Raw genomic sequence first — 55,606 nt, 5'->3', positions numbered from 1 at the left:
TGGCTGGCACTGGCCCCGGTGTTTGCCGTGTTCGTGGTGGTGATGGTGGTACGCCGGGCCGGGGAATACGCGCTGGTGCGGCCGGGGCGGGAGATGCTGTTCACCGTGCTGCCAGCCGAGGACAAGTACAAAGCCAAGAACTTCATCGACACCGTGGTCTATCGGGGCGCAGATGCCCTCAGCGGCTGGGTCAAGCGTGCCCTGGACGTGCTGGGCGATCACCCCCAGTTGGCAATGTTCATCGGTGCGTTTCTGGCCCTGGGCTGGGCCGCTACCGGCGGCTGGCTTGGCCGCCGTCAGGCGCGCCTTGACAGCCAGTCGCGCGACTGAACAGCGCACCAAATATGGCGTGGCCGCTTATTTAATGCCACCGGTCCGAACCCTTCGCAATAAAACGAATCCCGCCATATGTGCGAACTCCGAACAAGTGTACGGCAGTCAAGCCGTGCACTCCGAAGTCATATGAGGTTTGCGACCATGGCCAACAAAGAGAACAGCCGTACCGGCAATCAACAAGGCAGCCAGGGCGGTACCAAAAACCCAGGCAACTTTGCCAATGACCGCGAAAAAGCCTCCGAGGCAGGCCGTAAAGGCGGCCAGCACTCCGGTGGCAGCCAGAGCAGTGAATCAAGCCGCAAAGGCGGCCGCTCGTAAGTGAGGCCATGCAGTGCCGGGGAACCGGCACTGCAATTTTCCGCGCTGGAGGACAGTATGCGATTGACACCCCTGCTAGCCCTGATGGGCGCCCTTACCTTGCTAGGCGGCTGTTTTGACCGCGATAACGACCACCCGGCCAAGGATGCCGACCCCAGCAAGCCGTCCCTGCAGATGCAGCAACCCGACGACAAGCCCGCCCCTCAACCCGCACCCGATCCTGAACCGATGCCAGGGCAGAAACCCAGCCAGTAAACGTGCATGAGGAACTCGGCATGACGGTCATGACCCGCAAGACTGCTGCGATGGTATCGGCCACGCCAAACGGGCCAAGCCTGCAGCAGCGCTATGACGCTTTGCTTGAAGGCAGTGACAGGGGCAGCGTCGAGTGGTTGAACGCACAGCTGGAGCAGGCCAGGCACCTGCCGGATGACCTGCCTGCCAACCCAGCGCATCTTGAAGGCTGGAGCGCCTGTCATGCCGCAGACGTAGCGCAAGCTTATGCTGCCTACCTCGAGCAACGCCACCAAGGCGAGCCACGCCGGTATTTTGCAACGCGCGCCCAGGCGTTGTGGTTTTTGCAGCAAGTAGCGCCGACCAAGGCAGTGGATGGTGCATGGCTACATAGTGCACTGCGCCATTGGCATGACCCACGCTACCACGGCCTGATTCGCACTTATCTCGAAGAACTTGGCAGTGGCGACCCACGCTGCAACCATGTGCTGATCTACCAACGCCTGATGAGCCGGCTGGGCTGCCTGGAGCAGTTGCAGCTCGAAGACGACCGCTATCTACAAGGTTCGGTACAACTTGCACTTGGGCTCTACGGTGACCAGTTCCTGCCAGAGGTGATCGGCTACAACCTCGGCTACGAGCAGCCGCCACTGCATTTACTGATTACTACCTACGAGCTCGCCGAACTGGGTATCGATGGCCAGTATTTTCAATTGCACGCCACCATCGACAACGCCGCCAGCGGCCACGCCTACCTCTCGATCCAGGCCCTGCGCCAGCTCTGCCCGGCCGACGACCCTCGCGGCTTTTATCAGCGCGTGCGGCTGGGGTATCGCTTGAATGATCTGGGCATCGACACACCGCACCTGATCAGCCGCTTCGATCTTGAGGCGGCGTTGATCCAGGCCTTGGAGAACAAGCGCCCATTTGGCCAGTTCATGCACTCTGACCGCTGCCGGCTGCAGGGGCGCACGATCAACCAGTGGTTGGCCGAACCTGGCGCCATGCCACGGTTTCTGCAAGCATTGCAGGCACAAGGCTGGATTCGCCGCGGTGAAGACCCGGCCCAGAGCCGTTGGTGGAAGCTTGTGGAAGGCCCCACCGCACCCATGTACGGGGTGTTTACCCCCTATGAAAAACAGCTGTGGCACGACTGGATTGCGGCAGGCTGGCAGTCGCGCATCAGGCGCGTACCGCCCGGCAGCTGGGAAGTCGCGCTAACGCCTGGCGAGCTGTCTGACGAAAACGCCGAGCCTGATATCGATAACCTGATCGAGAGGATGTCCGGTAATCGGCACGCGGCGCCTGAAGGTCTGCGTGCTACCCGCGCCTATCTGCGTGCCACAGGTATGATTCAGGAGGGCGCTCGCTGATGATGCTTGACCCGCAGCAACTCGCGACCGACCAGGCACTACTGCAACTGGGCAAGCGGCTGCGCGCCGATGGTTATCGGTTTACCTGTGTGACACCTGCCACCCATGCCCGCGTCATTGCCCGCCATGCAGGCCAGCATGCGCATACGCTGCGCGATGTATTCGGCTGGAGCCGACCGTTCGCTCCCGGGCTTGTCTCCAGCGATGAACTGGGCCAGTTACAGCGTGCCGGGGTGCTTGCCGCGCAGGGCGAACTGTTGCGAAGCACAGTGCGCTGGTCCACGCTGGATGATTTGTTGCTCGTGCATTCAGCCTATCCGACTGACGCCACAGACGCGGTGTTTTTTGGCCCGGACAGCTACCGCTTTGCCCAAGTCATTCACGCGCATATGCAAACCAGCCCCAGGCGCGTGGAGCATGCGGTCGATATTGGCTGTGGTACGGGTATCGGCGCCTTGCTGATTGCCCGGGCCGCGCAACATGCCCAAGTCAGTGCCGCGGACATCAACCCGTTGGCGCTGCGCTATACCGCCATAAACGCAGCATTAGCGGGCGTGAGCAATGTGTCCGTGGAGCCCAGTAACTTGCTCGACGGCGTTACTGGCACGTTCGACCTGATCGTCGCCAACCCACCCTACATGCTCGATGCTGGCGAGCGGACCTACCGGCATGGTGGGGGCCCCCTGGGGGCCGACCTGTCCCTGCGTATCGTCGAACAAGCACGTGAACGGCTCAGCCCAGGCGGGTCGTTGCTGTTGTATACCGGCGTGGCGGTGGTCGATGGGCGTGACGCCTTGCTTGAAGCCATCCGCCTGCGCCTGGCCGGGCCTGATTGGTCGTGGGTGTATCGCGAAGTCGACCCGGACGTGTTCGGCGAGCAACTGGCCGAGCGCGGCTATGAGCAGGTCGAACGCATCGCTGCCGTTGCGCTCACCGTTACCCGTATCGGCTGAGCACCATGGTTGAGCGCTGTACGTTCGGTATCGAGGAAGAATACCTGCTCGTCAGCTTGGCCTCCGGACGCGTAAAGGCCGCGCCCTCGCCAACGCTGATCGGCCGCTGTCGCGAAGTGATGGGGCAGTATTTTGCCCAGGAAATGTTCCGTAGCCAGATCGAGGTTGCATCCCCAGTGTTCGCCAACCTGCACGAGGCGCGCGAATTTTTCCAGCACGGCCGCTGCGCGCTGCGCTCGGCATTGGCCGAGGAGGGTTTGGGGTTGTACGCCGCAGCCAGCCACCCCAATGCCGACTGGCTAAGACAGCTACCTGCGGCATCGGCCCACTACCAGCAGTTGTTCGATGACTACGGCCACGTGGCGCGGCGTAGCTTGCTCAATGGCCTGCATGTGCACGTGGGCGTAGGGCCCGGCTGCGACCGCATGCAGCTGATCAACCGCTTGCTGGGCTGGCTCCCGCTGTTGCTGGTGCTGAGTACTTCATCACCTTTATGGCAGGGTCGGAGCACCGGCTATATGAGCTATCGCCGGGTAATTTGCGGGGAGTGGCCGCACATGGGCTTGCCCGAAGCGCTGCCGGACTGGGGCGCATACCAACGTTACCGCGCACTGCTGCAACGCACAGGTTCGATGGCAGAGAAGGGCGATTTCTGGTGGGCGATTCGCCCCTCGCGACGCTACCCGACGGTTGAATTGCGCATTTGCGATGGCTGCCCTCACCTGGAAGATGCCTTATGCATCGCCGCACTTTTCCGCCACCTGGTGGAGCACAGCATCAACCACCGTCATCAACCGGCCGACTGCAACCGCGAGTTGCGTTGGGTTGCCCAAGAAAATTATTGGCGCGCAATGCGTCATGGGCGCCATGGGCAGTTCATTGGCACGCACGAGCAGCAGCCGGTCACAGCCGAGGGCTGGCTGGCCCAGTTGCAGGAGCAGGTTCCCATCGATAGCGCCGACGCCGAGCGCGCCTGCCAGCATGCCCGTGAACTGCTGCGCAATGGCACTCATGCCGACCTGCAGTTGCAGTGCCTGGCACAGGCCGGCGCTGACGGGCTGGGCAAGGCGCAGGCACTGCACGCCGTGGTGGCCGTCGGGGCTTGCAATTAGGCGGCGTTGGCCGACAATGACCGCGCCCATTGCAGCCATTCGGAAACACCTGCTCCATGATGCTGATCAAGCAATTCCCCGACATTTCCCTGGATGACACGTTGTTCGTCTTCGCCCTCGAAGCCGAAGCAGGCGATGTTTTCCAGGCACTCAACACCGTGTTCACCGGTATCGGCAAGGTCAATGCTGCCATCGCCCTGACCAAGGCCATCGCGGTCCACAAGCCCAGGCTGATCGTCAATTTGGGGTCTGCTGGCAGCCAGCGCCACGGTAAGGGTTCGGTGGTGTGCTGCAACCGTTTCGTGCAGCGCGACATGGATGTGACGCCTTTGGGCTTTGCCCGTTACGAGACGCCGCTGTCGGACATTCCGGTGGTGCTGGAACACGGCGCGGCCATTCCTGGCCTGGCCTTGGAGACCTGCGGCAGCGGCGACAGCTTCGAGGTCAACCATGGCGACGCCCCTTATGACGTGGTGGACATGGAAGCCTATGTGCTGGCGTTGATCGCACGCGGTGAAGGCATTCCGTTCGTGTGCCTGAAATACATTTCCGACGATGCCGGCAGCGAGGCGGCAGGGGACTGGGCGGTGCAGGTGCATCTGGCGGCCGAAGCGTTCAGGCGGGTGCTGTTCAGCCAGGTTTGATCACTGGCGGCGTTGCCGTAGGGCAGGGCAGCTAAACCTTCGTGGCTTGCCGCAGTCACTTCTGGTATCGGCAGGCAACCCTGGAGCAGCGTCATGGCTCGTGCAATCTGGAAAGGCGCCATCAGCTTTGGCCTCGTGCATATCCCCGTAGCCCTCAATACCGCCGTACGCAGCGAGCGTGTGGATTTCGACTGGCTCGACAAGCGCAGCATGGAGCCAGTGGGCTACAAACGGATCAACAAGGTGAGCGGCAAGGACATCGACAAGGACAACATCGTCAAAGGCGTGGAGTTCGAGAAAGGCCGCTATGTGGTGATCAGCGAGGAAGAAATCCGCAAGGCCCGGCCCGAAGCGACGCAAACGATCGATATCTTTTCCTTCGTCGACGCCAGCGAGATCCCGTTGCAGCATTTCGATACGCCGTATTACCTGACGCCCGACCGGCGTGGCGGCAAGGTGTATGCCTTGCTCCGCGAAACATTGGAAAAGACCGGCAAGGTGGCGCTGGCCACCGTGGTGCTGCACACCCGCCAGCACCTGGCGCTGCTGCGGCCGCTGGAGGATGCGCTGGTGATGATTACCTTGCGCTGGCCCGACGAAGTGCGCGGGCTGGAGTCGTTGGAACTGGACAGTAGCGTGACCGACACCAAGGTGGAGAAGCGCGAGCTGGACATGGCCAAGCGACTGGTGGAGGACATGAGCGGGTCATGGCAGCCTGAGAACTACCATGACGCTTTCCGCCAGACCATCATGGATCTGGTGGAAGAGAAGGCCAGCAAGGGCAAGATCGAGACCGTAGAGAAAGGCGAAGCGGGTGGCTCGGACAAAGGTGCGGATATTCTCGACCTCACCGAACTGCTCAAGCGCAGCCTCGGTGGCAAGAAACCGGCGAAGAAAGCCCGCAAGGCCTCCTAGTCCCTGGGCGATTGACGGGGCGCCTTGCGCCCCGGCTGACCTGTGGGCATCACTGGAGGTGCGCCTGTAATCCCTCGAGATAATCGCCGAAACCCTCCCGGGCACGGCTGTCTCGCCGGCTACTGGTCACCACGCTGTGCCTGGCGGTCCAGACGATCTGCGCGCCACTGGCCTGCAAGTCGCTGACCAGCTGCACATCTTCGTGCGCCGCCAAGGGCTGAAAACCGCCCACGCGCTGGTAGGCGTCCGCGCAGATGCCCAGGTTGGCCCCGTGCACATGCCGGTGGCCTTCGCAGGCCGCGTAGCGGCTTTGGTACAACTTGCGCAACGCCGCGGTCTGCCACGGCTGCCAATATTCCACATGCACCGTGCCACAGACTACCTCGGCGCTACAGCCCAGCTGCGACACCAACCAGTGCGCCGGCACACGGCTGTCGGCATCGGTGCACGCCAACCACTGCGCGCCGCGCGCGACCATGTGCGCGGCACCCACCCGTCGGGCCATGCCCACATTTCCGGCATCCACGGCCAGCACCTGCACGCCGAAGCGCCGCGCCACGGCCGCACTGCCATCGCTGCAGCGATCCAGCACCACCAGCACTTCCACCCGATGCCCCGCCTGCTGCGCCTGCGAGGCGGCAATCAGCACCGCCCGCAAACACCGGCCCAAGCGGCGCGCCTCGTTGTGCGCCGGAATGACGACGGCAATCATGGGCATGTCTCGTCGAGGTCGACCACGCTGGGCTGGCACGACCAGTACTCCAGCACGAAGTCCGCCTCCTCGTGCTTCAACTGCTGATACAACGGCAGGTGCCGGGCGAGCATGCGGTGCACTTCGCGACCGTCCTGCGGGCAACCGGCAATGGGGTGCTTCCAGTGGCAGACCAGCAGCGCGCCATCGTAGGTCAGGCTCGCCACTGATTGTTCGATCACCTGCAGCCAGTCGGTGGGGTCCAGGTAGTAGCCTACTTCGCTGAGCACGATCAGGTCGAAGCGCCCGCCCGGCCAGTCAGCCGGTAGCCGGGCCAGTTCCACCGAAGCATTGCGCACCTCTGCCAGGCGCTCGCGGGCCAGGCGCGCGGCGGTGGGGTCGAGGTCCTGGCACAGCAGTTCTGCGCAGCGCTCGGCCAGCAACGCACTGAGCTCGCCATTGGCGCAGGCTGGCTCGAACACGCGCTGGTAGCACTGGCGCGGCAAGCAGGCCATGACCAGTTCGCGCTTGCGCTTCTCGTACCAGCGGGTGCGGAAGGCCCAAGGGTCCTCGCTGGTGGCGTAAAGGTCGGCAAAATATTGTGGGCTGAGGCTCATGACAACTCCATTCACAGGAACACCAGTTCGAAAGGTTGTAACAGGCAATCCAGCAGGTGCGGCGGGAGCACGGGCGGCTGGTCACCGTCTGCCTCCAGTTGGCTGGTATGCGCATTCAGTGCCTTGCGCTTGTCCGCCACCCGGGTTTCATCCAGTTGCAGGCGGTGCGCGCGGGGCCAGGGCAGGCGAGGGTCGTCGGGTTGTGCCCAGTGCCAGGCCCATACCGGCACTTCGGCCAGTTGCACCTGGCGGGCCTGCGCTGCGTGCGCGGCAGCTCGGCCTACGGCCTCGTGATCGCAATGGCCATCGCCTCGCCAGGTGGCCATCAACAGGTCCCCGGGGCGTAGCAGCTGGGTGAGATGGCTGACCAGAAAGGCTTCTTCACGCGGCAACTGGCCGTCCTTCAGATGCAGCCGCCGCCAGTCCAGACGGTTGGGGTCCAGGCCCAGCTGTTTAAGGGCCTGTCGGCTCTCCAGGGGGCGCTGGCGGCGCAAGCGGTGCTCGGTCCAGTGGCTGGAGCCAGGGTGGCTACCTTCACCGTCCGTCGCGGAGATCAGCATCAGGTCTTGCTCGCGTCCCTTGAAACCCGCCAACAACCCACCCGCCATGAGAATTTCGTCATCCGGATGCGGCGCGATCATTACCAGCCGGCGCCCCGGCGGACAGAGTTGACGCGGATCTAACCAGGTGGCGCGCGCCAGATGCGCGGCCTGCTGCCAGGCTGCCCAGGGTGTGCCGCTGGTTGACTGGATCAGGTTCGCACTCATAGCTGCCAGGCTCCTGCAGGCACTTGGGCCAGCTGTTGGCCCAATACTGCCAGGTCGCGCTCGGCATGGCTCTGACGCAGGAATACCGGCAGGTCGGCGCTCAGCCGGGCAAAATGGCTGCTGCGGCAGAAAGGGGTGGCGCCCAAGGCACGGCCAACATGGCTGATGACTTGCTCAACAGCCTGCTCGACCTGAGCGCGGGTACGGCGTACCTCGAAACTGGCATCCACGCCGGGCTGCCGGTCGATCCAGGCGGCGCATTCGCGCAGTGCCGCCCGGGCGCCGTACAAGGCAGCATCCACCGCGCCCAGGTGCGCATCGGCATGCGGGTCGGGGCGCGGCTTGCGGCAGTGCTCACGTAAGTAATCCGCCAGCGCCTCGGCCGCACCGTACCAGCAGGCGGCGATGCCGGCACCACCTTGCCAAAAGCCGGGTCGTGCGAGGTATTGCCCGGGCTTGCCGACAAGCGTGCCAGGCGTATCGTTGAACGCCACTTCGACGCTGGCGGTGGTAGCCATGCCAACGGCCTGCCAATGTTCGATGTTCAACCCTTGACTGGGTTGCGACAATTCAATGGCCACCAGTTGCGGTCGCTCAGCCTCATCCCATGCCGTGATCAGCGCGCGGTCGATCTGCAAGGCACCTGAACACCAGGCTTTTCGGCCACCCAAGCGGACCTGGTCGCCGTCCCGCGCCGTGATGTAGGCCCGCGCATCGGGTGGCTCGGCGGCCCATACCCCCCAGATGCCGTCTTCAGCCTGGTGGGCCGCGCCACATTCAGCAAGAATCGCCAAGGCATCGGTGTGGCCCTCGTAGAGCTTGGCCAGTGCCAGGTCGCAGCCGGCCACCCGCGCCAAAGTCTGCCAGCGGCGCAAGGTGTTGCCTTGCCCTGGCAAGGGCAGCAGATCGAGGTGATCCGCCTGCAGCGCCTGGATCAGTTGCGGTAGCTGGGTGTCGAGGTTGAGCGGTTGCAGGCGTTCGCTGAAGGTACGTAGCAAGCGGTCAAGGGTGGTCAGGTTGAAGTCCTGGACGATGCTCATGGGCGTATCTCCCGGGTCATGGCCATCATTCGAGCCCCAGTTGCCTGCGCATGCGGGCGGTAATGGACTGGCGCACCTTGCTCATGTCCGCCCAGGGGTCTTCGACCTCTGCCAGGCGCTCGTGCAGGTTGGCGATGTTCCACTGGTTGGCCGCCTTGATCTGGGGCAGTTCCTCGCGCCAGATCGGCACCGACACCGGCAAGCCGTCTCGGGCCCGCAAGGAATAAGCGCATGCCGTGGTTGCGCCCTTGCCGTTGCGCAGGTAGTCGATGAAAATCCGCCCGACCCGGTTCTTTGGCCCCGACACCGCACTCAGGCGCTCTGGGAACAGCCCGGCCAGGTGTTTGACGATGGCGTGGCTGAAATCCTTGACCTCGTCCCAGCCCGCCCGCCGGGTCAACGGCACGACTACATGCATGCCTTTGCCGCCGCTGGTTTTCAGAAACACCCGCAAACCCAGTTCATCGAGCAGGGTGAGCGTGAGCTGGGTCGCCTCCAGCATGGCCTTCCACGGCAGTGCGGGGTCAGGGTCCAGGTCGAGCACAAAGCGGTCGGGCTTGTCGAAATCCTTGTCTGTAGCGTTCCAGGTGTGCAGTTCGAGCATGTTCATCTGCACCGCGCCAAGCAGCGTGTCGGCTCGATTGATGACCATCGCTGCCTGGCCGGCCTCGGCCTTCTCGTAGTTGAGCACGTGGGGTATGTGCAGCTGCTCCGCGTTTTTCTGAAAGAACAGCTCGCCGGCCAAGCCGTCTGGGGCACGCACCAGCGCTACCGGCCGATGCTTGAGCTGGGGCATGAGGTACGGGCTGACGGCGGCGTAGTATTCGGCCACCTCGCGCTTGGTTACCCCGGTAGTGGCGTCGATCACCCGGTCGGGGTGGGTCAGGCGCAGTTCGCCCAACGTATCAGGCGCCTTGGCCTGCTTGCGTTTGGCTAAGGTCTTGGCGGGCATGGCGCGCTCCAGGTCAATGGCAGTTGGCGGCTTGTCATCACGCAGGCCGTGGAACACCGCATGGCGCACGATGCCGTCCCGGGTCATCTGGGCATAGGCCACTTCGGCCAGCAGTTGCGGCTGCAGCCAATGCACGCCACGGGCTTCGGCACCGGTGGGTGGCCTGGACAGGGCTGGCCCGGTGGTTTCCAGAGGTGTGAGCCGGGCATGGATGGTGGCCAGGGTGGTGGCACTGAAGCCGGTGCCGACCTTGCCGGCATAACGCAGCTCGCCAGTGTCTTTGTCGTGCAAGGCCAGCAACAGGGCACCGAAGCCACTGCGGCTGCCTTTCGGGTCGGTGTAGCCGACGATCACGAACTCCTGGCGCTGCTTGCACTTGAGCTTGACCCAATCGGAGCTGCGGCGACCGCTGTAGGGGCTGTCGGCACGCTTGCCGATCAGGCCTTCAAGCGCCAGGCGGCAAGCGCTGTCGAGCAACGACTCGACGGGCTGGTCGAAGTCATCGGAGTACTTGAGAAGCTCCGATTCGTTGTGTTCCAGCAAACGCCGAAGGGCTTCACGGCGGTCCTGCAACGGCCGTTGGCGCAGGTCCTGGCCGCCGAGGAAGGGCAGGTCGAACAGGTAATAGGTCATGTTCTCGTCATGCTGGGTGTCAAAGGCGTTCTGCAACGCCTGGAAGTCTGCGGCGCCATGCTCGTCAGCCACGACCATTTCACCGTCGAGCCAGGCCGAATCGATGCCAAGCGCGCGCAGGGCAGCGACCTGGCCGGGCATCTTGCTGCTCCAGTCATGGCCGTTGCGGGTGAACAAGCGGATGTCTTCGCCGTCTATGCGGGCGAGGATGCGGTAGCCGTCGAACTTGACCTCATAGCGCCAGTCGCCACTGGGGGGCGAATCCACCAGGGTGGCCAGTTGTGGCTGCAGCTGTGCCGGTAGTACCGCCTTGCGGGCATTGCCTGCGCGTTTACGGCTGGCCCGCGGTGTGGCTGCTGCCGTGTTGGCAGTTTTGCGTGGGACCAGCGTGCGGTCGCTGAGTACGCTGTCGGGCTGGGCCTCGACAATACTGTAATCGGCTTCGCTACGGGCCTGGCTATCGTGCGATTTCACCAGCATCCATTGCTCTTTCTTGCCGGCCAGGTGTGTGCGAAACAGGTTCCACACGCCACTGAGCTTTTCGCCTTGCAGGCGAAAGCGCAGCTTGCCCTTGGCATAGGCCTCCCGCGCATCGCCTTCCGGTTCCCAGATACCACGATCCCAGACGATGACATCCCCGGCGCCATAATGGCCTTCGGGTATATGGCCCTCGAAGTCGGCGTAGTCCAGTGGGTGGTCCTCGACGTGTACGGCCAGGCGGCGGACCTTGGGATCCAGTGAAGGGCCCTTGGGGATCGCCCAGCTTTTAAGCGTGCCGTCGAGCTCCAGGCGGAAGTCGTAGTGCAGGTGACTGGCGTCGTGTTTCTGAATGCAGAATTGCAGCGCGTGAGCCCGCTTGCCCCGACCGCGCTTGCCGCTGGGCTCGGGCGTTGCGTTGAAGTCGCGCTTGCGCGCGTATTCCTGCAGGGGCTTGGCCATGGCGGGCTCCGGGCGAATCACAGTCTGTAGAAATGGGAGGCAATGGCCAGGTGGGTAGTTCAAAAAACTCTGAATCTTCTGCAGTGCGACGCAGTCGACCACATGAAGCCACCTGAAGGAGAACGCACATGGCCAGAGCAGATGAACCGAAGCCCTACACCCCCAGTGAAATCGACGACACTGAAGACCGCATGGGCAGCGTCCATGAGCTGGACTTCGACGAGCGCCTGGACGAGCGCGAAGGGCGCGTGGGTGACCTTCGCCCCGCCGACGAGGTCGCCCGCGAATTCCCGCCACGGCGCGTGGCTGAAAGTGGCATGACCGGCGGCGAGGCGTTGAGCGACAGCCTGCATGAGGACAACGTCACCTATGACGATCTGAGCCCGGACACCCTGCTGGACGAAACCGGCGCCCGCGACCCGCACGAACCGGGTGGCAGCGGCGGCCCGGCAGACCAAGTGCTGCGGCGGGTGGATGCCGACGAGATTGGTGGCGGGATCGGCCTGGACGAGGCCGAGCTGGCACGGTCTGCACCGCTGGATGGCGAACCGTGGACCGATGACGTGATCGATGAAGAGGAGGGCAAGCCATGAACGAGCAGCGTTGCGCGTGTGCGCACTGTTCCTGCAGCGTGGATGCCAACGCCTTGCAGCGCGATGGCAAGGCCTACTGCTGCGAAGCCTGCGCAAGCGGGCATCGCCACGGTGAAGCGTGCCGGATGGGCGACTGCCATTGCGGTGAAAAGCCGGGGGAGAGTGCCGTGGACAATGCGCTGGATGAGACGTTTCCGGCGAGCGATCCGATTTCGCCCTGAGGCTTCCTGGTGCTCAGGGCAAACGAGTGCTCTGTAGCACGCGGCCTTGCGCTGCGATGACGCCATTATTGCCAGGGAAGGCCGTTGGCTTGGCCGGCCTCTTCGCAGCACACGGCGCCTTTCAGCGATTGGCATGCCAGATCAATGGGTTTGCCAGATGCCGTTGTTGCGCTCGCAATCGGTGCGGGCCTGGCCGAGGCTAGGGGTGTCGTAATAGTAGGTGATCACCCGGGCATCCTTGGGCATCGCGGGTTGCTCACCGCCGGTAGCCTTGGGGTTGGCCAGCGCTTCCTGGGTCAGTGGCGCAATACAGCTGCCGACACTGCCATCGGCACATCGCGCAACCTTGTGCTTCTCGCTGTTGAGCATGTCTTTGCTCTCGTTGCTGCACGACCAGTTGATCGCTTCGGCGGGCAGGTTGCTGTAGCTGTAGCAGGTGTGCCGCTCAACTGGCGTTACCGCGTCGCTGGAGGAGCGGGTCAGTACGTTGCAGGCTTCGGCCAAGGCCTGGCCGCTGGCCAGGCTGGCAACAATCAACAGCATCACTCGAATACGCACTTGCCACCTCCCGGGCCAATGGCCCTTGTCAGGTCTCGGCGGGCTTGTCGCGCCGGCGCATGGCCTTGGCGCGCTTTTCCAGGATCAGGTAGGTAACCACCGCCAGCAGCAGCGGCAGCAGGTAGTACAGCGTGCGGTAGCCCAACAGCGCAGCCACCAGGGTGCCTTGGGCCATTTGCCCGTGCAGCAGGGCAAGGAAGACCGCTTCAAGCACACCCAGCCCCGCCGGGATGTGGGCGACCACGCCTGCCACACAGCTGATCAGCAAAATGCCCAGAATCGAGGGGTAGAACGCGTCTCCCGGCAGTAGCCAGAAGATCAGCAACGCCATCAGGGCCCAGTTGCTGGCACCCAGTGCCACTTGGCACAGCGCCAGTCGCAACGAGGGCAGCGTCACTTCATGGTCACGCCAGCGCCAGGTCCGTTTTTTGGCCAGGCCACAGGCTAGCAGGTAGCCCGTGGCAACAGCCAGCAACAGCAGGCCGATCAGGCGCAGACCGGTGGCGCCCACCGCCCAGCTGCTGGGCAGCTCGACCAAACCCAAGGCAAACACAGTACCGGCCAGCAGCATGTAGCCCATCCAGTTGGTCAGCAGGCCCAAGGTAAGGATGCGGGTAATGGTCGGGGTATCCAGGCCCAGGCGGCTGTATAGCCGGTAGCGCAAGGCAACACCGCCTACCCAGGTGGTGAAGTTGAGGTTGAAGGCATAGCAGACAAAAGCAATGGGCAATACTTGCCTTGCCGGCAGGTGGTGCCCGGTATACGCCCGCGCCAGCAGGTCGTAGCTGGCGAAGGTCAGGTAGCTGCACAGGGCGATTGCAAGGCCTATGGCCAGCGTACCGGGCTTGTACGCCAGCAAGGACTGACGTACCTCATTCCAGTCCAGGTTACGCGCCAACAGGTATAACAGCACCGGGATCAAGACCAGGAAGGCCACAGTGAGCAGGCGTTTGCCCCAGGTTTGCCAAGCTTTGCGCGCCATCAGGTGTTGCCCTCATGCAAATCGCCCTGGGAGGACGCCTCTGGTTGCGCCGAGCGCAAACGCTGGCGATGCGCCGGGAACCACCCGGCAATGCGCGGGAAGTGGCGGATTACATGGAAGCACACGAAGATCAGCGGTGCCCGCCACCAGTAGCCGCGGATCATGCGTTCCAGTGTGACCGGCTTGCACTGCTTGCTTGCCAGGGCTTGCAGATGCTCGTGCAGTTGCTGGTTGAACGCGGGGTCGCGGATGAACAGGTTGGCCTCCAGGTTGAACGACAAGCTCAGCGGGTCCAGGTTGCTGGAGCCGACGGTGGCCCACTGGTCGTCCACCAGGGCAACCTTGCCGTGCAAGGGCCGCTCGCAGTACTCGTGAATGGCCACACCGTCGCGCAACAGGTAGTTGTACAACAGCCGGGACAGCGCTCGGACCCAGCGCATGTCTGGCTGGCCTTGCAGGATCAGCCGCACCTCCACGCCACGCCGGGCCGCGTTGCGCAGTTCCCGCATCAGGCGATAACCCGGAAAGAAATAGGCATTGGCTACCACGATGCGCTGCTTGGCGGCGCGAAATGCCTGCAGGTAATGAGCCTCGATATCGGTACTGCGTACCCCGTTGTCGCGCTCGACCAGTACAGCGCTGCTAGCGCCAGCCGGCTCAGTGACCGGCCTTACGGCGCTGGGCGGCTGCAGGACCGGCGACATGAGGCGCTTGCTGGCGGCGTGCACCTGCGCCACCACCGGGCCTGTGACTTCCACGGCGTAGTCCTGCTTGGCCATGGCGCCAAAGTCACCCAGATGGTCGGCGCTGTAGTTGATACCACCGATGAATGCCCGCTCACCGTCAACCACCACGATTTTGCGGTGCAGGCGACGAAACAGGTTGGTACGCATGCCCACCAGCCGCGGTTGCGGATCGAAGGCATGGAAGCTGACGCCGGCATCGGTCATCGCCGCAATGAATGCTTCGGGCAAGTCAGCGGTGCCGTAGCCGTCCACGGCCACCTCGACCCGCACGCCTCGGCGCGCCGCGTCTATCAACACCTGCTGTAGCTGCCGGCCGACCTTGTCATCGAAGATGATGAACGTTTCCAGCAGAATCTCTTCCCGTGCCTGGGCCATGGCCTCGAACACCCGGGGGTAATATTGTTCGCCGTTGATCAACAGCTCCACGCGGTTGCCATCTACCCAAGGTCGGTTCACAGGTTTATCTCCGCGGCCAATGGGACGTGGTCGGAAAGGTGCGACCACGGATACTTGGACAACACCTTGGCATTGTCGGGTACGGCGTTGCGCAGGTAGATGCGGTCCAGGCGCAACAGCGGCAAGCGCGCCGGAAAACTCCGCGCGGGGGTGCCGGAACATGCGCCGAACGCTTCGACCAGGTGCTGGCTGAGCAGCGCGTCCGCCTTCAGCCGCCAGTCATTGAAATCCCCGGCAATGATGACGGGGGCTTCGGGCGGCAAGCTGGCCAGCAGATCGAGCAGCAGCTTCACCTGGCTTTGCCGGTGGGCCTCGCGCAGGCCCAGGTGCACGCACACTGCATGCACCTGATCATGCCCGGGTACGTCCAGCCGGCAATGCAGCAAGCCGCGCTGCTCGTTACCCTGTACCGAAACATCAAGGTTGTTGAAATGGGTAATTGGAAACTTCGACAGCAGCGCGTTGCCGTGGTCACCGTGTGGGTACACTGCATTACGCCCATAGGCGAACTGCGGCCACATGCTGTCGGCGAGGAACTCGTATTGCGGCGTTTCCGGCCAGGCTGGGTGCCGCAGGGCGTGTTGCTGGTGACTGCCGTGCACTTCTTGCAAGAACACCAAATCAGCGCCGGTGGCGCGCACAGCCTCGCGCAGTTCAGGCAGGATGAAGCGCCGGTTGAAGAAGGTGAAGCCCTTGTGCACGTTCAGGGTCAACACGTTGAGCCGGCGTACGGCGGTTAGCTTGTCGATGGTGCGGCGCGGGGCGGGGAGGGTCTGGTTCACAGGGCCACCTCCGGCACCACGCCAGGCTCAGTCATCAGGTCATGGTCAAGCGACAGCTTCTGCAGCAGCCGCCGGGCGTCGTAGGGCGCATGCACTTTCTGGTCATTGTCGAAATAGCAGTAAACATCACGCGCGGCGCGCCTAGGTGGCGGCCCGGGCACGATCAAGCGGGCATCTTCCACTTGGCTACCCCGGCTCCAGTGCTGGATGCGCTCCTTCCAGCGCCGCAACGCACGAGCGGTATAGCCGCTGCTGTACAGCTCCACATCCCCATGCAGGCGCATGTAGACGAAGTCGGCGGTCACATCCTCGACATAGGGCCACTTGCCAGCGCTGTCGGCCACCACCAATGCCACCTGATGCTTGCGCAGCAACTTGACAAAGGCCTCGCAGACGAAGCTTTCGTGGCGGACCTCCACGGCGTGGCGCAAGCGCGCGTTGCCTTCGATCGCCAAGCCGCCATTGCCCTTCAGGCGCTCGGCGCAGCCTTGGGCACACTCGCGGGCGGCCTGGCGATTACGCGGCAACAACGCCAGGAACCGGGCAAAGCGCGCCTCATCGAACTTCATGTTCGGCGGAAACTGCCACAGGAACGGGCCGAGCTTGTCGCCCAGCAACAGCGGCCCCGAGGCAAAGAAATTGGCGACGGGCTCCTCGATGTCCTTCAATCGCCGCACATGGGTAATGTAGCGCGGCCCTTTCACTGCAAACACGAAACCCTCTGGTGTTTCGTCACGCCAGCCCAGATAGCGCTCGGGGGTTTGCAGGCTATAGAACGAGCCATTTATCTCGATGCTGTTCACCGCCCGCGAAGCGAACGCCAGTTCGTCATCCTGGTGCAGGCCCTTGGGGTAGAAATCCTTGCGCCAGGGGCCATAACGCCACCCGGAGATACCGATGCGGATATCACTCACGCTGCCGCCCTCATTGCCGGTTCCTTGTTCGGTCGCTCTGAAGGTGCGACTCACAAAGGGCGGCGCGGGTTCAGCAGGATTGACCAACGGAAAACACCTACGGCAGGTTGAACTTTGCGGCGCCTGACGTTTCCACCGCATACGCGCGTCATGGAAGGGTACCAGGATGAAATTCGACCGTTTCGCCCACTGGCTTTCAAACTGGGCCGGCCGCCCGCTCAGCTTCGGCATCGCCTGCCTGCTGATCCTGACCTGGGCGGTTACCGGGCCGTTGTTCGGTTTCAACGATACCTGGCAGTTGGTGATCAACACCTCAACTACCATCATCACCTTCCTGATGGTGTTCCTGATCCAGAATACCCAGAACCGCGATAACGACGAACTGCACATCAAGATCGACGAGCTACTGCGCACCACGCGCCGGGCGCACAAGGCCCTGCTGGACCTCGAAGACATGGACCCGGCCGAGCTGCACGCCCTGCGCAAACACTACCAGCAGATGGCGGGGCAGGGTGACGATGGACAGAACGCCAAGGAATGACCTGCCAACCGTGGAGGCAAGCATGGCCAGACATATCATTCACTTCACCGGGCCGATCAACTCATCGACGTGTGGCAACCTGATCAACACCTGTTCCCGGGTATTGCAGCAAGGGCCCGAGGTGCTGCAATTGAACATCGCTACGATGGGCGGCGAATGCAGTTACGGCTTTACCCTGTACAACTTCCTGCGGTCCTTGCCGGTACCGGTGCATACCCACAACCTTGGCACGGTCGAGTCAATGGGCAATATCCTGTTCCTGGCCGGGGAACGGCGCACGGCGTGCAGCCACAGCAAGTTCCTGTTCCATCCGTTTCACTGGACCTTGCATGGTTCGGTCGACCATGCGCGCATGGCCGAGTATGCGATGAGCCTGGATTACGACTTGCAGCTGTATGCACAGATCGTCGCCGAGCGGACCCAAGGCGCGACCGAGGTACTGGATGTGCCGCGGTACCTGATGGCCTACCCACGGATACTGGGGCCTGCGGAGGCACTGGAGAACGGCATGATCCATGCCATTGACGAGATGCCGATCGAGTTGGAGGCGTGTCAGTGGAGCGTGCACGCCTAGTGCTTGCCTGTGCCGGCCCTCGCGCGGATGAACCGCCGTGAAGGGCCGGGACAGGCAACCCACCCGCCCTCAGTACGGTACCGTACCGCTCAACGCCTCGATGGCCTCGACCAGCTCGTCATAGCCGACCGGTTTGTTCAAGTGGCGATCGAACCCTGACTGCCGCGACTTGTGCTGGTCAGCGCTGGCGCCGTAGCCGGTAAGCGCAATGGCCGGTGTGTGGCGCAGGTGCACATGGCCGCGCAAGGCCTTGATCAAGGCATGTCCGTCCATCACCGGCATGCCGATGTCGGAGATGATGATGTCGAACTCTTCGCCCGCAGCCGCAGCAAGCGCCTCGAGCGGCTGACTGAAAGCGTTGACGCTGGCGCTCTCCATCTCCAGCAACTCCTGCATCACCTCGAGCACCGCCACGGAGTCATCCACCAACAGCACGCGGATACCGTTCAAACGGCCTTCACTCTGCACTTCCACACCTGGCACCGCCTGCGGCCCCTGTACATCGCACAACGGCAGGCAGACGGTGAACGTGCAGCCCAGGCCCAAACCAGGCGAACTGGCCTGAACGCTACCGCCCTGTGCTTCGGCCAGTTGCCGCACCAACGACAGGCCGATACCCAGGCCTTCACGGTTGTGGCTGGCCAGTTGCGGTGCAGCTTGGCTGAACAGGTCGAAGATATGGTCCAGGCTGTCGTGGCTCAAGCCCACGCCATGGTCGATCACCTGCAAGCATGCCTGATGGTCGTCGTGGCTGAGCACCAGGCGTATCTCGCCGCCGGCCGGGCTGAACTTGATCGCGTTGTTCAGCAGGTTCCAGATGATCTGCTCCAGCCGCGTGACATCGCCTTCGATCATCACCGGTAGCCCGTCAGCGGGCATTTCCAGGCGCACCGGGCAGGCGTGCTGCTCGTTCAACACCACGCCATGGATGCCTTGCAGGATGGCGCCGAGGTCTACCGGTTCGGTCTTGAGCTTGAGCTTGCCGGTGCGAATACGGGCCACATCCAGCAGGTCGTCGATGATCCGCGCCTGGCTCGAGACCGCCTCGCAGATGGTGGCGACAGCCTTGCTGGCTGCCCCGATGTTCTTGATCGATGGCAGGCGACGCAGAATTTCGGCATTGAGCTGGATCAGGTTCAGCGGGTGCTTGAGCTCATGCGACATGACGGCGAAAAACTCATCTTTCATGTGGCTGGAGCTCTGCGACTCTGCCAGTTGCCTGCTCAGCTTTTCTTCACCCTGGCGCACCCGTTCTTCGGCAGCATGGCTGCTGCTGATGTCGATGAACGTCAGCACCGTGCCATCGATTTTTTGTTCGCTGGACCGATACGGCAGCAGGCGCGCCAGGTACCAGTGGTCGTTCTGGCCGCCGATTTCTCGTTCAATGATGGCAGCACCCTGGGCCACGGCGCGGGCATCGTCGGCCAGCGCGGGGTAATCCAGGCGGTGGGTGATGTCGAGCAGCGAACGGCCGGTGTCGACGGCCAGGATATTGAACAGGTCGGTGGCGCGTGGGGTGAACCAGCGGATATGCAGGTTGCGGTCGACGAACACCGTGGCGATTTCGGTGCAGGCAATCAGGTTGCTGAGGTAGTCGTTGACCTTGTCGGTTTCCTCGACCTTGTTCTTCAGCTCGTAGTTGACCGTCAACAACTCCTCGTTGATCGACTGCAGCTCTTCCTTGCTGGTTTCCAGCTCTTCGCTGGCCGAACGCAGTTCTTCGTTGATCGCCTGCATTTCTTCGTTGGAGGCGGTCAGCTCTTCGCTGGAAACTTCCGACTGCTCGATGGTTTCCTGCAGTTGCAAGCGGGTGCGCTGCAGTTCGCGCTCGAGGTTGTGCAAGACCATGCTGTCGGTCTGGCGAATGACCCCGGGCAGCGGTAAGGACGGGTCCGGCGCGCGCTGTTCAAACACTACCAGCAGGCAATCGCTGCCATGGAGGTCGTCCCTGTAGGGCTGAACGGTGATCTCTACCTGTAACCTGTGCTCGCTGTCGACCAGGTCGACCGGGCGGGAAGTCACTGCCTCGGTACCTTGGCGAGCCTGGAACAGCGTGCTGCGCAGGGCCAGCCGCAAGCTGGGCAGTACCAGGCTGAGCAGGTTGCGGCTGGGCTCGCCACCGGCCAGCTGCAGGAAGCGACCGACGCCATCGCTCATGTGCAGGATATGGCCTTCGGTATCGACGATCAGGCTGGGCGGCATGCGCTGCGCCAGTGCCCGGTGGTGCAGTTCGGCATACGACGATTTGCGCCCGGGCTTGACCTTGGCCACGGTGTCCAGGTTGGTACTGCTGACGGACTTGCCCGGTAGCTGGCGTTCAGCGCGGCGCCCGGCATTGCTGACATCGCGGGCACGGAAGATGCGGTTGCGCTTGTCGACGGGGGCGAACAGTTCGCCGGCCACATCGGCCGACTCGGAGGAGCCAAGGAACAGGTAACCCCCTGGGCGCAAGGCAAAGTGGAACATCTGCAGGATGTCGCGCTGCACCTCACGGTCCAGGTAAATCAGAAGGTTGCGACAAACAATCAGGTCGATCTGCGAAAACGGTGGGTCTGATAGCAGGTTATGGCGGGCGAACAACACCTTCTCGCGCACCTCCTTGCGAACCCGGTAATGCTGGTCTTCCTTGACGAAGAACGGGCGCAGGCGACTCGGCGGCACGTCGGTGACGATCGCCTCAGGGTATGAGCCAATGCGGGCGATGCCGATGGCACGCTCATCAAGGTCGGTGGCGAACACCTGTACCTTGCGTGCGCGCTGCTCCAGCGCCAGCTGTTCGCACACCAGCATGGCCACGCTGTACGCTTCTTCACCGGTGGAGCAACCGGCTGACCAGATGCGGATCTCGTCATTGCCGTCGGCGGGGTCACGCTCGCAGGCCAGTTGCGGCAACACATGCCGCTCCAGTGACTCGAAGGCTTCGCGGTCGCGGAAGAAATTGGTCACGCCGATCAGCATGTCGGCGAGCAATGCAGTGGATTCGGCCGGGTGCTGCTCCAGATAACGCAGGTAGCCGGCCAGGTTGCTCTGCCCGGTCACATGCAAGCGTCGCTCGATGCGCCTTAGCACGGTGGCGCGCTTGTAGTGCTGAAAATCATGGCCGGTGTTGCTGCGCAACTGCAGAAGGATCTCTTCGAGCAGTGGTTCGCTTGCCTGGGCGTCACCCGCGCGGGTGCCCAGGGCGGGTGGCAGGGTGTCGTCTTCGATTTCGGGCAGCTTTACCTGGCGTGCATTGCGCCACAGTTCAAGCAGCTTTTGCGGCATTTCCGCCGCAGGCAGCACCAGGTCGACCATGCCGGTTTCGATGGCTGCACGGGGCATGCTGTCGTACTGGGCGTCATCCGGGGTCTGCACCAGGGTCACGCCGCCCTGTTCCTTGATCCGCGACAGGCCCACCGCACCGTCGGCGCCCGTGCCGGACAACACCACACAAAAGGCGTGGTCCTTGTGCACGTCGGCCAGGTCGCGGAAGAACAGGTCGATGGCGACGTGGTCGCCACGCCGGCGGTTGGCCGGGGCCACGCGCAGGTAACCGTCGTTGGTGGACAGGCGATTGGCGGGTGAGATCACGTAGACGTGGTTGCGTTCGATCGGCACCGGCTCGGTTACCTGGCGCACCGGCATCTTCGTGGTGCCCTGGATGATGCGGTCGGCCACGCTCTGGTGGTCGGGCGAAAGGTGCAGGACCACGACAAACGCCATGCCGCAATCGCTGGGCATTTGCCGGAACAGCGTACAGATGGCTTCCAGTCCACCTGCCGAGGCACCGATGCCCACCACCGGAAAATCCAGGTGGCTTGGGCTGAGCGCCGGGTTGTGCGGTGAGGCGGGTTGCTTGGGGGACGTCATCGGCGGAGCCTTGTGCAAGAGCCTTTGGTACGGCCCGTGACAGCAGCGCCGGGCATGTGGTGTGGCGGGATTATAGGCCGTCACCCGGCAATTGTGACCGCGGCCCGCGGGCCAAAGTGCAATCCGCTTGCAGCCAACACGCAAACATTTTGCCTGCGTGAGTTTCGTGCCACTGGTCAGGTACTGGCAAAACCATTGAGCAGAGCCGGTGATCGGCGGTTCGGAAATAATGCATGGCACAGATCCATGCCACACGCGACCAGCCAAACCATCGCAAGGAGAAACGACATGGCGCAGGACCAAGAGCGTACCCGCCAGCGTGGCGGCACCAAGGAAACCAACCCAGGCAACTTCGCCAATGACCGGGAACGCGCCTCGCGCGCTGGCCACAAGGGTGGCCAGGCGTCGGGTGGGAATTTTGCCAACGACCGCCAACGGGCATCGGAAGCCGGCCGCAAGGGTGGGCAGAACAGCCACGGCGGGGGCCGCAGCCAGTGAAGGGCCCACTCGTTTGACGTTGGGTACCCGATAGGTGCCGGGCCGCGATTCCGGGTGTGTCGACCCGGAATCGCGCCAGGACTTGCCAGGGAGATACAAGCATGCGCGCACTGACCTACCACGGCGCGGGCGATGTCCGCGTCGATACCGTTGCAGATCCCGACCTGCAGGACGACGACGACATCCTGCTTCGGGTTACCGCTACTGCCATCTGCGGGTCCGATTTGCATCTTTACCGCGGCAAGATCCCGATGGTCGAGCAAGGAGACATTCTTGGCCATGAATTCATGGGCATCGTCGAAGAGGTTGGCAGTGCGGTCACTGCCGTGCGCCCGGGTGACCGGGTAGTGATCCCGTTCGTGATCGCCTGCGGGGATTGCTTCTTCTGCCAGCACGCACTCTTTGCGGCCTGCGAAACCACTAACACCGGGCGTGGCGCGTTGCTCAATAAAAAAGCGATCGCGCCGGGCGCTGCACTTTTCGGCTACAGCCACCTGTATGGCGGCATACCCGGTGGGCAGGCCGACTATGTGCGGGTACCGAAGGGCAACGTGGGGCCATTCAAAGTGCCGGGGCACCTGGCCGACGACCAAGTGTTGTTCCTCTCGGACATTCTGCCCACAGCCTGGCAGGCAGTGCTCAATGCCGAGGTCGGCCAGGGCTCGTCACTGGCGATCTACGGTGCCGGTCCGGTCGGGCTGCTGTCGGCGGCCTGCGCGCGCATGCTGGGCGTGGAACAGATCTTCATGGTCGATGAATGCGGCTACCGGCTGGACTATGCCCATCAGGCCTACGGTGTGATTCCAATCGACTTCGCCCATGACGATGACCCGGCCGATACCATCGTGCGCCAGACTGCCGGTATGCGCGGGGTGGACGCCGTGATTGATGCCGTGGGGTTCGAGGCCAAGGGCAGCACCGCCGAGGCCGTGTTGACCGCGCTCAAGCTCGAAGGCAGCAGCGGCAAGGCGCTGCGCCAGAGCATCGCGGCCGTGCGCAGGGGCGGGGTGGTCAGCGTGCCGGGGGTGTATGCCGGCTTCATTCACGGCTTCCTGTTTGGTGACGCCTTCGACAAGGGCCTGACGTTCCGCATGGGGCAAACTCACGTACAGCGGTACCTGCCGGAATTGCTGGCACACATCGAGGCGGGCAGGCTCGACCCGCAAGCAATCGTTACTCACCGCATGGCCTTGGAAGACGCCGTGCGCGCCTATGAACTGTTCGACGAGCAGCAGGAGCGTTGCCGCAAGGTCATTCTGGTGCCTGGCGCGGCTGCGGACCCGCTGTATTAGCCCTGAATGGCCATTGGTACACATTGTTCGACAAAATTTTGAATCTTCTGGCCATGGCCCGATCAATGAGGTGTCATCCATGGAGAAGAGGAGGCCCCTGCGATGCCTAGCCCACAGCTGTACATCATCGATTACCAACTGCATGGCCAGCCGCGCAGTTTCATCATTCGTCTTGAGCGCCTGGACAATGCCGAGGCCTGGCATTGGGCAAGTTGCGATGCGGGCATCGGCATCATCCCGAAGTTCGGACGCGAAAAAATCAGGAAGGTCAGCCGGCCAATGGCCGAGCGCTACGGGATCACCGCCGTGAGCTGGCGAATTTCCGGGAGCAAGCCGAATCAGTCGGTGGGCGACCCAGCGGCGATGGTGTAATAACGCACCACGAACATTGCCCAACCCCCTGCTTCGTGGGTCAGCCCTGGCCTGCAGGGGGCGTGCCGGCCTGTCGGGTTGGCATCAATTGCCGGTGTACTTCACCGCCGCTGCCGTCCGCGAACTTACCCCCAGCGCCTTGAGCAACGACGATACATGTATGCGCACGGTAAACGGCGAGATATCCAGTGCCTTGGCGATCTCCTTGTTGGTCTTGCCCAGGGCAATCAGCCGCAAAACGTCCTGCTGACGCTGAGTAAGCTGCTCCGCTGCGTATTGGCCGCCGAGGTTGGGCAGCAGCCCTGAGGGGGCGTACCTGACCAACACCTCGCCATCACGGATGGCAAGTATCGTTGCGCCGAGCTCGTCGGCGTCGATGCTTTTGCCGATAAACCCGTCCACGCCTGTCGCCATGACCTGTTCGACAACACCGGGGTCATCGACCATCGACACGATGATCAGCGTGGTGCGCGACAGCTGGCGGCGCAAACGCGCCAGGCACTGGACATCGGACAGCCCCGGAAACCGCAGGTCGAGAATCAGGGTATCGGGCGCCTCACCGGCATCGGCCAGCGCCAGCACTTGCGCCAGGCTACCGGCTTCCTCCACGCGGGCATCCGGCAGCACGCGCTGTACGGTACGCGCCAGGGCCTCCCTGAATAGCGGATGGTCATCTGCGACAATGATCCGGCAGGTCACGCCTGGCTACTCCCTGTGGCCGCGGGTGGTATGGAGCATGTTAATTTAGCAGCCACGGACAAAGGGTGCTGCCTACGGATGGCGGTAATGCGACCCCGTGCACAAGGGAACCGGCCATGGAACTGGACAACAACAACGAGCTCGATCAAGCCAACCTGCGCGTTATCGTCGCCTGCTGTGCCATGGTCTACATCACCGTGCTGGGCTTTCTGCCAGGCAGCACGCATGGGCCTTACCTGCCCGTCATCTACTACATCAGCGGTTTCGTGCTGGTGTCCATCGCTTTTCGCCAGGCCATCGCCCACTGGCCTGGTCATTACCCTTGGCGCCGGGTGCTGGGCATGGTGCATGATTACACCGGCACCTGTTTCGGCCTGGTAGTTGGTGGCGAGGCAGCGCTGCCCATCTATGCGGTCATGGTGTGGGTGAACCTGGGCAATGGCATGCGCTTTGGCTCGCGTTACCTGGTGATTGCCACAGTGCTGGCGCTGGCGGCCTTGCTGGTGGTCTACCAGATTACCCCTTACTGGCAGGCCAACCCATTCATGGTGCTGATGCTGCTCACCACCAGCACGGTCATCCCGATTTATGCGCATCTGTTGCTGGAGCGCACGCGCAAGGCTTCTGAGCAGGCTGCGGCAGCCAACCGCGAAAAGTCCCGCTTCCTGGCCCAGGCCAGCCACGACCTGCGCCAACCGATCCATTCCATCGGGCTGTTCACCGCCTGCCTGCGCGAATCCCGGCTGGGCCATGAAGAACGGCGGCTGGTGGACAGCATCGACCGCTCGCTGCTCAATGTATCGCAGCTGTTTCGCTCCATTCTCGACCTGTACACCCTGGACAACGGGCGCGTGCAACCGCGCAGTGAAACCTTCGCCTTGGCTGGGTTCCTGGCTGAACTGGTTCGCCAGAACGCCGAGGCGGCCCGCTGGGCCGGGGTGGAGATACGTTTGCGGCCCTGTGCGTACTGGACGTGTGCCGACCGCGGCATGCTGGCGACCATGGTGCAGAACGTATTGTCCAACAGTTTCAAGTATGCGGCCCATCGGCCACTGCTGCTGGGGGTACGGCGTCGGGGCCACGGCCTCGCGATCGTGGTCTATGACCAAGGGCGCGGCATAGATGAAACCCATCAGCGGCTGGTGTTCGAAGAGTTCTACCGGGTACGTCAGGTGCGGGACAAGGATGTCGAGGGTGTGGGCCTGGGGCTGTCGATCGTACGCCGGCTGGGCCACCTGATGGGGCTGGAGGTTCAGTTGCGCTCGCGACCCGGCCATGGCACGGCGGTGAGCCTGCAAGGGCTGCCACGGCTTGCGGCGCAACCGGCCCAGGCCACGGGTGAGCACTCGCCGGCAGCAGCGGGCTTGCTGGGTGGGGTGCGGGTGTGCCTGGTGGAAGACGACCGCAACGTGCTGCGGGCGACGTCGGCGTTGCTGCAGCGCTGGGGTTGCGAGGTGCAAGCCCACAGCTCGCCGGTTGGCCTGAGCAGCGATTGTGAGGTGATCGTCGCCGATTACGACCTTGGACAGGAGGAAACCGGGGTCGACTGCATCGACCGACTGCGGGCTCAGCGCGGTTGGGCTGTGCCGGCGTTGATCATGACCGGGCATGATCCGGAGAAAATTCAGGCAGTGGTGCATGGACGCAATATCACGGTGCTTTCCAAACCGGTGCGCCCCGCCGAACTGCGGGCTGCCCTGCGCGCCTTGCGCGAGGAGCCTGCGGCGCCGGTCGGGTAGACCGGCAGGGCGCAAGGGTTGTGCGGGGGGTTATTGCAGGATGATGGCCTGGCCTTCTTTCATGCAGGAAGGCGTGGGCTGGTAAAGGCCCATGCTGCCGACCGCAACAATGGCGCCACTGGGCATCTGGCACTCGTACTGGCCTTTGGCGGTGGTGGCGGTGTAGTAGGTGAGGGTGCTGTCATTGCGCACGTCGGACACTTTCGAGACCTTGGTGTTGAGGATGAACTCTGTACGCTGCTTCAGGGTGTCTTCGGTAGGGTTGATGGTCTGGCAGCCGGCGATGCCGACCAGCAAGGTGGCGCTGAGGACAAGCTTGAAGGGTTGCATGGTGGGGGCTTCCTTGGCGTTGTTATCACTGGACTATAACGCCGTGGGGGTGAGGGGGCGATTAGGGCAGATGTACGAGATGGCCCTTGGCCTCTATGTTGCGCTCGCCAAGGTTCACTTGAGCCCATAGGCGCTGCGAAGAGGCTGTCACGGCATGGGATCGTCCATGCCGACAATGACCTCTTCGCAGCAAGGGCCTGCTGCTACACAGGTATTGCACAGGTTCGGGACGCTGTGCAATACCTGTGTAGGCCCGCGAGGTCGAAGCATTACTGCGGCTGCTTCAACACCAGGGTCAGGATGTCATAGCTGGCAACCAGGTCACCCAGCTGGTTGGTCACCTCTACATCCCAGGCAACGACACCCTGTGGCTGCCCCAGCGGGCTGGTCTTACCCTGGTCGATCTTGCGCTTGCAGGTCAGCCGCGCCTGGATGGTGTCGCCGATGCCCACCGGGTTGATGAAGCGCAGGGTATCCAGGCCATAGTTGGCCAGCACCGGCCCGGCCCCCGGCGACACGAACAACCCAGCCGCCGCTGAAAGCACGAAGTAGCCATGGGCGATGCGTTTGCCGAACTGCGATTCCTTGGCGGCAATCTCGTCGAAGTGCATGTAGAAGTGATCGCCCGACAGGCAGCCAAAGTTGACCAGGTCGGCTTCGGTCACGGTGCGGCGGTGGGTCAGCAGCGACTCGCCGATACGCAGCTGCTCGAAGTAGCGGCGGAACGGGTGCACTTCGGTTTCGATCACATCGCCGCCGCGCACGTATTCGCCGGTCACCGCCGTGAGCATACTTGGCGAACCCTGCACGGCGGCACGCTGCAGGTAGTGCTTGACCGCGCGCAGCCCCCCCAGTTCTTCACCGCCACCTGCACGGCCCGGGCCGCCGTGCTTGAGCTGCGGCAGCGGCGAGCCATGACCGGTGGACTCCTTGGCGGCCTCACGGTCGAGCACCAGCAGTCGGCCATGCCACGCAGCGGCCACGGGGATGGCCTTGGCTGCCACATTGCGGTCGGCGGTGACCAGGGTCGCTACCAGGCTGCCCTTGCCACGGGCGGCCAGGGCTAGCGCTTCGTCGAGGTCATCGTAGGCCATCAGCGTGCTGACCGGGCCGAACGCCTCGATGTCGTGGGCGCCACCTTCGGCATGCGGATTGCGAGCCTGCAACAGGGTCGGGGCAAAGAAGGCACCCTCGGCCACACCTTCACCCCGGGGGGCAAAGCCGTCGCTGGCGCCGAACAGCTGGTCACAGCTGTGCAACAGGCTGCGTACCCGCTCGGCCACATCGCGCTGCTGGTCGTGGGAGGCCAGGGCGCCCATGCGCACGCCTTCCAGCGACGGGTCGCCAACCACCACCTTGCTCAACCGCTCGCGCAGGCGCGTGGCGACGGCATCGATATGTTTGGCCGGGACGATGGCGCGGCGAATGGCGGTACATTTCTGGCCGGCCTTGGTGGTCATTTCACGCACCACTTCCTTGATGTACAGGTCGAACTCTTCACTGTCCGGGGTAACGTCCGGGCCCAGGATGGCGCAGTTCAGCGAATCGGCTTCGGCAGTGAACGGTACCGAGTTACGGATCAGGTTAGGCGTGACCCGCAATTTGGCAGCGGTATCGGCAGAACCGGTAAAGGTCACCACGTCCTGGCCTTGCAGGCGGTCGAGCAGGTCGCCGGTGCTGCCGATTACCAGTTGCAAGCTGCCTGCGGGCAGCAGGCCGGAGGCGTTCATCAGGCGCACCACGGCTTCGGTCAGGTAGCTGGTGGAGGTCGCCGGCTTGACGATGCACGGCATCCCGGCCAGGAAGGTCGGGGCGAACTTTTCCAGCATGCCCCAGATGGGGAAATTGAAGGCGTTGATGTGTACCGCTACGCCAGCCCGCGGTACCAGGATGTGGCTGCCGGCGAAGTGGCCTTGCTTGCCCAAGGGGATGGCCGGCCCCTCATGCACCAAGTTGCCCGACGGCAGCTCGCGGCTGCCGATTCCAGCGTACGCAAACAGCGTGGCGTTGCCGCCTTCGATGTCGATCCAGCTATCGGCGCGCGTGGCGCCGCTGTGATGTGACAGGGCGTAGAGCTGCTCTTTGTGTTCGGCCAGGTACAGCGCCAGCGCCTTCAGGCGTTGCGCCCGCTGCTGGAAGTCCATGGCCATCAGGCTGGCCAGGCCGCGGGCGCGGGCGAAGTCCACGGCTTCGGCAAAGTCCGGGCGCTCTTCATGGCTGTAGGCCAGCACGTGGCCGTCGAGGGCGCTGCGCAGCGCCTGGGCGCCGTGCTGGCCGAGCCAGCGGCCGGCGATGAAGCTTTGCAGGGTAGGGGCGACAGACATGCGGTTCTCCAAGCTGTTCATGAGTGAGGGCGCGGTTACCACAGCGCCAGGGTGTAGCCGATGATCAGGCGGTTTTCGTCAACGGCATTGGTCAGGCCATTGCCGGAACGGAAGGTGACATTGCGCCAACGCAGGCTCACGTCCTTGAATGGGCCGCTTTGAATGACGTAGGTGATATCGGTGTCGCGTTCGCGCTCGCGGCCGTTGCTGACGGTGGCGGTTTCCGCGTGGCGGCCGTCGGTGTAGCGGGTCATGAAGCTCAGGCCGGGAATGCCCATGGCAACGAAGTCGTAGTCGTAGCGCACCTGCCACGAGTCCAGGCCGGCGCGGGTGAAGGTGTTGTAGGTGACCAGGTTGACGGTGAACGGGTCGCCGCCATTGACGAACGGAAAGGCGCTGTCCCCCGACATCTGCTGCCAGGTGGCGGTGAACTTGTGCGCGCGTACGCCGAGGGTGAACATGGCGTTGAAGTTGCGGTTATCGATGGTGCCAGCCCGTTCGGCGCCGTCGTTACGGCTGTCGAAATAACGCAGGTCGCTGCGCAGGCTTATGCCCTCGGCCAGCGGGCGGTTGTCGATCAGACCGACGAACTGCTGGCGGTAGATGTCCTGGAGCTTGGCGTAGTAGTAGCTGATGCTGGTTTGCGGGGTGATGGCGTAGCTGCCGCCGCCAAAGTCCAGGTGATCACTGGTCGCGGCGCCATAGCCGATGTCGTCACGGCCCGATGAGTCGCGCAGGTTGGCCTTGGTCAGGCGACCGGCATTGAAGGTAAGCCCTTCAAGGTCCTGGCTGGTCAGCAGCCCCCCCTGGAAGGTCGATGCCAGCAGCCGGGTGTCGTTGTACACCACCACCGGCAGGATCGGCTGCAAGGTACCCAGGCGCAGGGTGCTCCTGGACACACGCACCTTGCCGGTCAAGCCCAGCTCGCTGTAGTCGTCGACCGGCGCCTGGCTGTTCGGCCCGAACGGCAGCAGGCCCGTGTTGCGCCGGTCGCGGCTGGAATCGAGCTTGATACCCAGCTGGCCCATGGCGTCGACGCCAACGCCGACCGGGCCGTCGGTGAAGCCTGACTCCAGCTTGGCAGTGAAGCCTTGGCCCCATTCCTCGGCTTTGGCTTGCGGGGCATTGCCTTGGCGGAAGTCGCGGTTGATGTAGTGGTTGCGCAGTTCCACCCGTGCGTGGCTGTCACCGATAAAGTCGGCCATGGCCGGCAGCGGCAGGGCGAGGGCAGCCAGCCAGGTGGCTGAGATGAAGTGCGTGCGGTTCATTGTTGTTGTTTTATCCGACATGCTTGTGCGTCCTTGAAGTCAGTGCTTGCTGGCGCCGGCGGCGCCGATACCGGTCATGGAGCGGATGAACTGGCCCAGGTAGCGGCCGCGTTCTGCGGTGGCGCGCTCGGAGCTGTCAGTGACCGAGAACAGCCATGCCCCGAGGAAGGCCAGGCTCATCGAGAACAGCGCCGGGTTGCTGTAAGGGAACAGCGCTTTGTCGTTATGCAGCACGTTGACCCACACTGCCGGGCCCAGCACCACCAGCACTACCGCCGAGACCAGCCCCGCCATGCTGCCGCACACTGCGCCACGGGTGGTCAGGCCCTTCCAGAACATCGAGAGCAGCAGCACAGGGAAGTTGACGGAAGCAGCCACGGCCAGCACCAGTCCAGAAAGGAAGGCGATGTTCTGCGACTCGAACATCAGGCCGAGAATGACGGCCAGCAGGCCGATGATCAGCGTGGCGATACGCGACACGCGCATTTCCTCTTGCTCGGTCGCCTGGCCTTTGCGCATGACGCAGGCATACAGGTCGTGGGACACCGCCGATGCGCCAGACAGCGCCAGGCCGGCGACCACGGCAAGGATGGTGGCGAATGCCACGGCGGAAATGAAACCGAGGAACAGGTTGCCACCCACGGCCTGGGCCAGGTGCACGGCGACCATGTTGCCGCCGCCGATGATTGCCCCGCTGGCATCGCGATAGGACGGTTCGGTGCCGACCATGACAATGGCGCCGAAGCCGACGATGATCAGCAACAAGTAGAAGTAACCGATGAAGCCGGTGGCGTAGAACACGCTCTTGCGTGCTTCCTTGGCGTCACTGACCGTGAAGAAGCGCATCAGGATATGCGGCAGGCCGGCGGTACCGAACATCATGCCCAAGCCCAGGGAGATGGCATCGACCGGATTGGACAGCAAGCCACCGGGCGCCATGATTGCCTGGCCCTTGGCATGCACGGCCACGGCGCTGGCGAACATCGCTTCGGTGCTGAAGCCGAAGTGCTTGAGCACCATGAACGCCATGAAGCTGGTGCCGGACAACAGCATCACGGCCTTGATGATCTGCACCCACGTGGTGGCGAGCATGCCGCCGAAGGTGACGTAGGCGACCATCAGCAGGCCGACCAGCATCACCGCGTACAGGTAACTGATGCCGAACAGCAACTCGATCAGCTTACCGGCACCGACCATCTGCGCCACCAGGTACATCAGTGCCACCACCAGCGTGCCAAAAGCCGAAGTCAGGCGCACCGGGGTTTGTGCCAGTCGGTAGCTGACCACGTCGGCGAAGGTGTACTTGCCCAGGTTGCGCAGGCGTTCGGCGATCAGGAACAGGATGATCGGCCAGCCCGCCAGCACGCCCAGGGCATAGAGCAGGCCGTCATAGCCGTTCAGGAACATCATCGCCGATATGCCCAGGAATGACGCGGCGCTGATCATGTCACCGGCAATCGCCAGGCCGTTCTGCATACCCGTCAGGCCACCGCCGGCGGTGTAGAAGTCGCTTGCCGAACGGGTCCGCAACGCGGCCCAGCGGGTAACCAGCAGGGTGAAGCAAACGAACACCATGAACATCGAGATGGCGGTCCAGTTCATTGTGCGCACTCCTGCTTGACCTTGTCGTTGAGCGGGTCGAGCACGTTATTGGCGCGGTGCACGTAGATCCCGGTAAGGGCGAAGGACAGCAGCACCATCAGCACGCCGACCAGCATGCCGACCGTGGTCACGCCGCCACTGAGCGACTGGCCGAGCGTGCTGGGCGAGAACGCCACCAGCAGCACAAAGCCGTAGTAGATCACCAGCATGGCCAGGGTCAGGCTGCCGTTGAGGCGGCGCTTGCGTCGTACCAGGTGCTGGAAGTCGGGGTGGTTGGCGATGCTTTCTATGCGTTCGGGTGTCATGGGATGCGATCTCTGGGTGTTGTAATTGTTTTGTTGAGGTCACGCGGTTGTTGCAGTGCTGCTCACGGCCTCTTCGCGGGCACGCCCGCAAAGGAGGCGGCTCGGTCTCAGAGTTGGTCAAAATCGAGGACTACCTTGTCGCTCACTGGGTAGCTCTGGCACGAAAGCACGTACCCGGCGGCCACTTCGTAGTCTTCCAGGGCATGATTGCTGTCCATTTCCACTTCGCCCTCGATCACCCGACACTTGCAGGTCGAGCACACGCCAGCCTTGCACGAGTAGGGCAGCTCGGCGCCAATGGCATTGCCGGCGTCCAGCACGTTCTGGGTGTTGCGCGGCAAGTCGAAGCTCAGTGCCCGCCCGTCACTGATCACGGTGATGTGGCTGAGCGCTGCATCCACTTGACGCGCTGCCTCGCGGGCATCGCGGCGGGCCTCGCTGCCGGCAGCCGCGAACAGTTCGAAGTGAATGCGCTCCTTGCCGAGCCCATTGGCCTGCAGGCTGTCGCGCACGGTCTCGGTCATCGCCTGCGGGCCGCAGATAAAGGCCGCGTCCAGGCCGGGCACATCAAGCCAACGCGAGAACAGCTGGCCACACTTGTCGGCGTCGATCCGGCCGTTGTACAGGTCGACGTCCTGCTGCTCGCGGCTGAACAGGAAAATCAGGTTGAGGCGGTCGAGGTAACGGTTTTTCAGGTCTTCGAGCCTGTCGCGGAACAGGGCGCCCGAGCTGGAGCGGTTGCCATACAGCAGGGTAAAGCGGCTGTCGGGCTCAGTTGCCAGGGTGGTTGCGATGATCGACAGGATCGGCGTGATGCCGCTGCCAGCGGCCACGCCCAGGTAGTTGCCCTGGCGGGTCGGGTCAAGCGGTACGTGGAAGTTGCCCGAAGGCGGCATCACTTCCAGTTGCTGGCCGGCCTTGAGCACTTCGTTGGCAAATGCCGAGAAACGCCCGCCCGGCACGCGCTTGACAGCCACGCGCAGCTCGCCGTCCTGGACCGCGCTGCAGATCGAGTAAGACCGCCGGACTTCTTCGTTGTCCAGCAGGGTACGCATGACCAGGTACTGGCCCTGCGTGAAGCGGAATTGGCCCTGCAGGTGGTCGGGTACGTCAAAGGCAATCGACACCGCGTCACGGGTCTCGTTGCGTACTTGCTTGATGGTCAGGCTGTGAAACTGGCTCATGGCGTTCTCCACGGCTCAAATGCATTTGAAATAGTCGAACGGCTCCAGGCACTCGCGGCAGCGGTACAGCGCTTTGCAGGCCGTGGAGCCGAACTGGCTGAGCAATTCGGTATGGTCGCTGCCGCACTGGGGGCAGCACACCTGGGGGGGCTCGCCTAGCAGGGTGCGTTTGCTGGCGCTGCCCTGTGGCGGTGCGATGCCATAGGCACGCAGGCGCTCGCGGCCCAGTTCGCTGATCCAATCGGTGCTCCAGGCCGGGGTCAGCCGGCGCTCGAGCGCCGGCGCGGAGAAACCGGCCTGTTCCAACGCCTGGCGAATGTCTCCCTCGATCACCTCGGTTGCCGGGCAACCGGAGTAAGTCGGGGTGACCACCAGGTGCAGGTGGCCGGCGCGCCAATCAAGATCACGCACGATCCCCAGGTCGACCACACTGACCACTGGCACTTCCGGGTCCATCACCAGGCCCAGCACTGCCCAGGCCCGGGCCAGATCGTCGCCTTGCTGCGCCCGCGCACCGCGGTCGCCGGCAATCAGCTCACCAGGTTGCATCGGGGTAGGCCCTTGGCAGGAACTGCATTTCGGCCAGCAGCAGGCCCAGGTGCTCGGTGTGCAGGCCTTTGCGGCCATCCAGGTAGAAGTGGCTGGCAGCCTTGGGCAGCGGCAGTTCAACCGAGGCGAAGATCGCGGCCACCTGCTTGAGCCAGGCGGCGCCCACCGCAACCGGGTCGGCGGCAATGCCGGCGTTGGCCAGACGCACTTCATGGTCGCTGGCAGCGCTGAGCTCGACGGTGAAGCGCCACAATGCCGGGATGGCGGCGAGCATGCGCTGGCGGCTTTCTTCGGTGCCACCGCCCAGGCGCTGCACCCACTCGCCAGAACGACGCAGGTGGTAGGTCACTTCCTTCAGGGCCTTGGCGGCGATACCGGCAATACGGGCATCAGCCGACTCGGCCAACCCCTGGAGCACCGCGAAGTGCCAGGCGTCGTAGAGGAACTGCTTGGCCATGGTCACGGCAAAATCACCGTTGGGTTGCTCGACCAGCAGCAAATTGCGGTAGGCGCGCTCGTCGCGGCGGAAGGCGAGGGCATCGGCGTCGCGGCCATCATCAAGCAGCTCGGCGGCGTACTCCAGCCAGTTGCGCGCCTGGCCAACCAGGTCGAGGCCGACATTCATCAAGGCCAGTTCTTCTTCGATTGCCGGGGCGCGGCCACACCATTCGCAGAGGCGCTGGCCCTGCACCAGGGCACTGTCGCCGAGCAGCAGCAGGTAGGGGACAAGGGCTTCTTTGTGCATGACCAACCTCACATGTGTCCGACTTCGTCGGGAAGTTCGTAGAAGCTGGCATGGCGATAGACCTTGTCGTCCGCCGGGGCGAACAGCGGGTCTTTTTCGTCCGGGGAGGAGGCGGTGATCAGTGCCGAGGGCACCACCCAAAGGCTCACACCTTCGCTGCGGCGGGTGTACAGCTCGCGGGCGTTCTCCATGGCCATGGCGGCATCGGCGGCGTGCACGCTGCCCACATGCTTGTGGTTGAGGCCGTGCTTGCTGCGCACGAACACTTCGTAGAGGGTCCAGACAGACATTTTCGATCTCCGCATCAATCGCCGCTCAGGCGGCGTTCTTGTTCTGTTGCTTGCGCGCATAGGCCACGGCGGCCTCGCGTACCCAGGCACCGCTCTCGATTGCGTTGCGCCGGGTGGCGACGCGCTCCTGGTTGCACGGGCCATTGCCCTTGATCACTTCGTAAAACTCGTCCCACTGGATTTCCCCGAAGTCGTAGTGGCCGCGTTCGGCGTTCCACTTCAGCGCAGGGTCGGGGGCGGTGCAGCCGAGGAGCTCGAGCTGCGGCACGGTCTGGTCGATGAAGCGCTGGCGCAGTTCGTCGTTGGTCTGGCGCTTGATCTTCCAGGCCATCGACTGAGCGCTGTTGGGTGAGTGTTCGTCGCTGGGGCCGAACATCATCAGCGCCGGCCACCACAGGCGGTTGATAGCGTCCTGGACCATCTCGCGCTGGGCTTGGGTGCCCTGGCGCATCATGGTCAGGAGCATTTCGTAGCCCTGGCGCTGGTGAAAGCTCTCTTCCTTGCAGATCCGGATCATCGCGCGGGAGTAGGGGCCGTAAGAGGTGCGCTGCAATACCACCTGGTTGACGATGGCGGCGCCGTCCACCAGCCAGCCCACAGCGCCCATGTCGGCCCAGCTGAGGGTGGGGTAGTTGAAGATGCTCGAGTACTTGGCCTTGCCGCTGTGCAGTTTGGCGATTTCTTCGTCGCGGTCAGCCCCCAGGGTTTCCATGGCGCTGTACAGGTACAGGCCGTGGCCGGCTTCGTCCTGGATCTTGGCCATCAGCTGCAGTTTGCGCTTGAGGCTGGGGGCACGGGTGACCCAGTTGCCTTCGGGCAGCATGCCGACGATTTCAGAGTGGGCGTGCTGGGAGATCTGCCGGATGAGGGTCTGGCGGTACGCCTCGGGCATCCAGTTCTTGGCTTCGATCTTGATTTCGGCGTCGATCTTTTCCTGGAAGTTACGTTCCTCGGGGGACATTTCTTCCAGCGACTTGATGCGCTTGACTCCGGTTTCCACTAGCTGTGCGTACATGGGTTCAGACTCCTGCTGAGGCATGAGTCATTTGTAAGCGATACAAAACGCAACGTCAAACGCTTTTGCATGTATCAAATAAGATTTGTGTATCGCTTTTCGCCCAAGCAACCACTCCGCAGCCTGGGTCCAGCGCAAGGCTGCACAGCGCCACGGCGCTGTGACAGGCAAAAAAAAGCCCCGGACTGTGCCGGGGCCTGGACAGGCAGCCGAATGGATCAGCTGGCCAAGCGTTTGTCGAACACGTGACAAGCCTTGCCTTCTGAACGCTTCAACGCGCCGCAGGGTTGCAGGCGTACCTGGGTGCTGATGCCGATGTAGGTCTTGATCTGTTTGCTCAACTCGCCGATCACCAGCTTGCGCTGGCCTTCATCGAGGTGCTGGCACTCGGCACGCAACTCCACGTGCACCTCAACGCTATCCAGGTTTCCATTACGATACAGGTGTATCTCATAGAGCTCGGAAAGCTGTTTTATTTTTAGTACCTGTTCCTCGATCTGGGTTGGGAACACGTTGACCCCGCGAATGATCAGCATATCGTCGCTGCGCCCCGTGATCTTGCCAATGCGCCGCATCGGTCGCGCGGTGCCGGGCAGCAGGCGGGTAAGGTCGCGGGTGCGGTAGCGCACCATCGGCAGCGCCTCTTTGCTCAGGGACGTGAACACCAGCTCGCCGAGCTGGCCGTCTGGCAGCACTTGGCCGCTGACCGGGTCGATGATCTCAGGGTAGAAATGGTCCTCCCAGATAGTCGGGCCGTCCTTGGTCTCTATGCACTCCATTGCCACCCCGGGCCCCATGATTTCCGAAAGGCCATAGATATCGAGGGCATTGATGCCCAGGCGCTGCTCGATCGAACGGCGTAGCTCGTCGGTCCACGGCTCGGCGCCAAAAATTCCCAGGCGCAGCTTGAGGTCGTGCGGGTCGATGCCCTGCCGCTCGATTTCATCGGCCAGGTTGAGCATGTAGGACGGCGTAACCATGATGATGTCGGGCTGGAAGTCGCGAATCAGTTGTACCTGTTTCTCGGTCTGGCCACCGGACATGGGAATCACCGTGCAGCCCAGGCGTTCGGCGCCGTAGTGCGCGCCGAGCCCGCCGGTGAACAGGCCGTAGCCATAGGAAACGTGCACCTTGTCACCCTTGCGACCGCCGGCCGCACGGATGGAGCGGGCGACCACGTTGGCCCAGGTGTCGATGTCGTTCTGGGTGTAGCCAACGACGGTCGGCTTGCCGGTGGTGCCGCTGGAGGCGTGCAGGCGGACTACTTCCTGCTGCGGCACGGCAAACATGCCGTAGGGGTAGTTGTCGCGCAGGTCGTTCTTGCCGGTGAAGGGGAACCTGGCGAGATCATCGAGACTGTGGAGGTCATCGGGGTGCGCACCGCACTCGGCGAAGCGTTGACGGTACAGCGGTACGTTGTCGTAGGCATGCTTCAGGCTCCAGCGCAGACGCTCCAGCTGGTGCTGGCGCAGGGCGTCGACGCTGGCAGTTTCCATCGGGTCCAGCAGGGCACGATCGGCATCATGGTACATGTTCATGGCTTCACTCGAATTGTTCTTGTACGCCGCGCAAGCCCCATTGCGGGCCGCGCGGTGAGTGTCATGGAGGCAGCATATACGGCTGCGTTCAGTTCGGTAACAAGCGGATGGTCGGAACCACTCAGAGGCGCTCGATGACCATGGCAATGCCCTGGCCAACGCCGATGCACATGGTGCAAAGGGCATAGCGGCCGCCGATCTCTTCCAGTTCGTGCAGCGCCGTGGTCACCAGCCGGGCACCGCTCATCCCCAGTGGGTGGCCGAGGGCGATGGCGCCGCCGTTGCGGTTGACCCGCGTATCGTCATCAGCCAACCCCAGCTCACGCAACACGGCCAGGCCCTGGGCAGCAAAGGCTTCGTTGAGCTCGATGACGTCCAGGTCAGCCAACGACAAGCCGGTCAGCTCCAGCACCTTGCGCGTTGCCGGTACTGGGCCGATGCCCATCAATCGCGGTTCGACACCGGCCACCGCCATGCCGACGATGCGGCCGCGCGCCTTCAGGCCATGGCGGCCGGCCGCGGCACTGCTGGCCAACAACAACGCGCAGGCACCATCGTTCACCCCCGAGGCATTGCCCGCTGTAACACTGCCGCCCTCGCGAAACGGGGTACCCAGCCTGGCCAACTGCTCCAGGGTCGTGTCGCCGCGCGGGTGTTCGTCATGCTCGACCACTTTCGCCGGGCCTTTACGCTGGGGAATCTCGACCGGCACGATCTCCCGCGCCAGGCGGCCGCGGGCCTGGGCTGCAGCAGCCTTGTGCTGGCTGCGCAGGGCAAAAGCATCCTGGTCTGCACGGGAGATAGCGAACTGCTCGGCGACGTTTTCGGCTGTTTCCGGCATCGAGTCGGTGCCGTAGGCGGCCTTCATCAGCGGATTGACGAAACGCCAACCGATGGTGGTATCGAACAGCTCCGCGGCGCGGCCAAATGCTTGCTCGGCCTTGCCCATCACGAACGGCGCGCGCGACATTGATTCCACGCCGCCGGCCAGCATCAGCCCAGCCTCACCACAGCGCAAGGCGCGGGCCGCATTGCCGATTGCATCCAGGCCCGAGCCGCACAACCGGTTGATGGTAGTGCCCGGCACTTGATGCGGCAGCCCGGCAAGCAGGCTGGCCATGTGCGCCACGTTGCGGTTATCTTCACCAGCCTGGTTGGCGCAGCCGAAAATGACGTCATCGACGGCTTTCCAGTCCAGTTCCGGGTGGCGCTGCAACAGCGCCCTGAGCGGGATGGCGGCCAGGTCATCGGCACGCACGCCACTCAAGGCCCCAGCATAACGGCCAATCGGCGTGCGTACAGCGTCGATGATCAACGCATCGGCCAGGGTGTGTTCAGTCATCTTGCGTCTCCTGCGCCAGCACGGTGCCGCGCACTTTGTAGGATTTGCCATGGAACATCGCCACCAGCTCACCTCGCTGGTTGTCGATGCGCACGTCGTACAAGCCAGTTCGGCCTTTACGGCTGACCTCGCTGGCGTAGGCGGTAAGCACGTCGTCGCGCAACGCCGGCGCCAGGTAGTCGATGCTGCAACCCAGCGCCACGGTGGCCTGGTCGTAGCTGTTGCAGGCGAAGGCGAAGGCCGAGTCGGCCAAGGCGAACATGAAACCGCCATGGCAGGTGCCGTGGCCCTGGATCATGTCGCCGCGTACCGGCATGCGCAGGGTTGCCCGGCCTGGCCCGGCATCCAGCAGGGTGATGCCCAGGCCCTGGGTAGCCTGATCGCGGGCGTACATGGCGTCGGCACAAGCTTGTGCCAGTTGCACGTCAGTCATGCAGGGTGCCTCCTTTGGCTTCGCAGCGGCGTAACAGCAGGGAAGGGCGATAGCGGTTTTCACCGTAGCTGCGCTGCAGGTTGTCGAGCACGGCCAGGGTGTGGGCAAGGCCGATGTCTGCGGCCCAGGCCAGCGGGCCGCGGGGGTAATTGACACCGGCACGCATGGCCAGGTCGATGTCGGCAGCGCTGCCGACACCCTGCAGCACCGCATCGGCGGCTTCGTTGGCGAGCATGGCCACGGTGCGCAGTACCACCAGGCCGGGCAGGTCGGCGACGCCGGTCACCTTCAGGCCGGCACGCTGCAGCAGGGCTACGGCTTGGTCGCGGGCGCTGCTAGTGGTATCGGCGGACCAGCTGATGGCGAGGCGGGTGGCGCTGCTGTAATCCAGCGCCAGGTCGAGCAGCACCAGGTTGCGCAGGCCGTCTTCGCGGGCGCGCTGGCTGGCCAGGCGGCCATCGGACAGGGCCAGGGTGGCATCGCCCACCTGGATCAGGCCAGTGCCGGCACGCTGGGCCACGGCAATGCCGCTATGGCGCAGGCGCTCGACCAGCGGCTGCATCACCCCGAGGCTACCCTCGATGACACAGGCCGCAACGCTGGCATTGCTGGTCAGCTCGGCTGGCTGGGGGCGTTCGGCACCCTCGGCATAGCTATAGAAGCCTTGGCCGGCTTTGCGACCAAGGCGGCCAGCGTCTACCAGTTCTTTCTGCACCAGCGAAGGCTGGAAGCGGAAATCGCCATAGAACGCCTCGAATACCGAACAGGTGACGGCATAGTTGACGTCGTGGCCGATCAGGTCGGTGAGTTCGAACGCGCCCATGCGAAAACCACCTGCGTCACGCAACAGCGCATCGAGGCTGGCACAATCCGCAGCGCCTTCTTGCAATAGCCGCAGGCTTTCGGCATAGAACGGCCGCGCCACCCGGTTGACGATGAAGCCAGGGGTAGAGCGCGTGTGCACTGGCTGCTTGCCCCAAGCCTGGGCGGTCGCATAGATGCGGGCGGCCACCTCAGGGTCGGTTGCCAGGCCGGACACTACCTCGACCAGCGCCATCAACGGTGCTGGGTTGAAGAAGTGCATGCCAACCACCTGCTGCGGGCGCTTCAGGCCGGCAGCGAGGCTGGTGATGGACAGCGACGACGTATTGCTGGCGAGGATGCAATCGGCGGCGCACAGGGTTTCAAGCTGACTGAACAGTGCCTGCTTGACCTGCAGGTGCTCGACAATCGCTTCGATCACCAGGCCGGCGTCAGCCAGCGCCTCAAGGCTATCGACTGGGCATAGCCGGGCGCTGATGACTTCGCGCTCATTGGCTGACAGCTTGCCTTTTTCTACCAGCCGACCCAATTGCCGATCAATGCCTGCCATGGCTTGGGCGGCAGCGCCCGGCCGGTTGTCGTAGAGCTTTACCGGGTGGCCGGCCTGGGCCGCGACCTGTGCGATGCCGGCCCCCATGGCGCCGGCACCGATCACCGCCACCAGCGCATTGCTTGCGAGTGCTTCCATGTTCAGTGCCCCTTGAAAGCCGGCGTGCGTTTGTCCATGAAGGCGCTCACGCCTTCGCGGTAGTCCTCACTACGCCCGGCCAGGCGCTGCAGGTCGCGCTCCAGTTCAAGCTGCTCATCGAAGCCGTTGTCGAAACTGGCGTTGAGACCGCGCTTGATCAGCGCCAGGCCGTAGGTAGGCTGGGTCGCAAGCTGGCGGGCGAGGGTGAGGGCTTCGTCACGCAATGCGGCGTCGTCTACCACACGATGGATCAACCCCCACTGCTGCGCCTGTTCGGCGCCAAGACGCTCGCCCAGCATGGCCAGGGCTTTGGCCCGCGCCATGCCGACCAGGCGCGGGAGCAACCAGGTACCGCCGGAGTCCGGCACCAGGCCGATCTTGCAGAAGGCCTGGATGAAGCTGGCAGAACGGGCGGCCAATACCAGATCACAGGCCAGAGGGATATTGGCGCCTGCGCCAGCAGCCACGCCGTTGACCGCACAGATCACCGGCAGCGGCAGGTCACGCAGGGTGCGCACCAGCGGGTTGTAGAACTTGTCGATCGACTCGCCGAGGTCTGGCATTTCGGCGCCCGGTGCGACGTTGCGGTCTGATAGATCCTGGCCAGCACAGAAACCGCGGCCTTCGGCTGTCAGTAACAGCACGCGCGCTTCACTGCTCTGGCGTACTTGCTTTAGCGCCTCACGCACCTCCTGGTGCATGGCGGTGTTGAAGCTGTTCAGTTGCTCGGGGCGGTTCAGTGAAAGGAAGGCAACGCCGTCGTCGATGGAAAACAGGATGTGCTGGAAAGTCATGACAGACTCGCTCCGTCAGTCGAGGGGTTGATGATCAGCGGCCCTGGAAGCGGGCCTGGCGTTTTTCCTGAAAGGCCTGGATGCCTTCATCGCGGTCGGCAGTGCCGGCCAGCAGGGTGAAGGCATGGCGTTCAAAGCGCAGGCCGCTGGCCAGGTCGGTATCACCGGCCTTGAGCACAGCCTCCTTGGCCAGGCGCACGGCCAGTGGCGCCTTGGCGGCAACGCAGCGGGCAACCTGCAAGGCGCGCTCCACGGTGAATTCGGGCTGGGTGACTTCACTGACCATCCCGGCCTGTTGAGCGTGGCGGGCGGTTATCGCTTCGCCGGTCAGCACCATCTGCATTGCCAGGGGCTTGCCTACCGCCCGCAACAGGCGCTGTGTGCCCCCGGCGCCAGGGATGATGCCGAGGTTGATCTCCGGCTGACCGAAACGGGCGTCTGTGCCGGCAATAACGATGTCGGCGCACATCACGAGCTCGCAACCGCCACCCAGGGCATAACCGTTGACGGCAGCAACCAGCGGCTTGGCGAAGGCAGCGATGCTTTGCCAGTGGCCTACGCGGGGGTCATTGAGGATCCCGACCAGATCTCGCTCGGCCATCTCGCGGATATCGGCGCCGGCAGCGAACGCCTTCGTGCTACCGGTAATAACGACGGCGCCAATCTGCTCGTCGTGCTCGGCGACCTTCAGCGCAGCGGCCAGCGCTTCCAGAAGCTCGGTACACAGAGCGTTCAACGCCTCGGGCCGCTGCAGGGTGATGAGCTGTACGCCGAATTCAGGCGCCTGCACGTCGAGATATCGGGGCATAACGGGTTCCTCTGGCTGCACGCACGGCACGTCGTGATGCCGGCATTTCTTGGAGTTTTTTTGCAGAGGCGTGATCGGGAGCACGCTCAGGTGCAATGAGTATATGCACCATACGATACGGATACGCAACGTTGAAATTTGTTTTCCGTATCTGTTCATGTAGGGTCTGGCGTCTAATCTAGTCACTCATTCCTGCCATTTCTACGGGCTTTCATTGCATCATCGAAGCACTTGGCGGCATTTACTAGCCCATATCCATATTTTCCTGACATGATACAAAACCTGTAATTGACTTGCCGATATGTTGAGATACAAGATCAAGTTACACATCAAATCACTTGAGGAGCTTTTGGCATGCCTTGCTATCGCCTGGACGGGCTGACGCCTGTGGTCCACCCAACAGCCTATGTGCACCCCAGTGCGGTACTGATCGGTGACGTCATCGTCGGCCCCGGTTGCTACATCGGCCCGCTGGCGTCGCTCAGGGGCGACTTCGGCCGTATCGTGCTGGAGGAGGGCGCCAACGTGCAGGACACTTGCGTGATGCATGGATTCCCGGGTGGCGACACCGTGGTAGAGCGCAACGGCCACGTCGGCCATGGCGCTGTGCTGCATGGCTGTCGTGTGGGGGAAGACGCGTTGATCGGCATGAACGCGGTGGTGATGGATGGTGCGCATATCGCGCCACGCTGCATTGTCGCGGCCACGGCCTTCGTCAAAGCCGGCTTTGAATGTGCAGCGCAAAGCTTGGTAATGGGTTCACCCGCGCAGGTCAAACGCCCGCTGACTGATCAGGAGCTCGCCTGGAAACAGCGCGGGACGGCGGAGTACCAGTATTTGGCGCAGCGCTGCATGCACAGCATGGTCGAATGCCCGCCACTGAGCGAGGCCGAGCCAGGGCGGCCACGCATGGAAGACACTGGAGTACGCCCCAAAAGCCAGGCAAGCGCATGAGCCTGGCCGCGACACGCAATGGCCAGGCGGCCCGCCGCGCAGGTATAGTCGGCACTTTATCCGCGCACAGTTCGCCCATGAGCAATCTTGCCCCACTGAATACGCTGATCACCCGCTTCCAGGAGCAGACGCCGATCCGCGCCAGCTCCCTGATCATCACGCTGTACGGCGATGCCATCGAACCTCACGGCGGGACTGTCTGGCTGGGAAGCCTGATCAACCTGCTGGAGCCAATCGGCATCAATGAACGCCTCATCCGCACGTCGATTTTCCGGCTGACCAAGGAAGGCTGGTTGACCGCTGAAAAGGTTGGCCGGCGCAGCTACTACAGCCTGACGGGGACGGGGCGCCGGCGCTTTGAGAAAGCGTTCAAACGCGTCTACAGCGCAAGCCAGCCAGCTTGGGACGGCGCCTGGACCCTGGTGCTGCTGTCGCAACTCGATGCGGGCAAACGCAAGGCCGTGCGCGAAGAACTGGAATGGCAGGGCTTCGGGGCGATGGCACCGAACCTGCTCGGCAGCCCGCGCGCCGATCGCGGTGACCTCGCCACCACTCTGCGCGAACTGGAAGCCGACGACGACAGCATCGTCTTCGAAACCCACACCCAGGAAGTCCTGGCATCCAAGGCCATGCGTGCACAGGTAAGGGAAAGTTGGCGCATCGACGAACTGGGGCAGCAGTACAGCGAATTCATCCAGCTGTTCCGGCCGTTATGGCAAAGCCTGAAGGAGCAGGATGAGCTGGGGCCACAGGATTGCTTCCTGGCGCGCACGCTGCTGATCCACGAGTACCGCAGGCTGCTGCTCCGTGACCCACAACTGCCTGACGAACTGCTGCCCGGTGATTGGGAGGGAAGGGCGGCGCGCCAATTGTGCCGCAACCTCTATCGCTTGGTGTTTGCCAAGGCCGAGGCATGGCTGAATGCCGCGCTGGAGACAGCGGATGGGCCGTTGCCGGATGTTAACGAGAGTTTTTACAAGCGGTTTGGCGGGCTCGTATGACAGGAATTTAGACAGTAGCGCACCTGAAGTTCTTCCGGGCGAAGACTTTTCGGGTTTGGCGTCCAGGGTGCTCTGCGTCTCGCGATCAGTGATTCATAGTGAATGGGTCAATTTGAATCACTGCTGACGTAATGGCCAAGCGGGAAGAAGCTCGTCCTCTGGAGACCTTTCTGATTGGCTGTATCTTACTGAATTTAAAGGATTTAATTTGTCTTGAGTTGAACAGTCAAGTTGGCATTCGTGTTGCTATCGAGGTTTTGGGAAGCAGTGAACCGTTCCCGAAATACTGATTACGGTCGGCATACACCTAGAGAAGGAAACTTCGCACGACTGAACAACTCCAGCAAAGTTCAGGCGTTCGGACGATACCACGTCAGTCCTGCACTCGACCTAAGGGTGGGCATCGCGCATTAGTGGATCGGCGCGGTCGATGTCGATGTCGATGGGAATCAAGCTACTGGTCGAGCCACCGAGACCAAATTTACTGCTGGGGTAGGCTATCAGCTGGATCCGCGGCTGCATCTTATGGCGCTTTATGGAAGGGATATAAACGTCAGTGGCGGCTTCAAGGAGCAGAACCGAATAAACTTGCGTGTAGCCGTCGCTTTCTGATTGAGCGCTTTAGCGCATGGCTGTAAAGAAATGTAACTACACTAAATGACTATTTAGCGTAGTTATCCCTTGCGTTCATATTATAAGGGCAGGGTAGCTCATCTATTTAGCTAGGGGTAGCTCATGCGTTATCGCTAACGTCCACGTTTGCACGCTAGCGTTCAAGACTGAGCTACCTCCGGCGGCAGTTACCATCAAGGAGCACCATTTAATGACTCACTTTCAAGGCTGGATGCTAGAAAGCGCCCATAACTACCTCAAGGCCGCTGAGCTTCTAGACGCCCAAAACCTCCCGCATGTCGCCCTGGGCAATGGAGCGATCGGTATGGAAATCCTGCTAAAAAGCTTTATTTTCGTGCCAGATCAGCATGGAGGTGCGTCCGGCGAAACCTATAGCTTGACGTCGAAGCACTCAAAATGGCTCACCATTACCTGCAGTCGATCGGCAAGATCCCATCCAAACAAAAGCGTGACGCTCACGATCTGCTGATACTATTTCACGCGATGCCTGCAGCTATTCGCAAGAGCCTAGCCCTGATTAGCCAGGAACACTCATTCGAGAAGTATCGCGATGTGTTCACCAGTAGCCGGTATCACTAGGAGTCGGCCAGCTGGAAATTTTCTGAGCCAGTATTGATGAGTTTACTGCGGTGAACGTTGGCCAACGTAGGTGGCTACTACAAGGAACGAGGCTCGTAGGATCCATTCGTGCTGAGTTACATCGCTGAGGTTCAAGCTCGATCTGCGACCCAGTGATCGAGGCCAGGGGCCTGGCTTCAAATCTACCCACCCACGGCCCTGGCACCTCCATACAAAACTGCCCATAATCCATATTATGTTAAATGGCATGTGTGAGTAATGGTGCCTGCTGAGTCACCAGCCCCCGAAAACCAGACTTTGTGTGAACTGGCCATACACCCCTAATCCGTCCAGTACCTTCTCAGCTTTACCAGCCTCACCACCCCTGATTGCCCGGTTTGAAAACCATAATCCAGCAGCTAGAGATCCCATCCGAAATTCTACCGTCTAGTTCAGCCAAATTGATCCCCGCGCCTCAAGCGCCCTAAATCTGATTCCGCATCCGTCAACATGCTTCGGTGTCTACAATTTACATCCATGCGCTGGCACTCCACGGCCAAGTTCTGGCTTCTATGCAGCTTGGGCCAGGCTGCCAGATTAGAACGCCTGCAGGCAGCCACAGCCGGTGATCCGACCACGCTGCGTGCCTATAATGACGTCCGCGCACGGCTCGGTACCCTTGATCCCGCACTGGAAGCATTCCAAACCTGGCGCCTGGGCATCGACTTCCTGACCAAGCAGTGCCAACGGCCGGAGTTCACCCCGAGGCACTACAAGATCGTGTGCCCAGTGCTCGAGACGATAATGAGATCGGTGCGCTAAAGCCTAGAGATTTCGAGGTTCGTCAAGGGATAGCCCGGACGACTTTCACACCGGTACAACTGGCTGATCTGATGTCAATAGCCACGTCATTGCCCCAGAAGGATAATCAGTGGCAGCCATGGCTCCTCGTCGCGGCCGTGGCCATCTACTCTGACGCTCCACTGCGTGCGTTGGGGTCAACATCGGCCCTTAAATTGAGGTTTTCAAGCTTCAAAGCCGACGAGGCCAGCTCTCCAGAGGCAGGCTCAAGTCAGATTTCCCCAGCATGGTTCGAAAGCCCTCACTACCCTCGCCTGCGCTATCCGCTGGCTTCTGAGTTCGCTGCCTATTTCCGCCGTCATGCCAAGTTCAGGCACAGCCAGAATTCGGATCTTTCCACGCAAAGCCTGCTGCTGCCTTTGATGGATGGTAGTGCTGGTTACGCGAGCCATACCATGATCGATCTATTCAGAAGGTTCACGACCACCATTTTGACGCGACTGCAGCAAAGTCCGTTGGCTGAGAAGGCCCACTGGCGCGACTGCGGTCATCGGCACGGCTGTCGTGAACCAAGCCCCGACTGAGTCGGGGTCTTGGCCCTGCGGGCTTCCATCCCCGTGCCTACGGCCAAAGGCCTACGCGTTGCGCTTGCAACTGCCCTCCCCGGCATTAATGGCAGCTTCGGGCATCGCGTTTCGTTGGCGGCGACCGGACTAATAACTCACGCGGCTATCAGCAAAATTTCCCGCGCCTCGGTCGCATGCTGAAGCAGCCCAGGATGTTTCACTTCAAGCTCAATGAGATCAGCTTGGTAGGTCAGAGACGGCGTCATCTTGGTTCCGTCCTGCAGGAAACGAGTCAGACCAGCGAATTGCTCATGAGTGATCGTTGACGCAACACTGCGATCGTTGGACAAAGCCTTTACCCGAGAAGCGTTGAGGTTGGCGATGTCGGTAGCAAGCTCCGTCAGGCTTTGTCGGGCGTACTTGTGAGAACCAGCCTTCAACTGAACGTGGGACATCATCAAACCAAGGTTTACTAATCGGTTTTGCAGCAGTGAAACCTGGTCAAAGAATGCAACGTTGCTGGTGGCCATCCGCGAATGCCGTTCCAGGAGAAGCCTGGTGAACTCATACTGCTCATTGAAAGATCCAATCAATATCCTGAGCTGCTGAGCATCGCCTTCTTCGCAGAACTGTATTGCGGTGCGTAGTAGGCCTCGAAAGCGAGCTTCATCAGCGAGTAGGTACCGTTCGTGAGCCTCGCTCACCAGCAGCCAGGTCTCTGCGATCGTTTTTGATTGTTTCTCCATTTCCCGGCTAATTTTGTCGAGTTTTTTGCACACAATGACAAACCCCACGGTAGTCACCGCGAGGTTGAGCCCACTCATTACGAGATTGGCCGACTGTAGTCCCTGGAGCACATTCATGCTCTGCTGCACTTGATCCATGCCAGTTTGAAGCGACCCCAGGCCACTGGATAGAGTGGATTGCAGGTTCTTTAGGCTCTCTTGGACATGCCCCGAGTCGCCCGGAAAAAGGAGGTGCCCGACGATCTGGCCAGCCTTCTCGGTTCCCTTTGAGTGTCGGACTACGCCACCCCAAAGCGTGTAATCTCCGCTATGCAGTTTGGCCAGGACATCTGGGATATCAGGCAAGGAGCGTACAAGCGCGTCAACGTTTACAAACATGCTTTCAGTTTCTCCGTGTAGGCCTCGAAGTCTTGGTCGTAACGTGCGCGCCGCAGCTTGGCGATTTGCAGAGCGGCAGGAATGGTGATCCGGAACGCCGGCGACGAAGCCTGGTAAATCGCGAGTCCTGCGGCACCGATAGCAAGTGGAGCTGCAACCATTGAGAGCACCCGGCCTCCCAATGCGCTGGCAATGCCCGCCCCGCCACCAGTAGTAGCCACACCGCCCAGGCTACCGGCAGACAACATCAGCATTTTCACCATTTCATTGATGTAGCCAGCGAGATTGCCGCCGCTCAGATAGTCCTTGAGCGCTTCGTCTCCCATGTATTTGTCCATGGCCTGGCGGATGATGATTTCCTCAATAGCGAAGATGTCATCTTGCGCGGAGGGTTTTCCGTCCAGTTTTTTGGCGACATCCGTCGCGACCTCGAGGTAGTCGATGCTCTCCGATTTGATTGCGGAAACAATGGTGTTGCTTCCGAAAGCACAAATTTCCTTTTCAAGCAGGCCCGAAATAGATTGCAAACGGCCCTGCACCTTCCGGGTCGTGATCGTTGCCTTCACGACGCTGTCGAGGGCAATCCTGCCCTTGCCATTGTCGGTGATCAGGTCGGCCAAGACTTCCAGATCCGCTGATGCGGCACGCGATAAGAGATCGGATATCGACCGGTCTCTCGGAACAACTGACTCCATGTATCCCCCTGTAAGCATTCCTAAAGTAGCCGATCATCAATGCAATGATTGCCTATGGCCAGTACGGGCGTACTGATTTTAGCCACAAGACCCACGCGTGTCTTCCCGCTGGAGAGTCAGTCTGGCGCTCACTCAAGAAGTAATGCAGAGCAGACGCCACCCACGCTGGGAGAGATCGCACCAGTTGGTGATGGAGACCGGGCCCGTGATGTCGTGAATGCCGAGAACCGGGCGTAAGCGTCCGGCCATGTCAGATTGCCCTCTCTAGCGAAAGTCAGCTTCCGACCGCGCGATAGACTGTGTACCATTGACTGAGGCTTATGCTGCCTGCCGCTCGCACCGTTAAGGAAAGGTGAAAGCATATTTGCTCCAACCCATTCGTATCTCTCTTGATAGTCGGGGTTTGGCAACGCGAGCACCAAGACGCTTCGACTCCAGGAGAAATCATGTCGACAATCGAAAACGCTAAGCGCATGGCCAAATCTCTGCGCACCTCGCTTGAAGCTCGCGATCATGAGGTAACCCATTCGGTTGCTCTTGAAATGGTGGCTCAGCAGCTGGGCTACAAAGATTGGAATACCGCCTCAGCAGCGCTCCCTCACGATCTGACCGGCGCTGAAATCAAGTTGGAGAAAGCTATTCCGATACTGCGTATGTTCGATGAAGCGAAGGCGAGGGAGTTTTATCTTGATTTCCTAGGCTTCAGTGTCGAATTCGAGCATCGTTTCGAAGTGGATCTTCCCCTTTATCTAGGGCTTAGCCGGGACGGAGTGCAAGTCCACCTTTCTGAGCATCATGGCGACGCAAGTCCAGGAACGACCATTTTTGTTCCCATGCAGAACATTGAGCTGTTTCGGGACGAGTTGATCACCAAACGCTACGGCTTCGGTCGACCCGACATCGTGGAGCAGGAATGGGGAAAGCTTCTGGAGGTATACGATCCTTTTGGTAACCGTATCCGTTTCTGCCAAAGCTGATTTGAATGGTTCCAAGAGTTAGCTTCCGTTCTTAAAAACAACGAGGCGCCTGTTCAGCTACATGAGATTGAACAGGCGTCCTTGTAGGTAATCACTTGACCTCGGTTAGCTAGGCTGGCGTCCATTGATGCGGCAGCAGTTGTTCGATCTCACTGGCCTTCTGCGTCGGCAACCGCGTCAGTACATCTTTGAGGTACGCGTACGGATCATGGCCATTCATGCGCGCCGACTGGATCAAGCTCATGATCGCTGCCGCTCGTTTGCCACTGCGCAGTGAACCTGCGAAGAGCCAGTTCGACCTACCGAGCGCCCACGGCCTGATCTGGTTCTCCACCGCATTGTTGTCGATGGGCACGGCACCGTGATCCAGGTAGCGCGTCAGCGCTACCCAGCGTTTTAGGCTGTAATCCAGTGCCTTGGCTGTAGCCGAGCCCTCGGGTACAAGCGCACGCTGAGCCAGCATCCACTCGTGCAATTTTTCAGCGACGGGCACCGCTACTTCCTGGCGTAATCGCCAGCGACCTTCATCGCTCATGTTCCTGGCCTGCCGTTCGACCTCGTACAGCCCACCGATCGAGTGCAGCGCCTGTTCTGCCAACTGGCTTTTGTTCGCCACATGCAGGTCAAAAAACTTGCGCCGGGCATGGGCCATGCAGCCGATTTCGGTGATGCCTTGCTCGAAGCCGGCCTTGTAGCCCGCGAAGTCATCGCACACCAGCTTGCCGTTCCAGGCGCCCAGGAAGTTGCGCGCATGTTCGCCAGCACGGCTGGGGCTGAAGTCGTAGACCACGGCCTTCAGTGACGAGAACAGTGTCGTGCAGTAGGCCCAGACGTACGCACGGTGCGTTTTCTTTTCACCTGGTGCCAGCATCTGCACCGGTGTTTCATCGGCATGGACGACGCGCTGGGCCAGCACTGCTTCGCGCAGTGCATCTACCAGCGGTTGCAGTTGTACGCCGGTTTGGCCGACCCACTGAGCCAGCGTCGAGCGTGGGATCGCTAGGCCGGCACGGCCGAAGATCTTTTCCTGCCGGTACAGCGGAAGATGATCAGCAAAGTTGGCCACCATTACGTGGGCCAGCAAGCCGGCAGTTGGGATGCCCTTGTCGATCACCTGGGCCGGCACGGGTGCCTGGGTCAGTGTTGCGCACTGCCGGCAGACCCACTTTCCACGCACATGTTGCTCAACCGTGAACACGCCCGGCGTGTAATCCAGCTTCTCGCTGACATCTTCGCCGATGCGCTGAAGTTGGCAGCCGCAGGTGCATTCGGTGCTTTCCGGTTCGTGGCGAATGACGGCACGAGGAAACTGCGGCGGCAACGGTGCGCGCTTGGGTTGCTGGCCTGGTTCGGTCTGTGCGGGTGCAGGATGAAGGGCTTTTAACTCGGCCTCGATGGCTTCAAGGTCGGTATTGAGCAGGTCTTCGAGCAAGCTGCCCTGCGCCGGGCTGATCTGCTCGCTGCGCTTGGCGAACTTGTGGCGTTTGAGGATGGCGATCTCGTGAGTGAGCTGCTCGATGATGGTCTCGTCACGATGGATCTTTCGGCCCATTGTGTCGACCTTCGACAGCAACTGCGCAGCGAGTGCGCGCAGTTGATCGGGAGTCATCTGGTCGAGATTGGGCGAGGAAATCATGCCGTGGATTTTACCAAAGCAGCCCACCTGTCACAGCTAAAACACCCGATTCAGAGCAATGTAATTGTGCCGTTAGCGCCCACCCGCTGCCAGGGCAGGCCCAGCACTAATGCTTGAAGTTGCTCAACATCGAGTTCGATTTCCAGCCCACGGTGAGTGCCAGGCCAATTGAACTTGCCCTGGTTCAACCGCCGCGCAGCAAGCCAGATACCCACGCCGTCGTGCACCAGTACTTTCATCCGATTGGCGCGGCGGTTGGCGAACAGATAAGCGCAGTGCGGCTTCGCCGCACCGAATACGGCGACCACGCGGGCCAGTGCTGTGTCCGTGCCGGCGCGCATGTCCATGGGCTCGGTGGCAAGCCAGATGGCGTCGATACGGATCATTGGGAGAGGCCGCGGATAAAGCGGGCGCAGCCGTCCGGGTCGGAGATCGGCCAGCTCACAGTGACGGTGCGTTGCCCGGAGGAAATATCGATGCGAGCTACATCCTGCCGAGCTGGCATCGCCACAGCGGTCTCAAGCTTCAACGATACAAATGCAGGCAAGGCGGAAGCCTGCCGGTCACGATAGATAGGTATCCACTTCCGAACCAGATTGGCGTTGATGCCGTGCCGCAAGGCCACGCTCGCAATAGACACATCAGGGCTTAGGCATTCCTGTACAACCTGGGCCTTGAAGGGTTTGGGATAAGAGGTGCGCTGACGCATGGTGTTCCTTGAATTGAGGGCGATAGTGTCCACGTATTTTTAGGTGGACACCATCGCTCTTAATCTGGGGATTCTGAAGGTGTGTTCGGCAGACGCTTACGATGGAGCGTTGGATCTCTGAGGTTTTGAAGCAGTAGCACTCTACTCAACACGAGCACCCTACTCTCCTGAGTGTTTGGAATGTTACGATTAGGCCCAAGGGTGAAGGAGCGCCACCCTGGCAAGCAATTTCAGCCGTTTGACTGCCTTGCAATGCACCGGATCCCTTTTAGCTCGCAGCCTCGCTCGGCAGAGCCCACCGAAATACGAATTGCGGGCCGTTATTAGGCCCCCGCTCGCAACCAGCCTTTTGGCCATAACCAGGTGATGACTGACTCATTTCCCCAAGCGTTCGAATCACGGTATGCCCTCGCTAGAAGGGAAATGTCTTATAAGAATGGTGAAAGGCATCCATGCTTCAAAGACAGCATCCAGGTCAGGCTTCGGCAGTAAATAACAGCGTTAGATGGAGCGTCGGTGTGCGCTCTGGCAGAGGTTTCAGCGCTAGGCACGCGCTTGTGTGCTTCATTTCTACAACGAATCAGCACCGAAAACCACTCATCCAAAGCAAAAAACACCCCTACGTAGCAACCCAAACGGCCACGGTCGGCATGCGAGACCGCTGGGTCGATAGCTTCAGATTTAGGTAGGTAACACCTGCTTTCCTGCATCAGTAGACAGCCGCATGGCATCGACCACGCTGGCGCAGGCAATCAGCGCAACACCGATCAGCGCCCAGTGGAAGTCACTGACAGTGATACCGCCGTCAGCGTCGCGCACCATCATCGACACCCTCAAAAGCAACGCCACCACAGCCACGCCCAACGCCATCGCCAGTTGGAAGAACATGCTGAACAGCGTCGACGCCTCGCCCATTTGCTGTTTGGGCACCTCGGAAAAGCCGACAGCATTGTACGTAGTGAACTGCATCGAGCGTGACAGCCCACCAATGAACAGCACCAGCGCCATCCAGTACCAAGGCATACCCTGCTGCAGGCCCAGGCATGCCAGAATGGAGCCGATACCAATAAGACCATTTACCAGCAGCACTCGGCGGAAACCATAGCGGCATAGTAAGACGGTGGTAAATGGCTTCATCGCCAGGTTTCCAGCGAAGATCGCCAGTACCAGCAGACCGGTATCTACGGGTGACAAGCCAAATCCGATTTGTAGCATCAGCGGGATCAGAAACGGCAAAGCACTGATCGAGAGGCGGAACAGCGTTCCCCCGACAATACTGGACCTGAGTGTGGCGATACCTAGCGTCGCCAGTGGCAACAATGGCGTTGGGTGGTGCTGGCAATGGCGGATAGACAACCAGGTCAACAGTGCGCCCAGGGTAACCAGCGCCGCCCCGGCCGAAAAGCTGCCACCGGACAGCGACCCGAGCATCTCCAGGCCTATCAGCCACGCTGCACAGGCTGATGCGAGGAAGATGAAGCCCACCAGGTCGAAACTGCGCGCTTCGCCGCAGGGTGCATCGGGGATCAGCCACCATGCAGCCACGATGGCGAGCACGCCGAGCGGAATGTTCAGGTAGAAGATCCAAGGCCAAGACAAGTGTGTGACGATGAGACCGCCTATGGGTGGCCCAAGCACTGGCGCTACCAACCCCGGCCAAGTGATCACCGCGAGCATTTTCACTAGGTGTTTCTTCTCGGTGGCGCGCAGGACCACCAGTCGTCCAACCGGCACCATCAGCGCACCACCAATACCTTGCAGCACCCGCGCGGCGATGAAGGCTTCGAGAGTGGATGCCAGGCCGCATAACCACGACGCGAAGGTAAACAGGCCGATGGCTCCGGCAAATACATTCCGGGCACCGAAACGGTCGGCCACCCAACCGCTAAGCGGAATGAATACCGCCACCGCAAGCAGGTAGGCGGTGATGCCTATGTTCAAACTCACGGGGTTCTCTGCAAAGTCAGCAGCCATACGTGGCAGCGCTGTGGTGATCACGGTGGCGTCGAGGTTTTCCATGAAGAAGGTGATGGCGACCAGCAAGGCAATGCAGGTAGCTTGTCGTGAGGTGTGGGTTGCTTCTTGGATAGCCAAGTTAACAAATCCTTCTGGGTGAAGAGGCATAAGCTGGCTGACCTGATCCCGTAGAAACGGGCGCCGCCGCGAAGCGGATATGGGTGCATGGTACAGGCTACAGTGACGTTTCCTGCAAGCCCGCACCCATAGTTTCAACACTGCAGCTCACAACATGCGCATGGCTGCCCGTAACGCCAGCAGGTAGCTCTCAACGCCAAACCCACAGAGTTGTCCACGCACCACATCTGCAAACACCGAGTGGTGGCGGAACGGCTCTCTGGCATGGATGTTCGACATGTGCACTTCGACCACCGGTGCCTCGAGGATGGCCAACGCATCGCGGATGCCATAGCTGTAGTGCGTCCATGCCCCGGCATTGATCAGCACAGCATCCACCCGATCTTCAAATGCCTGATGGATTCGCTCGCACATGGCGCCTTCGAAGTTGGTCTGGAAGCTCTCGACCCGCGCCCCCAGTTCCTCGCCCAGCGCCTGCAAGGCCTGGTCGATATCGGCCAGCGTCACCGTACCGTGCTTTCCAGCTGTAACTGCTGACCGCTCGATATGATGCTCACCGGGCTCCAGCAGCCAGCGTTTGTCCAATGCATCGAGCAAGGCGACGATGTGCAGGCTGGCCGATGATGATGCGCCGTGGGGCAGCCCCCCATTTGACCTTTCAACGACGTGAAGTCCCTGGCGCCCGCTGGTTTGATCCTGATCAAAGTGCCAGATTGGCCACCGTCTAGGCTAATTACAGCGAGTCATCATTACAGTGCGAGGCAGTCATGGACCGGGAGGGTGCCAGCGTCCGCTTGCTCCAGAAATTGCCCGGCCTGGGCATTCAGCAATTCGTGCGCCTGGCCCTTTGCAGCCAGCCATGCAGCGAGGCAATGGCTGGCCATGCAGTTACGTGACCCTACCTGGCGTGGCCGGGCAATTTATCGTCAGCACCCAGAGTGCGCAGCCCCTGGGCCGGACGGGGGAGCTGTTCGACTATTCCGGGCCGCTTGGCAGCGCTTGGCCGCTGCCCCTGCAAAGTACAAAGTTGCTGGCCATCAGTCGCGCCGACGGCTTGCTGCCCTTGTTGGGTGCGCTGGATGAGATTCGCTGCTGGCTGCCCTGGGTACAATTGCAACTGTCACATGACGGCATTGCGGCCGAATTGCTGCCAGACGATTGTCGAACCTGGCTGTCGGCACTGTCGCCAATGCCGCGTGACTACAGCAGTGGTTGGTGGCAAACCAGGCACTTGCTGACCACTTTCCGCCCGGACACGGTGTACTGTTGCGCGCCGCCACAGGTGGCGCGCCAGATAGCTCAACTGTGCGGGCAAACAGGCGTAGCACCGCAGCGCATCTGGATACGCACGGATGATCGTGTCCCGGGAAGTGGTGTAACTCATCATGGCTCTTGCCATTGAGTTCGCCGTTTAGTTGATCACAGCTGACAGCTTGGCTTGTGGATTATCGCTGACCGCTTCGAAGGCCTCCAACTGCATG

55 protein-coding genes and 2 pseudogenes (1 of these 57 cut by a window edge) are annotated in these 55,606 nt (G+C 62.0%); 22 read left to right on the top strand and 35 right to left on the bottom strand.

What is annotated here, in order from left to right; all coding sequences use genetic code 11:
• The 8 genes and pseudogenes from DMX11_RS16150 to DMX11_RS16115 all read left to right on the top strand — a co-directional run.
• Positions 1 to 330 carry the 3' portion of an NTP/NDP exchange transporter gene (locus DMX11_RS16150; protein ID WP_110745410.1) on the top strand. Its footprint begins 954 nt before the window's first position, so 330 of the gene's 1,284 nt are visible here — the last part of the coding sequence; its start codon lies beyond the left edge, outside the window; its stop codon occupies positions 328 to 330.
• 204 nt (positions 331 to 534) lie between these two features.
• Positions 535 to 654 (top strand): annotated as a pseudogene (locus DMX11_RS16145) (KGG domain-containing protein); the annotation flags it as partial.
• A 57-nt stretch (positions 655 to 711) separates the two neighbouring features.
• Positions 712 to 909, top strand: coding sequence for a hypothetical protein (locus tag DMX11_RS16140; RefSeq protein WP_110745408.1), 198 nt, complete (start codon positions 712 to 714; stop codon positions 907 to 909).
• Between the two features lie 20 nt (positions 910 to 929).
• Complete coding sequence (locus DMX11_RS16135) at positions 930 to 2,261, top strand: iron-containing redox enzyme family protein (RefSeq protein ID WP_110745407.1); 1,332 nt, start codon at positions 930 to 932, stop codon at positions 2,259 to 2,261.
• Positions 2,261 to 3,214, top strand: a complete 954-nt coding sequence (locus DMX11_RS16130) for a class I SAM-dependent methyltransferase (protein WP_110745406.1) — start codon at positions 2,261 to 2,263, stop codon at positions 3,212 to 3,214. The genes DMX11_RS16135 and DMX11_RS16130 overlap by 1 nt, the downstream gene beginning before the upstream one ends.
• Before the next feature lie 5 nt (positions 3,215 to 3,219).
• Positions 3,220 to 4,326, top strand: coding sequence for a carboxylate-amine ligase (locus DMX11_RS16125; RefSeq protein ID WP_110745405.1), 1,107 nt, complete (start codon positions 3,220 to 3,222; stop codon positions 4,324 to 4,326).
• Positions 4,327 to 4,382: 56 nt separating this feature from the next.
• Positions 4,383 to 4,970: a nucleosidase gene (locus DMX11_RS16120; RefSeq protein ID WP_110745404.1), complete on the top strand. Its 588-nt coding sequence runs from the start codon at positions 4,383 to 4,385 to the stop codon at positions 4,968 to 4,970.
• 93 nt (positions 4,971 to 5,063) lie between these two features.
• On the top strand, positions 5,064 to 5,885 hold the full coding sequence (locus tag DMX11_RS16115; protein ID WP_110745403.1) for a Ku protein: 822 nt from the start codon (positions 5,064 to 5,066) through the stop codon (positions 5,883 to 5,885).
• Between the two features lie 49 nt (positions 5,886 to 5,934).
• Here DMX11_RS16115 and DMX11_RS16110 read toward each other — a convergent pair whose 3' ends face one another.
• The 5 genes from DMX11_RS16110 to ligD are packed head-to-tail and all read right to left on the bottom strand — an operon-like array spanning position 5,935 to position 11,524.
• Positions 5,935 to 6,597, bottom strand: coding sequence for a glycosyltransferase family 2 protein (locus DMX11_RS16110; RefSeq protein WP_110745402.1), 663 nt, complete (start codon positions 6,595 to 6,597; stop codon positions 5,935 to 5,937).
• Positions 6,594 to 7,193 (bottom strand): bifunctional 2-polyprenyl-6-hydroxyphenol methylase/3-demethylubiquinol 3-O-methyltransferase UbiG, encoded by a 600-nt coding sequence (locus DMX11_RS16105; protein WP_110745401.1) that lies wholly within the window; start codon positions 7,191 to 7,193, stop codon positions 6,594 to 6,596. Before DMX11_RS16105 ends, DMX11_RS16110 begins: the two co-directional genes overlap by 4 nt.
• Positions 7,194 to 7,204: 11 nt before the next feature.
• Positions 7,205 to 7,960, bottom strand: coding sequence for a PIG-L deacetylase family protein (locus DMX11_RS16100; RefSeq protein ID WP_110745400.1), 756 nt, complete (start codon positions 7,958 to 7,960; stop codon positions 7,205 to 7,207).
• A complete protein-coding gene (locus DMX11_RS16095) occupies positions 7,957 to 9,000 on the bottom strand; it encodes an acyl-CoA dehydrogenase family protein (RefSeq protein ID WP_110745399.1) in 1,044 nt (347 codons plus the stop codon). The genes DMX11_RS16100 and DMX11_RS16095 overlap by 4 nt, the downstream gene beginning before the upstream one ends.
• A gap of 25 nt (positions 9,001 to 9,025) precedes the next feature.
• On the bottom strand, positions 9,026 to 11,524 hold the full coding sequence (gene ligD, locus DMX11_RS16090; RefSeq protein WP_110745398.1) for a DNA ligase D: 2,499 nt from the start codon (positions 11,522 to 11,524) through the stop codon (positions 9,026 to 9,028).
• A gap of 128 nt (positions 11,525 to 11,652) precedes the next feature.
• On the opposite strand from ligD, the gene DMX11_RS16085 reads away from it, so the two are divergent.
• On the top strand, positions 11,653 to 12,117 hold the full coding sequence (locus DMX11_RS16085; protein ID WP_110745397.1) for a phosphotransferase system, HPr-related protein: 465 nt from the start codon (positions 11,653 to 11,655) through the stop codon (positions 12,115 to 12,117).
• Positions 12,114 to 12,338, top strand: a complete 225-nt coding sequence (locus DMX11_RS16080; RefSeq protein WP_110745396.1) for a metallothionein — start codon at positions 12,114 to 12,116, stop codon at positions 12,336 to 12,338. Before DMX11_RS16085 ends, DMX11_RS16080 begins: the two co-directional genes overlap by 4 nt.
• Positions 12,339 to 12,479: 141 nt before the next feature.
• Here the strand turns inward: DMX11_RS16080 and DMX11_RS16075 are convergent, their stop codons facing one another.
• Genes DMX11_RS16075 through DMX11_RS16055 form a run of 5 tightly spaced genes read right to left on the bottom strand, consistent with a single transcriptional unit; the run spans position 12,480 to position 16,776 of the window.
• Entirely contained in the window at positions 12,480 to 12,881 is a 402-nt protein-coding gene (locus DMX11_RS16075; RefSeq protein ID WP_371921798.1) for a hypothetical protein, read from the bottom strand.
• Between the two features lie 43 nt (positions 12,882 to 12,924).
• On the bottom strand, positions 12,925 to 13,878 hold the full coding sequence (locus DMX11_RS16070; RefSeq protein ID WP_110745394.1) for a lysylphosphatidylglycerol synthase domain-containing protein: 954 nt from the start codon (positions 13,876 to 13,878) through the stop codon (positions 12,925 to 12,927).
• Positions 13,878 to 15,080 carry a cardiolipin synthase ClsB gene (clsB, locus tag DMX11_RS16065; protein WP_110745393.1) on the bottom strand — a complete coding sequence of 401 codons (1,203 nt, stop codon included), beginning with the start codon at positions 15,078 to 15,080 and terminating at the stop codon, positions 13,878 to 13,880. The genes DMX11_RS16070 and clsB overlap by 1 nt, the downstream gene beginning before the upstream one ends.
• A complete protein-coding gene (locus tag DMX11_RS16060; RefSeq protein WP_110745392.1) occupies positions 15,077 to 15,862 on the bottom strand; it encodes an endonuclease/exonuclease/phosphatase family protein in 786 nt (261 codons plus the stop codon). The genes clsB and DMX11_RS16060 overlap by 4 nt, the downstream gene beginning before the upstream one ends.
• A complete protein-coding gene (locus DMX11_RS16055) occupies positions 15,859 to 16,776 on the bottom strand; it encodes a DUF72 domain-containing protein (protein ID WP_110745391.1) in 918 nt (305 codons plus the stop codon). Before DMX11_RS16055 ends, DMX11_RS16060 begins: the two co-directional genes overlap by 4 nt.
• A 166-nt stretch (positions 16,777 to 16,942) precedes the next feature.
• Between DMX11_RS16055 and DMX11_RS16050 the strand changes: the two genes are divergently transcribed.
• A complete protein-coding gene (locus DMX11_RS16050) occupies positions 16,943 to 17,317 on the top strand; it encodes a low affinity iron permease family protein (RefSeq protein ID WP_110745390.1) in 375 nt (124 codons plus the stop codon).
• A 22-nt stretch (positions 17,318 to 17,339) separates the two neighbouring features.
• On the top strand, positions 17,340 to 17,891 hold the full coding sequence (locus tag DMX11_RS16045; RefSeq protein ID WP_110745389.1) for an ATP-dependent Clp protease proteolytic subunit: 552 nt from the start codon (positions 17,340 to 17,342) through the stop codon (positions 17,889 to 17,891).
• Between the two features lie 69 nt (positions 17,892 to 17,960).
• On the opposite strand, the gene DMX11_RS16040 is transcribed toward DMX11_RS16045, so the two are convergent.
• Positions 17,961 to 21,740: a CheR family methyltransferase gene (locus tag DMX11_RS16040; RefSeq protein WP_110745388.1), complete on the bottom strand. Its 3,780-nt coding sequence runs from the start codon at positions 21,738 to 21,740 to the stop codon at positions 17,961 to 17,963.
• A gap of 288 nt (positions 21,741 to 22,028) precedes the next feature.
• On the opposite strand from DMX11_RS16040, the gene DMX11_RS16035 reads away from it, so the two are divergent.
• The 3 genes from DMX11_RS16035 to DMX11_RS16025 all read left to right on the top strand — a co-directional run bounded on the left by DMX11_RS16035 (position 22,029) and on the right by DMX11_RS16025 (position 23,902).
• The gene (locus DMX11_RS16035; protein WP_110745387.1) at positions 22,029 to 22,238 is read left to right on the top strand and encodes a general stress protein; all 210 of its coding nucleotides are present in this window, start codon (positions 22,029 to 22,031) and stop codon (positions 22,236 to 22,238) included.
• Between the two features lie 101 nt (positions 22,239 to 22,339).
• Entirely contained in the window at positions 22,340 to 23,530 is a 1,191-nt protein-coding gene (locus DMX11_RS16030) for a zinc-dependent alcohol dehydrogenase (RefSeq protein WP_110745386.1), read from the top strand.
• A 102-nt stretch (positions 23,531 to 23,632) separates the two neighbouring features.
• Entirely contained in the window at positions 23,633 to 23,902 is a 270-nt protein-coding gene (locus DMX11_RS16025; RefSeq protein ID WP_110745385.1) for a DUF6555 family protein, read from the top strand.
• An 84-nt stretch (positions 23,903 to 23,986) separates the two neighbouring features.
• On the opposite strand, the gene DMX11_RS16020 is transcribed toward DMX11_RS16025, so the two are convergent.
• Positions 23,987 to 24,601, bottom strand: coding sequence for a response regulator transcription factor (locus tag DMX11_RS16020; RefSeq protein ID WP_110745384.1), 615 nt, complete (start codon positions 24,599 to 24,601; stop codon positions 23,987 to 23,989).
• Between the two features lie 116 nt (positions 24,602 to 24,717).
• On the opposite strand from DMX11_RS16020, the gene DMX11_RS16015 reads away from it, so the two are divergent.
• Positions 24,718 to 26,340: a hybrid sensor histidine kinase/response regulator gene (locus DMX11_RS16015; RefSeq protein WP_110745383.1), complete on the top strand. Its 1,623-nt coding sequence runs from the start codon at positions 24,718 to 24,720 to the stop codon at positions 26,338 to 26,340.
• Between the two features lie 30 nt (positions 26,341 to 26,370).
• Here the strand turns inward: DMX11_RS16015 and DMX11_RS16010 are convergent, their stop codons facing one another.
• The 16 genes and pseudogenes from DMX11_RS16010 to paaF form a co-directional block, all read right to left on the bottom strand.
• Positions 26,371 to 26,670: a hypothetical protein gene (locus DMX11_RS16010; RefSeq protein WP_110745382.1), complete on the bottom strand. Its 300-nt coding sequence runs from the start codon at positions 26,668 to 26,670 to the stop codon at positions 26,371 to 26,373.
• A gap of 269 nt (positions 26,671 to 26,939) precedes the next feature.
• Entirely contained in the window at positions 26,940 to 28,994 is a 2,055-nt protein-coding gene (gene paaZ / locus DMX11_RS16005; protein WP_110745455.1) for a phenylacetic acid degradation bifunctional protein PaaZ, read from the bottom strand.
• 35 nt (positions 28,995 to 29,029) lie between these two features.
• Entirely contained in the window at positions 29,030 to 30,262 is a 1,233-nt protein-coding gene (locus DMX11_RS16000; protein WP_110745381.1) for an OprD family porin, read from the bottom strand.
• A 39-nt stretch (positions 30,263 to 30,301) separates the two neighbouring features.
• Positions 30,302 to 31,870: pseudogene (locus tag DMX11_RS15995) on the bottom strand (cation acetate symporter); the annotation flags it as partial.
• Positions 31,861 to 32,169, bottom strand: a complete 309-nt coding sequence (locus tag DMX11_RS15990; RefSeq protein WP_012272262.1) for a DUF485 domain-containing protein — start codon at positions 32,167 to 32,169, stop codon at positions 31,861 to 31,863. The pseudogene DMX11_RS15995 and the gene DMX11_RS15990, both read right to left, overlap by 10 nt.
• Before the next feature lie 107 nt (positions 32,170 to 32,276).
• Positions 32,277 to 33,353 (bottom strand): 1,2-phenylacetyl-CoA epoxidase subunit PaaE, encoded by a 1,077-nt coding sequence (gene paaE, locus DMX11_RS15985; RefSeq protein ID WP_110745379.1) that lies wholly within the window; start codon positions 33,351 to 33,353, stop codon positions 32,277 to 32,279.
• A gap of 15 nt (positions 33,354 to 33,368) precedes the next feature.
• Positions 33,369 to 33,902, bottom strand: coding sequence for a 1,2-phenylacetyl-CoA epoxidase subunit PaaD (paaD, locus tag DMX11_RS15980; protein ID WP_110745378.1), 534 nt, complete (start codon positions 33,900 to 33,902; stop codon positions 33,369 to 33,371).
• Positions 33,889 to 34,647, bottom strand: coding sequence for a 1,2-phenylacetyl-CoA epoxidase subunit PaaC (gene paaC, locus DMX11_RS15975; protein ID WP_110745377.1), 759 nt, complete (start codon positions 34,645 to 34,647; stop codon positions 33,889 to 33,891). Before paaC ends, paaD begins: the two co-directional genes overlap by 14 nt.
• 8 nt (positions 34,648 to 34,655) lie before the next feature.
• Positions 34,656 to 34,937, bottom strand: coding sequence for a 1,2-phenylacetyl-CoA epoxidase subunit PaaB (gene paaB / locus DMX11_RS15970; protein ID WP_110745376.1), 282 nt, complete (start codon positions 34,935 to 34,937; stop codon positions 34,656 to 34,658).
• Between the two features lie 25 nt (positions 34,938 to 34,962).
• Positions 34,963 to 35,952, bottom strand: coding sequence for a 1,2-phenylacetyl-CoA epoxidase subunit PaaA (paaA, locus tag DMX11_RS15965; protein ID WP_110745375.1), 990 nt, complete (start codon positions 35,950 to 35,952; stop codon positions 34,963 to 34,965).
• Between the two features lie 218 nt (positions 35,953 to 36,170).
• Complete coding sequence (gene paaK / locus DMX11_RS15960; protein WP_110745374.1) at positions 36,171 to 37,490, bottom strand: phenylacetate--CoA ligase PaaK; 1,320 nt, start codon at positions 37,488 to 37,490, stop codon at positions 36,171 to 36,173.
• Between the two features lie 121 nt (positions 37,491 to 37,611).
• A complete protein-coding gene (gene pcaF / locus DMX11_RS15955) occupies positions 37,612 to 38,832 on the bottom strand; it encodes a 3-oxoadipyl-CoA thiolase (RefSeq protein ID WP_110745373.1) in 1,221 nt (406 codons plus the stop codon).
• Entirely contained in the window at positions 38,825 to 39,265 is a 441-nt protein-coding gene (gene paaI / locus DMX11_RS15950; protein ID WP_110745372.1) for a hydroxyphenylacetyl-CoA thioesterase PaaI, read from the bottom strand. The genes pcaF and paaI overlap by 8 nt, the downstream gene beginning before the upstream one ends.
• Positions 39,258 to 40,775 (bottom strand): 3-hydroxyacyl-CoA dehydrogenase PaaH, encoded by a 1,518-nt coding sequence (gene paaH / locus DMX11_RS15945; RefSeq protein WP_110745371.1) that lies wholly within the window; start codon positions 40,773 to 40,775, stop codon positions 39,258 to 39,260. Before paaH ends, paaI begins: the two co-directional genes overlap by 8 nt.
• Before the next feature lie 2 nt (positions 40,776 to 40,777).
• The gene (gene paaG, locus DMX11_RS15940; protein ID WP_110745370.1) at positions 40,778 to 41,569 is read right to left on the bottom strand and encodes a 2-(1,2-epoxy-1,2-dihydrophenyl)acetyl-CoA isomerase PaaG; all 792 of its coding nucleotides are present in this window, start codon (positions 41,567 to 41,569) and stop codon (positions 40,778 to 40,780) included.
• Positions 41,570 to 41,603: 34 nt separating this feature from the next.
• Positions 41,604 to 42,377 (bottom strand): 2,3-dehydroadipyl-CoA hydratase PaaF, encoded by a 774-nt coding sequence (gene paaF, locus DMX11_RS15935; protein WP_110745369.1) that lies wholly within the window; start codon positions 42,375 to 42,377, stop codon positions 41,604 to 41,606.
• A 354-nt stretch (positions 42,378 to 42,731) separates the two neighbouring features.
• Here paaF and paaY point away from each other — a divergent pair, with 354 nt between their 5' ends.
• From paaY to DMX11_RS15910, 4 genes are all read left to right on the top strand, one after another.
• A complete protein-coding gene (gene paaY / locus DMX11_RS15930; protein ID WP_110745368.1) occupies positions 42,732 to 43,331 on the top strand; it encodes a phenylacetic acid degradation protein PaaY in 600 nt (199 codons plus the stop codon).
• 77 nt (positions 43,332 to 43,408) lie between these two features.
• On the top strand, positions 43,409 to 44,332 hold the full coding sequence (gene paaX / locus DMX11_RS15925; RefSeq protein ID WP_177410750.1) for a phenylacetic acid degradation operon negative regulatory protein PaaX: 924 nt from the start codon (positions 43,409 to 43,411) through the stop codon (positions 44,330 to 44,332).
• Between the two features lie 823 nt (positions 44,333 to 45,155).
• A complete protein-coding gene (locus tag DMX11_RS26250) occupies positions 45,156 to 45,434 on the top strand; it encodes a hypothetical protein (protein WP_256590623.1) in 279 nt (92 codons plus the stop codon).
• A 982-nt stretch (positions 45,435 to 46,416) separates the two neighbouring features.
• Positions 46,417 to 46,908 (top strand): hypothetical protein, encoded by a 492-nt coding sequence (locus tag DMX11_RS15910; RefSeq protein ID WP_110745365.1) that lies wholly within the window; start codon positions 46,417 to 46,419, stop codon positions 46,906 to 46,908.
• A gap of 137 nt (positions 46,909 to 47,045) precedes the next feature.
• Here DMX11_RS15910 and DMX11_RS15905 read toward each other — a convergent pair whose 3' ends face one another.
• Positions 47,046 to 48,014: a hypothetical protein gene (locus DMX11_RS15905; RefSeq protein ID WP_110745364.1), complete on the bottom strand. Its 969-nt coding sequence runs from the start codon at positions 48,012 to 48,014 to the stop codon at positions 47,046 to 47,048.
• Entirely contained in the window at positions 48,005 to 48,634 is a 630-nt protein-coding gene (locus DMX11_RS15900) for a hypothetical protein (protein WP_146230366.1), read from the bottom strand. The genes DMX11_RS15905 and DMX11_RS15900 overlap by 10 nt, the downstream gene beginning before the upstream one ends.
• Before the next feature lie 521 nt (positions 48,635 to 49,155).
• Between DMX11_RS15900 and DMX11_RS15895 the strand changes: the two genes are divergently transcribed.
• Positions 49,156 to 49,686, top strand: a complete 531-nt coding sequence (locus DMX11_RS15895) for a glyoxalase superfamily protein (protein ID WP_110745362.1) — start codon at positions 49,156 to 49,158, stop codon at positions 49,684 to 49,686.
• A 109-nt stretch (positions 49,687 to 49,795) separates the two neighbouring features.
• Here the strand turns inward: DMX11_RS15895 and DMX11_RS15890 are convergent, their stop codons facing one another.
• The 5 genes from DMX11_RS15890 to DMX11_RS15870 form a co-directional block, all read right to left on the bottom strand.
• A complete protein-coding gene (locus DMX11_RS15890; protein ID WP_110745361.1) occupies positions 49,796 to 51,322 on the bottom strand; it encodes an IS66 family transposase in 1,527 nt (508 codons plus the stop codon).
• Positions 51,323 to 51,372: 50 nt separating this feature from the next.
• Positions 51,373 to 51,708, bottom strand: coding sequence for an IS66 family insertion sequence element accessory protein TnpB (gene tnpB, locus DMX11_RS26245; RefSeq protein ID WP_146230365.1), 336 nt, complete (start codon positions 51,706 to 51,708; stop codon positions 51,373 to 51,375).
• Positions 51,705 to 52,031 carry a transposase gene (locus tag DMX11_RS15880; RefSeq protein ID WP_110745360.1) on the bottom strand — a complete coding sequence of 109 codons (327 nt, stop codon included), beginning with the start codon at positions 52,029 to 52,031 and terminating at the stop codon, positions 51,705 to 51,707. Before DMX11_RS15880 ends, tnpB begins: the two co-directional genes overlap by 4 nt.
• 681 nt (positions 52,032 to 52,712) lie before the next feature.
• Positions 52,713 to 54,155 (bottom strand): MFS transporter, encoded by a 1,443-nt coding sequence (locus tag DMX11_RS15875; RefSeq protein WP_110745359.1) that lies wholly within the window; start codon positions 54,153 to 54,155, stop codon positions 52,713 to 52,715.
• 117 nt (positions 54,156 to 54,272) lie between these two features.
• Entirely contained in the window at positions 54,273 to 54,695 is a 423-nt protein-coding gene (locus DMX11_RS15870; RefSeq protein ID WP_110745454.1) for a type II 3-dehydroquinate dehydratase, read from the bottom strand.
• A 289-nt stretch (positions 54,696 to 54,984) separates the two neighbouring features.
• On the opposite strand from DMX11_RS15870, the gene DMX11_RS15865 reads away from it, so the two are divergent.
• Entirely contained in the window at positions 54,985 to 55,527 is a 543-nt protein-coding gene (locus tag DMX11_RS15865; RefSeq protein ID WP_256590622.1) for a hypothetical protein, read from the top strand.
• The last annotated feature ends 79 nt before the right edge of the window (positions 55,528 to 55,606 follow it).

This window comes from Pseudomonas sp. LB-090624, assembly GCF_003205205.1.
Lineage (GTDB): Bacteria > Pseudomonadota > Gammaproteobacteria > Pseudomonadales > Pseudomonadaceae > Aquipseudomonas.
This window is presented reverse-complemented; position numbering and strand designations above follow the sequence as displayed.

Bases quoted from the DNA above. Each gene is read 5' to 3' on its own strand.
- DMX11_RS15880 (WP_110745360.1), bottom strand. From the start codon at position 52,031: ATGCGTCAGCGCACCTCTTATCCCAAACCCTTCAAGGCCCAGGTTGTA.
- DMX11_RS16015 (WP_110745383.1), top strand. From the start codon at position 24,718: ATGGAACTGGACAACAACAACGAGCTCGATCAAGCCAACCTGCGCGTT.
- DMX11_RS16120 (WP_110745404.1), top strand. From the start codon at position 4,383: ATGATGCTGATCAAGCAATTCCCCGACATTTCCCTGGATGACACGTTG.
- DMX11_RS15905 (WP_110745364.1), bottom strand. From the start codon at position 48,014: ATGTTTGTAAACGTTGACGCGCTTGTACGCTCCTTGCCTGATATCCCA.
- DMX11_RS16075 (WP_371921798.1), bottom strand. From the start codon at position 12,881: ATGCTGTTGATTGTTGCCAGCCTGGCCAGCGGCCAGGCCTTGGCCGAA.
- paaA (WP_110745375.1), bottom strand. From the start codon at position 35,952: ATGTACGCACAGCTAGTGGAAACCGGAGTCAAGCGCATCAAGTCGCTG.
- DMX11_RS16050 (WP_110745390.1), top strand. From the start codon at position 16,943: ATGAAATTCGACCGTTTCGCCCACTGGCTTTCAAACTGGGCCGGCCGC.
- DMX11_RS16080 (WP_110745396.1), top strand. From the start codon at position 12,114: ATGAACGAGCAGCGTTGCGCGTGTGCGCACTGTTCCTGCAGCGTGGAT.
- paaF (WP_110745369.1), bottom strand. From the start codon at position 42,377: ATGCCCCGATATCTCGACGTGCAGGCGCCTGAATTCGGCGTACAGCTC.
- paaK (WP_110745374.1), bottom strand. From the start codon at position 37,490: ATGAACATGTACCATGATGCCGATCGTGCCCTGCTGGACCCGATGGAA.
- paaH (WP_110745371.1), bottom strand. From the start codon at position 40,775: ATGGAAGCACTCGCAAGCAATGCGCTGGTGGCGGTGATCGGTGCCGGC.
- DMX11_RS15990 (WP_012272262.1), bottom strand. From the start codon at position 32,169: ATGACACCCGAACGCATAGAAAGCATCGCCAACCACCCCGACTTCCAG.
- DMX11_RS16115 (WP_110745403.1), top strand. From the start codon at position 5,064: ATGGCTCGTGCAATCTGGAAAGGCGCCATCAGCTTTGGCCTCGTGCAT.
- paaI (WP_110745372.1), bottom strand. From the start codon at position 39,265: ATGACTGACGTGCAACTGGCACAAGCTTGTGCCGACGCCATGTACGCC.
- DMX11_RS16110 (WP_110745402.1), bottom strand. From the start codon at position 6,597: ATGATTGCCGTCGTCATTCCGGCGCACAACGAGGCGCGCCGCTTGGGC.
- DMX11_RS15865 (WP_256590622.1), top strand. From the start codon at position 54,985: ATGCAGCGAGGCAATGGCTGGCCATGCAGTTACGTGACCCTACCTGGC.
- pcaF (WP_110745373.1), bottom strand. From the start codon at position 38,832: ATGACTGAACACACCCTGGCCGATGCGTTGATCATCGACGCTGTACGC.
- DMX11_RS16140 (WP_110745408.1), top strand. From the start codon at position 712: ATGCGATTGACACCCCTGCTAGCCCTGATGGGCGCCCTTACCTTGCTA.
- tnpB (WP_146230365.1), bottom strand. From the start codon at position 51,708: ATGATCCGTATCGACGCCATCTGGCTTGCCACCGAGCCCATGGACATG.
- DMX11_RS16000 (WP_110745381.1), bottom strand. From the start codon at position 30,262: ATGAACCGCACGCACTTCATCTCAGCCACCTGGCTGGCTGCCCTCGCC.
- paaB (WP_110745376.1), bottom strand. From the start codon at position 34,937: ATGTCTGTCTGGACCCTCTACGAAGTGTTCGTGCGCAGCAAGCACGGC.
- DMX11_RS16040 (WP_110745388.1), bottom strand. From the start codon at position 21,740: ATGACGTCCCCCAAGCAACCCGCCTCACCGCACAACCCGGCGCTCAGC.
- DMX11_RS16070 (WP_110745394.1), bottom strand. From the start codon at position 13,878: ATGGCGCGCAAAGCTTGGCAAACCTGGGGCAAACGCCTGCTCACTGTG.
- paaC (WP_110745377.1), bottom strand. From the start codon at position 34,647: ATGCACAAAGAAGCCCTTGTCCCCTACCTGCTGCTGCTCGGCGACAGT.
- paaE (WP_110745379.1), bottom strand. From the start codon at position 33,353: ATGAGCCAGTTTCACAGCCTGACCATCAAGCAAGTACGCAACGAGACC.
- DMX11_RS16085 (WP_110745397.1), top strand. From the start codon at position 11,653: ATGGCCAGAGCAGATGAACCGAAGCCCTACACCCCCAGTGAAATCGAC.
- DMX11_RS26250 (WP_256590623.1), top strand. From the start codon at position 45,156: ATGACTCACTTTCAAGGCTGGATGCTAGAAAGCGCCCATAACTACCTC.
- DMX11_RS16025 (WP_110745385.1), top strand. From the start codon at position 23,633: ATGCCTAGCCCACAGCTGTACATCATCGATTACCAACTGCATGGCCAG.
- DMX11_RS16030 (WP_110745386.1), top strand. From the start codon at position 22,340: ATGCGCGCACTGACCTACCACGGCGCGGGCGATGTCCGCGTCGATACC.
- DMX11_RS16105 (WP_110745401.1), bottom strand. From the start codon at position 7,193: ATGAGCCTCAGCCCACAATATTTTGCCGACCTTTACGCCACCAGCGAG.
- DMX11_RS16035 (WP_110745387.1), top strand. From the start codon at position 22,029: ATGGCGCAGGACCAAGAGCGTACCCGCCAGCGTGGCGGCACCAAGGAA.
- DMX11_RS15895 (WP_110745362.1), top strand. From the start codon at position 49,156: ATGTCGACAATCGAAAACGCTAAGCGCATGGCCAAATCTCTGCGCACC.
- paaG (WP_110745370.1), bottom strand. From the start codon at position 41,569: ATGACTTTCCAGCACATCCTGTTTTCCATCGACGACGGCGTTGCCTTC.
- paaX (WP_177410750.1), top strand. From the start codon at position 43,409: ATGAGCAATCTTGCCCCACTGAATACGCTGATCACCCGCTTCCAGGAG.
- DMX11_RS16010 (WP_110745382.1), bottom strand. From the start codon at position 26,670: ATGCAACCCTTCAAGCTTGTCCTCAGCGCCACCTTGCTGGTCGGCATC.
- paaY (WP_110745368.1), top strand. From the start codon at position 42,732: ATGCCTTGCTATCGCCTGGACGGGCTGACGCCTGTGGTCCACCCAACA.
- DMX11_RS15910 (WP_110745365.1), top strand. From the start codon at position 46,417: ATGTCAATAGCCACGTCATTGCCCCAGAAGGATAATCAGTGGCAGCCA.
- paaZ (WP_110745455.1), bottom strand. From the start codon at position 28,994: ATGTCTGTCGCCCCTACCCTGCAAAGCTTCATCGCCGGCCGCTGGCTC.
- ligD (WP_110745398.1), bottom strand. From the start codon at position 11,524: ATGGCCAAGCCCCTGCAGGAATACGCGCGCAAGCGCGACTTCAACGCA.
- DMX11_RS16045 (WP_110745389.1), top strand. From the start codon at position 17,340: ATGGCCAGACATATCATTCACTTCACCGGGCCGATCAACTCATCGACG.
- paaD (WP_110745378.1), bottom strand. From the start codon at position 33,902: ATGCAACCTGGTGAGCTGATTGCCGGCGACCGCGGTGCGCGGGCGCAG.
- DMX11_RS15875 (WP_110745359.1), bottom strand. From the start codon at position 54,155: ATGCCTCTTCACCCAGAAGGATTTGTTAACTTGGCTATCCAAGAAGCA.
- DMX11_RS16100 (WP_110745400.1), bottom strand. From the start codon at position 7,960: ATGAGTGCGAACCTGATCCAGTCAACCAGCGGCACACCCTGGGCAGCC.
- DMX11_RS16125 (WP_110745405.1), top strand. From the start codon at position 3,220: ATGGTTGAGCGCTGTACGTTCGGTATCGAGGAAGAATACCTGCTCGTC.
- DMX11_RS16135 (WP_110745407.1), top strand. From the start codon at position 930: ATGACGGTCATGACCCGCAAGACTGCTGCGATGGTATCGGCCACGCCA.
- DMX11_RS16130 (WP_110745406.1), top strand. From the start codon at position 2,261: ATGATGCTTGACCCGCAGCAACTCGCGACCGACCAGGCACTACTGCAA.
- DMX11_RS16095 (WP_110745399.1), bottom strand. From the start codon at position 9,000: ATGAGCATCGTCCAGGACTTCAACCTGACCACCCTTGACCGCTTGCTA.
- DMX11_RS15890 (WP_110745361.1), bottom strand. From the start codon at position 51,322: ATGATTTCCTCGCCCAATCTCGACCAGATGACTCCCGATCAACTGCGC.